The organism is Pseudomonas sp. Ma2-10 (assembly GCF_054330215.1).
In genome coordinates, this window is the sequence record NZ_JBTEYL010000006.1 from 170,740 (window position 1) to 228,410 (window position 57,671).

A 57,671-nucleotide genomic window follows, 5' to 3' on the forward strand; every position below is an offset into this window, starting at 1 on the left:
CGACACCGCGACCGGCATTGAAGCGAATACCCGGTCGGGCATTCAGGCGCACGTGGGAATAGAGCAACGCGCCATGGGTCACGTCGGGGTCGTCGCCCGCGTCCTTGATCGTCCCGGCCTCGGCGCCGTCATCCATCAACCGACAGAACTCCAGACGCATCTGCACGTGTTTGTTTTTGGGCAGGACGATGTCCACGGCGTCGGAGCTTATTCCGCTCAGCAACAGTCGAGCCGCCGCCAGGCTGGTTGCGGTGGCGCAGCTGCCGGTGGTCAGGCCGCTGCGCAACGGTGCGGGTTGTTCGGCGGTTTCGTCACGCATCGAAAGGCTTCGTCACGTCCAGCAAGGTAATCGGCAACGCCTGACGCCAGGTATCGAAGTCACCCAGCGGTTGGGCTTGCGCGATATGGACCCGCGTCAGCTCACCGCCGTGCTGCGCGCGCCAAGCCATCAACGTCATTTCACTTTGTAGCGTGACGGCGTTGGCGATCAGTCGGCCGCCGGGTTTGAGTTGTGCCCAGCACGTGTCGAACACGCCTTCGCGGGTAACGCCGCCGCCGATGAAAATCGCGTCCGGGCGTTCGAGTCCATCCAGGGCCTGCGGCGCACTGCCGCGAATCAATTGCAGGCCGGGGACGCCGAGGGCCTCGCGGTTGTGCTCGATCAACCCCTGTCGCCCTTCGTCAGCCTCGATGGCCAGCGCCCGGCAACTTGGGTGCGCGCGCATCCATTCGATGCCGATTGAGCCGCTGCCGGCGCCGACGTCCCACAGCAGTTCGCCGGGGATCGGGGCAAGACGCGCGAGCGTGATGGCGCGCACGTCGCGTTTGGTCAGTTGGCCATCGTGTTTGAAGACTGAGTCCGGCAAGCCGGCCAGTCGGGAGAGGCGTTTGGTGTTGGGGTCAGCGATGCACTCGATGGCGATCAGGTTCAGATCAGCGATCACGGGATCGGTCCAGTCGTTGGCGACGCCGTCGATACGCCGTTCGGTTGCACCGCCCAGATGCTCGAGCACGGTCAGGCGACTCGCCGCGAAGCCGCGTTCACGCAGCAGCGCAGCAATAGCAGCCGGGCTCTTGCCGTCGTTGCTCAACACCAGCAAGCGAACACCACTGAACAACTGCGCATTGAGTGCGGCGATGGGGCGCGCAACCACTGAAAGCGTGACCACTTCCTGCAACGGCCAGCCCATTCGCGCCGCCGCCAGCGAGCAAGATGAGGGCGCCGGGAGTACCTGCATTTCGTCAATGGGCACTTGTCGGGCAAGGCTGGCGCCGACACCAAAGAACATCGGGTCGCCGCTGGCCAGCACGCAGACCGGTTCGCCGCGCAGCGCTAAAACCGGCTCAAGGGAGAAAGGGCTGGGCCACAACTGTCGCTCGCCACGGATGCACACCGACAGCAAATCCAGTTGCCGCTGACCACCAATGATCCGCGAAGCGCGCAGTAACGCGTGCCGGGCGTTTTTACCCAGGCCCTTGAAGCCGTCTTCACCGATTCCCACTACTGTCAGCCAGGGTGACATCTGCCGTCCTCAAAAAAAGTCCTCAAACGGACTGTTCCGACGGGCAGGCTTTTCATGCCGTCGAACAAAGCAGGCATAATACCGCGCCTTCGCCCGCGAAGCGCCTTTCCCACACTGCCGGTCGCCCCCTTGAACAAACGTCCGATGTCCTTAGCCTTACGCCCCTCGGCCTGCCCGGGGTTGCTGCGTATCGTCCAGGCGCTGGATGGCGGTATCTGCCGGATCAAGTTGAATGGCGGTTCGATCCGTGCGGACCAGGCCGAAGCGGTAGCCAGTGCAGCGGAGCGGTTCGCCGGCGGCGTGATCGAGGCGACCAACCGCGCCAATCTGCAGATTCGCGGGATCGGCAGTGAACATGACGCCTTGATCGATGGCCTGATGGCTGCCGGGTTAGGTCCAAGCACTGCCGCCGGCGACGATGTGCGCAATCTGATGCTCAGCCCGAGCGCAGGAATTGATCGGCAGGGGCTGTTCGACACGCGGCCGCTGGCCGAAAACATCCTCGCCACGCTGCAAAGCCATGAACGCTTCCATGACCTCAGCGCCAAGTTTGCCGTGCAACTGGATGGCGGCGAAGGTCTGGCGATGCTCGAGCATCCTCATGATCTGTGGTTGTCCGCCACTGAGCGAGAGGGCGAGTTGGTTTTTGCATTCGGTCTGGCGGGGTGTCCTGTGGACTCGCCTGTGGGTGCGGTGTCACTGGGCCAGGGCCACGCGCTGGTGGTCGCGGTGTTGGAATTGTTTCTTGACCTGGCGCGTCCCGACCAGACACGCATGCGGCATCTGCTCGCTGAATGCTCGCTCGACGAATTTCTCTCCCATCTGGCCAAACGTGTGCCGTTGATGCCTATCAAGGGTCGGCAGCGCAAGGTAAGTCCGAGTGTCTTGCACATAGGCGTTCATCCACAGCGTGAGGCGCAGCGTGTGTATATCGGCGCGGTGCCGCCGCTGGGCCGTCTCAATCCCGCGATGCTTAGAGGCGTCGCACAACTGGCGCGTGACCAGGGCGACGCCAGCCTGCGTTTCACACCTTGGCAAAGCCTGTTGTTACCCGGTGTTCATGTCGACGATGCGCCGCAAGTTATCCACAACCTTGAACAACTCGGCCTGCGTTGCTTGGCCGACGATGCCTTGGCGCACGTGGTCGCCTGCACCGGTTCGACGGGTTGCGGCAAAGGCCTGGCCGACACCAAGAGCGATGCTCGACAACTGGCGGCGCTGCTGCAGCGTCACGGCCAGACACTCAACGTGCACCTGTCTGGCTGCCCGCGCTCCTGCGCGGCCGCGCACACTGCGCCGGTCACGTTGCTGGCGGTTTCTCCCGGTCACTACGACCTCTTTTTTCGCGAGGCAGCGCAGCCGCATTTCGGCGCACTGCACGCACGCAACCTTACTATTGAAGCGGTCGCCGCCTTGCTCGACGCCCGCTCACGGAGCCCCCTTGATGCTTGATTACATCCGCGACGGCCAGGAGATCTATCGCAACTCCTTCGCGATCATTCGTGCCGAGGCCAACCTCGAGCGTATTCCGGCCGATCTGGAGAAACTCGCGGTCCGTGTGATCCACGCCTGCGGCATGGTCGACGCCATCGACGGGCTGCAATTTTCCGAAGGCGCGGGTAAGGCCGGGCGGGATGCGCTGGCCGCCGGCGCCCCGATCCTGTGTGACGCGCGGATGGTCAGTGAAGGCGTGACCCGCACGCGTTTGCCTGCGAACAACGAAGTCATCTGCACCCTGCGTGATGACAGCGTTCCGCAGCGTGCCCGCGAGCTGGGCAACACCCGCTCCGCCGCCGCGCTGGAGCTATGGCGCCCACACCTGGAAGGCAGCGTGGTGGTGATCGGCAACGCGCCGACCGCACTGTTTTATCTGTTGGAAATGCTCGACGCCGGCGCGCCGAAACCGGCACTGATCCTCGGCTTCCCGGTGGGCTTTGTCGGTGCCGCCGAATCCAAGGCTATGCTGGCGGCAGACAGCCGTGGCGTGCCTTTCGTCATCATGCAAGGTCGGCTGGGCGGCAGCGCCATGGCCGCCGCCGCCGTCAATGCCCTCGCCACGGAGATCGAATGATGCAGCAACCTGGACGTTTGATCGGCCTGGGCGTCGGCCCCGGTGATCCGGAACTGATTACCGTCAAAGCCCTGCGCCTGCTGCGCGAATCGCCGGTGGTGGCGTACTTCGTCGCCAAGGGCAAAAAGGGCAATGCCTTCGGCATCATCGAGGCGCATTTGCAAGACGCGCAAACGCTGCTGCCGCTGGTGTATCCGGTGACCACCGAAGCATTGCCGGCGCCGCTGTCGTATGAGCAAGTGATCAGCGATTTCTACGATGCGGCGGGTGAAGAACTGGCCGCGCACCTGGACGCTGGCCGTGACGTGGCGGTGATCTGCGAAGGCGATCCGTTCTTCTACGGCTCCTATATGTACCTGCACGATCGACTGGCCGAGCGCTATCAAGCCGAAGTCGTGCCGGGCGTTTGCTCGATGCTCGGCGGTGCCTCGGTACTGGGCGCGCCGCTGGTGTATCGCAATCAGAGTTTGTCGGTCCTGTCGGGCGTATTGCCCGCCGACGATCTCAAGCGTCGTCTGGGCGATGCCGATGCCGCGGTGATCATGAAGCTGGGGCGCAACTTCCCCAAGGTCCGTCAGGTGCTCGAAGAACTCGGGCTGGCGGAACGTGCGCTGTACGTCGAACGCGCGACCATGGCCAATCAGAAAATCGTCCCCCTGGATCAGGTCGAGCCGATGTCCTCGCCGTACTTCTCGCTGATCATTGTGCCCGGCGAACGGTGGCAAGGCTGATGGCCCGTCCAGTTCCGGCGATTGTCATTCTGGGCAATGGCAGCCTCGCGACCGCGCGCAAGATTGCGCAGCTATACCCCGGCGCATTGATCCATGGCCTGGCCGAGCGGGTGGAAGGCGCGGACCGCGTTTATCACGAATTCGGCGCCACCTTGCGTGAGTTCTATCAGCAGGACACGCCGATTATTGCCTTGTGTGCGGCGGGCATTGTGATCCGCACCCTGGCGCCGTTACTGCTGGAAAAAGGCGTCGAGCCGCCAGTGCTGGCCGTGGCTGAAGACGGCAGCGCCGTGGTGCCGCTGCTCGGAGGCTTAGGGGGCGTGAACGTCATGGCGCGCGAGATTGCTGCCGGTCTCGAGGTTGCTGCGGCGATCACCACCAGCGGTGAACTGCGCTTTGGCACCTGCCTGCTCAATCCACCCAGCGGTTACGCCCTCGGCGATCTGGAACGGGGCAAACGCTTTGTCTCGGATTTGCTCGCCGGCCAAAGCGTACGCGTCGAAGGGGCTGCGCCGTGGCTGGCGCAGGCGCAGTTGCCGCAAGATCCTCACGCGCAGCTGTCGATCCATGTCGGCCATGCCGAGCGGACACCGGCAGCCAATGAATTGATGATTTACCCGCGCAATGTGTTGGTGGCGGTGAGCGGTGAGGTGGCGGGGCTGTCAGGCGCCATTCGCGCGACCCTGCGGCAAGCGAAAATCGCCGTGCAATCGGTGGTGTGCCTGTTGGCCAGCGATCTGAACATGGCCAGCACGGCATTGCGCGAAGCGGCACTTGAACTGGGTGTGCCCCTGCGGTTTGCATCGGTCAGCGGCGGCGTTAGCGAGTTGTCCCGCCACACGGTGCCGAACGCTACCATCGTGTCAGCGGATCCCGGCATTGCCATCGCGGTGGCCTCTGAGCCGTTGGACGCTGCGCAGATCGGCCGGGCGCGCGGTCGTTTGGCGGTCATCGGTCTGGGCCCTGGCGCCGCCGAACTGATGGTGCCAGCGGTCAAGGCCGAACTCGCCAGGGCCACCGACATTCTCGGCTACGAAACTTACGTGCGCATGGCCGGGCCGTTCCGCGAAGATCAAGTGCTGCATTGCACCGACAACCGAGAAGAGATGCAGCGTGCCCGCCACGCCTTCGAGCTGGCGGCGCAAGGCCGTTCGGTGATTGTGGTTTCATCCGGTGACCCCGGTGTGTTCGCCATGGCGGCGGCGGTGCTTGAAGCGTTGCATGAGTCGAGTGAGCCGAGCTGGCACAGCGTCGACCTGGAGATTCTTCCGGGTGTTTCAGCATCGCTGGCGACGGCTGCTCAGGCCGGTGCGCCGTTGGGCCACGACTTCTGCGTGATGTCGCTGTCGGACAACCTCAAGCCCTGGGCGATCATCGAGAAGCGCCTGGACCTGGCCGCCGAAGCAGACCTGGCGCTGGCGTTCTACAACCCGATCTCCCGCGCGCGGCCGTGGCAATTGGGCCAGGCACTGGAAATCGTCGGCCGGCATCGCACGCCGGAAACGGTGGTGGTGCTGGGCCGCGACATCGGTCGCCCTGGTCAGACGCTACGGGTGACCACGCTCGGCGAATTGACCCCCGACCAGGTGGATATGCGCACCATGGTGCTGATCGGTTCCTCCACCACCTGCGTGTTCCCTCGTGCCGAGGGTGGCGAGTGGGTGTATACGCCTCGTTGGTACGGCATCAAGCCTGCCTCCTGAACCTTAGCGGCCCCGCGCGGGCCGTTTTTCACTGAATAGATTCCCGCCTGTTCGTTGGCTCTTTTGCCCTGGCGTTGGTGCGTCATCTATTTCACCAGTCGTTGTGGGATTTATGACTCTCTCCACGAAGAATTAATACTGTTTTCTGTCGCTGCTTTCCTTCTTTATCCAGTGCTTTTTTTGCAGTCAAAAACGTCGGTGTTGCGCATGAGTCACAACGCCGCCTGTTTGCTGGCGGCCCTGGCGATAATGTTTGTCTAAGTACGCTTGTTTAAGTCGGTAATAAAAAGTTTTATTTTCGTAAAATTTGATTGTGTTGAAATTAATTGAATTTCTTCCAGTTTGAAGTGCCCGCTTTTACGATTTAGTTTTGTCTCGTGTGAAGTAGTTGCTTCACGTATTGATCTGGTCTCGTTCAAAAATACGAAAGGGTTGACGTTGTCGTCGAGCGGTATTTGCGCGGCTGGCTTGCAGAATTAAATTGCATTTGTTGAAGCTGGAGAGTGTCTTGCCTAATAGTCATTTGGATGTTCCGTATATCGGTGAATATGTAAAGTTCGCAAAACTCCTTAATCTTAAAGATCTTGAGCATGCGTTGATTGCTCACAAAGGTAACCCTGAGTATGACGCCGTCTTCCGGTATTACTCAGGCTGCATCGACTTGCTTGATTCGCCCAGGATGCTGGAGCCGCTGGGCCTGTTGAAGCAGGCGTTGGCATCTTTTGTCGGGCCGTTGGGTCGACCACGACGAGCGACTGAGTCGCTGCCTCCCGAGCGCGCGGCCCCCGACGTGACAGACCTCTACGAACGACTCGAAGGTTTCGAGGCGCGTTTGTCGAACGGTACGCAGCAGTTGCAAATTCCCAGAACAAACGTGCCTGACAATCTGCATTTTGTCTGGCTCGGCGGTGGTATAGGCGATATCCAGCGCGACTACATCAATATCTGGAAGCAAACATTATCCGGGCAGGGTTACACCCTCAAACTCTGGTACGACAGCGATGCATTGCTGGCTTACGAAACCAATCGGATTATTGTCGAGGCCGCCAAGGCTGACGCCATGCTTAATGGCGGGCAGGACAGTGGTGACGCTTTTGAACTTGGCGATAAGTATGAAGAGCGGGTTATCGCTCTCAAGCAGCAGATGTTTGCACACATTAATAAAGCGGTAGAAAGCGGTGAGAGCGCCGACAACGCCAGGATCGATCTGTTGGTTCGAGCCTATCGCCAAGATGAAGGACGGTTGAAAGTACTAAGGGAGAAAAACCGCCAGAGTCTGTTGTCGATGAAAGAGGGCGCTGTTGTTCTTCGCGATCTCGCCAGCGAGGCGGCACCGTTGTACTTGCAGGGCATCTACGAGCGAGAAATCAGCTTGCGTGGCAACTTTGCGGCCGCCTCCGATATTGTCCGCGCCGAGGCACTATTCGCCGACGGTGGCAGTTATGCCGACGTGGACAGTCTGCCAGCGTTGTTAGAAAACCTGGGCGGAGTGGATATCAGCCGGTTTGGCTCGGATGCACGCCTGGGCGTTTTGCAGTTGATACTTGACCACCGTCCTGAGTGGATGCCGGGGCGGCAGGTTATACGCAGCAAGTACACAAACTATTTCGAGCTAATTCCTCTGGCGCACCGTGAGGCGCTGGAGAATTTCGCCAAGAGCAGCCCTGATATCAGCAGTGTTTTCCGGCGCCCGGTAGAGCGTCAGGTGCAACCGGATGGACTGCGTGCCGTCGCCGAGCAAAGCACGATGAGTAACGCGTTCATGATGGCTCATCCAGGGTCAGCGATGCTCAAGGCCGTTCTTGACCGTTTCAGGCTTAACTATGAAGTGGTTGATGCCACCGCCCGGTTAGCGGTTGAAAGAAAGATCGCGCTTATCGATGCCCAGGCCGTCAGTAACGTTGCCGAGGAGGTGGTCGAGAAGCGGTTCGGGCCCTTGCATGAACTGTCGATGGAGGAAGAAATAGCGGTCAGGTTTTTGGTTGAAGCTTGCGCTGCTTACTACAGCGACGGAATCCGTCCACAGAGTGAAGTGACCATTTATCTGAGCGGGCCTGCTGCGATGCGCGATGGGCTGGCGGATTACGAGAAGATGCATTTCACCCCACTGGGCGCTGAAGCTTGGAGAGCTGAAGTCGCCATACCCGCTATCGCAACCGTCAACCGGGCGACCGAGGAGGAGTTGGATCACTCATGGAAGGAGAACGAGAGCGACACGGCTCAGTGGCTCAACAGAGAGAAGCAGCGTTGGCAGGCCGGGACGTTCAAAGCCCGCTATGCCGGCGATGTCGCACAACTGCTCAAGTACCAGAGTATTGATTTCGAAGAAGGCTGGCCGGTGATCGAAGGTCGTCATGTGTTGATCTGCGATCTGTTGCAGCGACTGGCCGATGATCTCGGTGCTCCATTTCGCCAGGCCATGAGTCAGCGCCACAACGGCAACGTGACGTTTGAAAAGCCATTGTCCCTGAGCTTCGATGACCGGCAAGCGATCATCGCCCAGGACGCCAGCATCCGCCCTCCGGCATCCCTTCCGGGCGAGGCGACACAAAACCTGTCGGTGGATGAACTGCTGAGCCGGGTCGCCAAAGACCCATTGCTCACCGTGAAGCTAAACCCGCTGCAACGTCTGTTGCTGGGTGGGCTATTGGGGGTCAATACCCTGGATAACCAGCATTTTGATACCGCCAGTGCAGCGCTTGAAAACCTTGCCAATACGATGTCGGAGTTAGGCGTCATCCACCGTTACGGGGCCATTGAACGGGAGTTGTTCAAGCAAAGTCATCCGGCTTTCCTTGCCGGGTTGACGCGTGCTTCCAACCCGCCTGTGGCCTTGTCCGAAACGAGTATTGAACTCAAGAAACAGGCACTCGAACGTCCGCTGACCCTGGTGGAGTGGGGGCGTTCGGTCGCCAGGATTCAGCAAGTGGCGAAGCTCGAATACCGCGACCGTATTGGCGAGCGAATCGGTGAAGTGCTGGAGAGCTTTGATCACGGCAGTTTCAAATTGGTGCCCCAGGACTTGTTACTCGAAGGGTCGGGCGATCGGGTTGCCGGACGCTGTTACCCACTGGCTCTGGTCATGGCAGCTGCGCTCCATGAAGGCAGTCACGCGGCCAATACCTTGTGTGAACGCTTTTACCTGGCGGTTACCGAGCCTGAAGCCGGCGACTCAAGGGGATTTGTGAACATGATCGAGGAACTGCGTGACGTCCCGGTCAATGAAATAGGCGAGCCCTTGATGCGCTCCGACCTGACTCAGATCGTCGCGATGCTGGAAGAAAAAACGGCCACGACCACCCTGATGCTCAACTCGGACAACCACTCGATGCTGGTTGCGAAAACGCTTGAGGGGCCGCACAGCGCTTACCTGCTCTACGATCCGAATTTCGGGATCTTCGAGTTTGCGACGGCCTCGACGTTCAGTGAGGCGCTGACGCACTTTTTCATCCGCAAGGAAATGGCCAGGCATTACGCCGCCTTTGGGGATGTGGCACGTCCGACTTTTGACTTGATCGAACTCAATGGCGCTGGGCTGAACGCCAGGGTGCTTGCATCCGGCGCTCAGGTCTCCAGTCTGCTGGCGTCGGGAGCGTTGCCTGAGCAGGCGCCTCGGATAAGACAACGGTTGGCCAGCGCCCGAGGGCAGTCGTTGGTCAACAATGCGGTGCTGGGCAGTTCTTTGTTGGAACTGGACGCGCACTGGTGGGGGGGGCAGATCGCGCAGGCGACACGGCAGTTGCAGGAGCAACACGGGCTGGCGTCGGATTCTGTTGCGTTGTTCGAGACACTGGAGATAACGCCGACAGGGGAATACACCATCAGTCTGGTCAATACCGATGCCGGGCAGACCCTTGAGCGTGTCACCACCGGCGACCACCGGTTCCTGAGAATTAAAAACTTCCTCCGCGAAACCTTCCATTCATTGGCCGCTCGCCCACGGGAGCCGGTCAGTCCGCTTGATCCGACGGACGCCGGCAGCGTTCATACGCTCAATGCCGGGTTCACCGTACAAGCCTTGATGAACGTACTGCGTCATCACGAGATGGCAGCGAGCAGTGGTGACAAGGCCCTGACCACCGCTATTCGCCTGCATGCCTACGTCAACTATGCCCAACTGGCCCACGGCAACGTAGTGGATGTGCTCGGCGTCGTGAAGCTGGTGCGTCAGGCACTGGACGATGAAAATCTGATCGCCCGCACCAGCGCACCGTTGGTGCAAAAGGCCTTGGGGCATCTCACCAATGAAGGCGTCGGTACTGTGCTGGGGCTGGTGAATGTCGGGTTTGATATTTATCAGCTAAGCCACGCCACCAATGACGTTGAAAGGGCGCAGTTCGGGACGCAGCTGGCCTTTGACTCCGCGAGTGCGGTGGTAGGTGTAGCCGGTCTGGGTGCGGCACTGGCTGGCGCGGGTACGGTGGCCGCGGTGCTTGGGGGGGGCGGGGTGATTGTGGGCGGGCTGGCGGTGGGCGTTGCGGCCCTGGCCGAAGGCTTTGCGACCATTGCGGAGGAAGCCAAGGAGGTCGGGCTGTTTTTTGATGGGCTGGAAAAGGCGTATCTACAAGGCGGCTATCACCTGGACGCGGCGGCGAATGCCTGGTTTGTGCATCCCTTGCTGGTATTCACCGCAGTGGATCTTCGTGCATCCACCGTCCATTTCGACAGTCCGAAACTGTTCCCGCTTCGGGACCATTTCGGGGTTCCGGATTTCGATGTGGATTACGACCGCGCCATCGATATTCGTCAGGGACTTGCGTTGCCGGACTCGGCGAGTTTTTCACCACCGCCAGGACAGACGATCGTTCTGCCCTGCAGACCCAAGACCTGGTACGGCTACGAATACAAGTTGCTGCCGTTTGTCACGTTTCGTCATGCCGGCGGGTTCGACACGGCACGTCGACTGGAGCAGAAGAATAAACAGGGGCAATGGCAGTTTCTGTTTTCGTTCTACTCGTTTCCCGGTGAGTACGTGGTCAACCGGCTGAACCCGGTCTACAAACCAACGGTATTCAACGTTCGTCTCGATAATATCGAGCGTTCACTGGCGGTACCTGCGCTGCCGAAGGTGTGGCACGGGCTGGTGTCCTACCGGGTAGAAGGCGCAGGTGCTCAATGTTCCCTGTTGCTCAATCCTGGCGTGAGCCTCGAACTCGTCGCGCCTGGTCACACGGCCATGCTCTGGGTACTGCGGACTCCATGGCTGGCGGAGACAGACATCCGGATAGACGCGGGGGGACACCTTGTTTCGGGGACGCTGGATGTGACGTTCAGTGGCGGTGGCGCTCACCATGTATTGCTTAAACTGGCGGGTAACAAAGTCGTGCTTGTAGAGCTTGCTACCCAGCGGCTGGAGGTCGTCGAAGAAGAGGCCGATCCGGCCCTCGGAGAACAAGCATTGCTGGATCACTTCAAGACACTGACCCATGAGCATCGCCTGGCCACGACTTACACCCCGGTTCGCAACTTCGTGGTGCCGTTCGAAAAGCCGGACGAACCCAGGACGGTAGTCGCGTATTACGACTCGGCACAGGATCGTTTCCTGTACATCCGCGACCCGAATGTCCTGTTGTCCGATGAGGTGGTATTGGGCGCGGTGTTGGAGGATTCGGCTTACTTCTATCACCCCGAGAGTTTCGATGTCTGGCAGGTCAATGCGGTCACCGGGACGCTGGTTCAGCACTATCGTTTGCTGATTAGAGATGGCCTGGCGATTGTCCGCTGTGAGGCCGTGACCAATGGCGGCATTCAGATCGTGCAGCAGCTCACTGGAAAGGACGGTCAGCGCGATGAACTGACCTATGTGATCCATGACCGGACCGTGTTGCTCAGCTCGATCACCCGCGGTCAGGATCCTGCACTGCAGGCTGTTCTGGAGGCTGACACGCTGAAGGACTGGACGCAGGTGCTGGGTGACTATGTATTGCCGGCAGAGTCCGCCAATACAGTTAACTGGCGTCCCGGTGCACTGGTTTCGGTTTGTTGGCAGATGGATGCCGAGTCGCGGGATCTGGTCTGGGTGCGCAACCGTGACGGGGTGATTATCCGTGTACCTACGAGGCGTCACCGTTTACGGGGATGGGCCGATTCGATCAAGGCCTTGAATGAGCTTCTGCTCATCGCGCCCGCCGGTGTCGAGGGCGACGTGTTCGTTACCTACGACAAACCTCGCCAAAGCCTCATGCGTCAGCAAAGATCGATGGAGGAGGGTCGCGCACAATGGTCGTCCAGAAAAATCTCCCCCCCAGGGCTGAAAAATGTTGTCGCCGTTGAGCGGGACTATCTCGTCCTGACCGACGCGGGTCTGTTCTTTGACATTATGCCGGACGGGAATCTGAGATTTGGCGGGCTGACCGAGCACTGGTTCAAGGATCAAACTCAATGGTGGTTGGCGCTGGCAAGGGTTGCGTTGCAATACCCGGTGCCGAGTTTTGCCCTCCTGGGGTTGGCCGGTTTCAAGGGCGGTTTGTGCGCCTGGTACCTGGGTGGTCGGCTGCTGCTCGCTGAGATGGGGCACGGCAAAGAAGTCCGGTTGCTGAGTATTACTCCAGACAATCAGGCCACCTGGCTGTTTGATCTTTCAACCGGCAAGATTGTCCGTCAGGGTTTTATCGATCCAGACCACTTGAGCACGGCATTTGCCCAGGGAACGAAACTGTTACTGGCGGAGGCATTGCCAGCCCCGACGCTGGAATGGGCGAGCTGGACCTTCAGCGACGTAACGGTGGAAGGCTCTGGCCTGAGGGCAACGACGCTTGAAGGCGTGGAGGTGGATTTACAGTACAACGAACCGGTACGGATTACGGGCGTTAACAGCCATTGGGTCGCGGCACTGGAAGGTGAGTTGAGTGAGGGCCTGGCGGCGCTGGCGAACGAACATCGATGCGCCGATTTTCTGTCTGTCAAAGACCCTGACTACCCACAATGGTACGTGGTCCGGACCGGACGGTTGATCCGCATTCCGAAGACCGCTAGCGCTGCGCAATTCACGCTCGTCGGCACCCAGCATCAAACCAATGTGATGCTGCATGACCGCAAGGATGGTTTTGTGCACACCTATCCGCAAAACAGTAGGTTCGGGCCGCTCGACTATGTCCAGCGAAACGCCGAAGTACTGGTGGTCGAGGGGGCGGAAACGCGTACGGATCTGCTCCCGTTGATTGCCGATGATGTCAGCATCCTGGTGCTCAAAATGGGTCAAGGTTCTACGACCTGTCGGCTTACCAGAGCCGCATGGTTGAAACTTGAATCGGTCATTGTCGATTGCCGCCATTCGCTCGACCAGTCGCCTTCGGTTCCGGGAAAACTGATCTGGGATATCGTGGTTGCGGATCAGTTGTGGGCGAGCCGGGTCGCTGAGCACTTGGTGATTGTGGATGCGGACAGCGGACACAGTTTGATCTTTCGCGACGTATTCTCGACCGATGTTGTTTTTCACCGGAACGTATTTCTGGCGATGAGCGGCTATCAGTCTTTCGCGGTGTCAACACTGGTAAGTACCCTGGTTGCCAGGAAGGGCAGCACGAGCAATGTGTTACTCAAAGATATTTTGCCCACCGCAATAGTTGAAGAAATAGAAAATTGAATTCTGACCGCCCCTGACACATTGCGCCTGTTCAATGCGTGAGTGGCGGTCGGATTTTTTTCATAAGGATATGAAAATGAAAAGTACAACTACCGGAACACTGAATCAGACTGACACTTTTTCCATGCCGTTTGATCGCAGCGAGTTGGTGTTTGCGTTGAGCGGCTTCAAAGACATGCCGGAGCACGCAGCGGCTTTGCGTTACTTCGACGGTGCTACCGAAGCGTCGAGTCTGGACGCCCAACTGACGCCGATAAGTCTATTGAAGGAAACGCTCGAATCAAAAAACCCGAAAGGTTCGGCTGCCACACTGCAAAAAGTCCGGGATAAACTGACGGACTATTACCTGCGTTTGAGTACGACTGTCGAACTACTGAATACGGTCAAACCCGTCCCCAAAAAGTTGCACTTTGTCTGGGTGGGCGGTGGCATTGGCGCTATTCAGGGAGACTACATCAATGTCTGGAGGCAAATGCTTGCCTCAAAGGGTTACAGCCTCAACCTGTGGTATGACAGCGATGCGTTGCTGGCCCATGAGACCAATCGCATTATCGTCGAGTCAGCCAAGGCGCTGGGGACGATTGCTGCGCCACAAGGCGCAGTCGATACGCCGGCGGCGTTGGCTCGGCGTTACATCGAGCGAACTCGAGTGTTGCGACAGCAGATGTTCGAGCACATCCAGTCCGTCACCCAGGCGGGCGGCAGCGCTGATCAGGCGCGAATTGATCTTTTAGTCAGTGCCTATGGTCAGAATGAAGGAGCGCTCAAGGCACTCAAGGCGCGCAATCTTCAATCGCTGCAACGCGTGGAAGTTGTCCATCGAGACATTCGCGTAGCGCTGATCGATCAACCGTTGTTCGATATTTATGAACGCGAAATTGCGTTTCGCGCCAACTTGGCAGCCGCATCCGATATCACACGGTTACAGGTTCTGAATCTCGAGAGTGGAACCTATCTTGACGCTGACTTGCTGCCGTCTCTGCATAAAGTACTCGGTGGTGTGGACCTTGCCGCCTTCAGTGCCGAAGAACGTATAGGTGTGATGCAAGTATTGTTTGATCACAACCCGACAATACTTCCGAATCGGGGGCAGGCCTATGCAGATTTTCGCCCCAAGGTGCCGGAGCAACACAGAGAGGCGATAACAGTCTTTGCCAAAAGCATGCCGTCCCTCAGCGATATTTTTGCGCCGTTCAATGACGTCATGGTTGCAGAGAACGGGCTGCGCGTCGGGAACAAAAACACGCCTGATTCGATGCCGAATCAAATCAAGACGCCGTTTAACGGATTATCCAATGCCCTGTTGAGTGGTCATGCGGGCTCTGCGCAACTTGCCGCCGTTATGGAAAAAATTCGCAGCAACTATCAGTTCCTGGATCGGGTCGTTACGCAGGCCTTGAGCAGCAATGTATCGCTTCAGGATCGCCAGGCATTTCCCGATCTGATTATCCGGGAGCTGGAGAAACAACACGGTTCGATTTCAAGCTGGAAGGCGAATCTGCAAAGCCTCAACAGTTTTTTGCAGGCGATCATTGACTATGATGCCGACGGCATCAGGTTCGGTGCCCAATCGGCCATTGCGATGAGCGGGCCGACGGCCGTATCCAGCGGTTTGAGTGAGTTTGTCGAAGACCATGCGATGCTTGAAAGCCGCCAACTGATCAGCGACAAGGTTGACCTGTTCGACGGCTTTAACCTCGCCACCGAAGAAGAAACCCATCACAGCTGGAAAGACAATGCCAAGACTGAGGTGGCCTGGTTCGAGCTTGAAACACTAAAAGCGAGCCAGGGCGGCTATAAGGCCCATTTCAAAGGCAACATCACTGAGCTGCTTAAAGGTCAGCTTATGACGTTTGAAAAGGGTTGGCCTGTGATTGAAGGCCGCCCGGTTTTACAGGCCGACATCTTGCAGCAACTGGTGGACGGCCTGGGCGCCCCCTTCATCCGGGCCATGAACGAAAAACTTAGCGGCGACCTGAGCTTCGATAAGCCTTGGTCCCTGAGCTTCGATGAGCGTCAGCGGATCCTGGCGCAAGCCGGTGTCGAACTTCCGGTTTCACACGGTTTTGAGCCGATCGGCAACTTGAACGAAATGATTGCCCGTATTGGCCACGGCGCTCTGCCGCTTGATCAACTGAGCCCGGTACATCGGGTATTACTCGGTGGGCTGTTCGGCGCGCAGACGCTGGATAATGGCGGATTCGAGGAGGCCTGGCAGCGCACCCGAACCCTCGCTCAGAGCACCGCCGACCTGGGTTTTGCCCAGCGTTATCTGGCCATCGAACAGGCCTTGCTCGCACGCAGGCATCCTGCATTCGAAGCCGGGTTTGCAGCGGCTCAGGCAATGGCTGAACCATCGAAGCACAGTGCTCAGGTGCTCAAGGCCCTTGCGTTCGAGAAGCCGTTGACCTTGCGTCAATGGGGCGAGCACATGGCCCGCATCAGGTTTCAGGCCCAATACGAGCTGCGTCACCACATCTTCCAGCGCAGCGCCACGGTGCTCGAAACCTTCATCGCGCAAGGTGCTTCGGCGGGGCGGTTGATGCCGCAGGGATTGTTGGTCAGGGGTGAAGGCGATCCCGGAAGGCGCTGTTATCCACTGGTATTGGCCATGGCGGCAGCCATCGAAAAAGGCCCCTCGGCCGTGGACGCTTTGAGCGCCAGGCTGGCCAATGCCAACCTGGCGCCCGATGCCAATGAAACCCATGCCTTTCTATTGGCCCTTGATGAGTTGCGGACGGTGCCAATGGCACAGTCGGGCACTTTATCAGGCGCGTCCGGGCTGGATCAGGTCCTGCAGACACTGGATACCAGGACTTCCACCAGTACCTTGATGCTCAACACCGAAAGCCATTCCCTGTTGGTGGCAAAAATCGTCAATGGCGAGTCCAGTGCCTACCGCTTCTACGATCCGAATTTCGGTGTCTTCGGATTTGACCGGGCGCAGGACCTGCACCGTGCTCTTGAGCAGTTTCTGAGCATCCCTGAGCTGGCCAAACTCTATGAGATCAGTCACCTGACGGAAGCGACGTTCAACGTCGTCGACCTCAATGGCCCTCGTATCGCCGATCTGGCGCTGCCGTCGCAGATCAATGTGTCGGGTTTGCTGAGTCATGATCCGATCAGCACCGGTGTGACGGTGGCTCCATGGGAACACCACGCTGAGTTACGCGCCCGTTCATTGTCGGAAAATGCCCGGCTGGGGCGTGGACTGAACGAACTGGACGCCCGTCACTGGGCGCAGAAAATTCAGCACAGCGCTGATCGTCTCTACACAGAAAGTAACCTTGGGCGAGACTTTGTTCCGGTGTTCGACAGTGTGCGAGAGGTGTCGGGTGGGCACTATGAAATCAGCCTGGTCAATCTCAAGGACCCCACGCGCACCGTGACGGTGCCCAGTACAGACGGCGTTCTGTCGCGAATCCGCGCCTACTTGACGGAGACCTTCCAGACGCTGTCGGTCAAGCCGTCCGTACCGGGTAAAGTCGACCCGACCGATGTCAGTGCCGTGCATACCTTGAATGCAGCTTTTACGGTTCAGGCGCTGCTGTTAGCGCTCCAATCCCATGAGCAAATCAGCGACATCAACGAAGACCGGAGCCTGACGACTGCCGTGCGAATGCATGGTTACCTCAGTTATGCGCAACTGGCCCATGGCAATCTGCTCGACGTCGTGGATTTGCTCCAACTGTTCCGGGTGGCGTTAAACGACGCACCGCTGGTGGCCAGGACCACCTCCTCGGTGGTGGTCAACGCGCTGGGACATATTGCCAGGGATGGTTTGGCCACGGTTATGCAACTGGCCACGCTGGGGTTCGATATCTATCTGCTGGCCAATGCCAAGGACGATCTGCAACAGGCGCAATACGGCACGCAGTTAGCCTTCGATTCGGCGGGGCTAGCACTGTCTGTGGCGGGCATAGGCGCCGGCCTGGCAGGTGCCAGTACGGCAGCTGCGTTTCTTGGCGGAGCCGGTGTGATTTTGGGCGGGTTGGCCATTGGCGTAGGCGCGCTGGTCGAAGGGTTCAACGGCATATTGATGCGAGGACGGCGGATCGGTTTGTACCTGAACCGCGTCGATAAGGCGTATCGCTCGGGCGGTCACTCGATCAGGGAGGGTGTGTTTTATCCGAATCCTTATGCGGTCATCCGCGAGATTGATTTGCGCAACCAGCGACTGACGTTCGGCAGTCAGGAAATTTTATCGGCCAACACCACCACGCTGCACCCGCCGACTGACAATCCTGATCGTTCGAAAGCCATTAACATTCGACAACACCTCGAGTTGCCGGAGCATGCGGCTATTGGCGATTTGACGACCTTTCAGGCCATTGTCCTGCCGTGTGTGGCCAACACCTGGTTCGGTTTCGATTACAAGGCCCTGCCGTTTTCGACCACACGTTCCGAGCATTTTGAAACTGCGCTGAAGCTGGAGTACGACGCAGCAGACAATCGCCAGTTCTGGTTTACCTTTTACAAGTTCCCCACCGAATACATCATGCACAACTTGTATCCGATAGAAGTCGAGACGACGATCAGTGTCTTGCTGGATGAGGCGCCGCGTTCGTTGCTGGTGCCCGAGCTGCCCAAGATGTTGCACGGCAAGCTGTCCTACAGTATTGAAGGGGTGGGTGGTCATTGTGCGCTGACACTTGTTCCGGGCGTGCGATCGGTCCATCTGTCGCTGGCACAGAAGGCTCGGCCCATGGCCTGGACGCTGCGTGCGCTTTGGTTGAGCGAAGAGGATGTCGTTGTCGGCAAAGGCCTTTTGAAGGTGGGGGCTGTCGATGTTCACGTCATGGGTACGCCTGAATTGGTTATCCAGACTTCGCATCACTCGTTTCGAGTTGACTGGGCGAAACAGCAGTTGCTGCTCGAAGAACTGGAGAGCGACCCGACTGTCGACATTGCGATGATCCAGGCCCGAATCAGGAAACTGGGCCGCACCAATCGTTTGGCCAGCCCGTTTACAGCGGTTCAGAATTTCCCGGTTCCGTTCGCCGACCCGCAAGCACCACAACTCACCACGGCGTTTTATGAGCAGGCTCGTGATCGTTTTATCTACGCTCGCGACCTCCCATCAGCACTGGCGAACCAAGTCAGGCTGGGCGCGGTTATGGGTGGGCAGGCGTATTTCTATTGCGCCCAGGAAGCACTCATCTGGCGCTCTGACGTGGTCACCGGGCAGGTCAATCGATTCTATAGGCTGATGGACCCGGTGCCCGGTTCGAGCATTTCGGTGTTCCAGGTCCTGGGGCAGGGGGTTATTCGGATTGTCCAGCAAGTGACCCAGCGCACCGGGCGTGAAGCCGAGGCGGTCTACCTGTTGGGTGAGGATGAAGTCTTACTGCTGGCGATTGCAGGTCATCTGACCGACCGTCAGCAAGACCTGCTGTCCAAGGGCACCCTGCCAGGGTGGTCGAACTTCTTGTGGGATTACGAACTGTTGGTCAAGGACTCGAAACTTTTGCCTTTGACCCACGTGAAAGTCGTGGATTATCAGCCCGCGGCGTTTGTCTCGATAACACCTTTGACACAGGGCAGAAAGGATCCGGTCAGCACGTGGATCCGTGCTGCCGATGGCCTGGTGATCCGTCCCAATGTGCCGCAGATTGAGGGGCCGGGCGGCACGGTCAGCCCGATGTTGCTGACACCCGCGACCAGCACGGGCGATACCGTCCTGTTCTTTGACAAGCGCAATCGGACCCTCTATCGCCAGAAGATCGGGATGACCGTCACCGGTGCCCAGGCTGAGCCTATCGGGCCCGGGAGTGTGATTGAGGTCATCGCCAATGAAAAACGCTATGTTGCGCTGACCAAGGAAGGGTTGTATTTCGAGCTCAACGAGCAAGGGCAGTCGAAGCTGGCCGGCGTCTCTGAAGACTGGCTGGAGGATGCCCGAGGGGCGTTGGGCATCGGCTTTGAGTTTTGGACCGACGTTGAGGTGCTTGCGAAGGCGTATCAAGCGTCGAGCTTTTCAGTTCTTGGTCTGGGTAGCGGCGTACGGAATGAAAAACTGTGTGCCTGGTACGTCGACCATCGATGGCTGATTGCTGATGTGGGCCCCGGCAAGGTAGTGCAGTTGGTGGCAACGACGCCAGATGAGGAGGCAGGGTGGTTGCTGGATGTTTCCGTTGGGCAACTTTACCGCCAAGCGTTCCTTGAGCCTGAAAAACTGCCGTCACTCTTTGATAATGGTTTGCAGCTTCTGCGGCAGGACTTGTTGCCTGTGCCACAAAAAGTCTGGTCCGAATGGTCTTTTGCGCAGGTATGGACACAGGGTGCCGGTCTGCGAGGGCGGACGCTTGAAGGGATTGAACTCGAGATGATGTTCGGTGAGCCGGCACGTATTGTCGGCGTCACGGGAGACTGGGTTCTGGCGCAACCGGGTACGAAGTACCCATACGATGCAGGGGTGAGACAAGCGTTGAAGGCGCTGGTGAGCAAGCATCCCCACGAAGCATTTGTATCGGTTGGCGGTTACCCGGGTTACCAATGGTACGTCGAGGGCATAGATCGTGTGGTGGGTGAGGTCAATACGAGCCTGGAAACCCGACTGCTGGGTGTTCGAAACAAAACGGTTGCCTTGTTACATGAAACACCCAGCCAACTGACCTACAGCACTTCGAGGGATGTGTGGCTGGAGAACAGCGTTGCACGTCGTGAAGCCGAGGTGTTGATGCTGGAATTTCAGGGTGAACTCAATGACGTTATGCCGCTGATACCTGACGGCGTTACCCAGTTGATCTTGAGTTATGGGCCCAGAGCGATCAGTTGCAGCATTTCGAGCGCTGTCTGGCAGCGGCTTGAATGCATTGTGGTTGATTGTCGTCGTTCATTGAGCGCTGAGTCACTGACGCCTGGCACATTGATTCTGGAGACCGGCGCGCAGGATGTTTGGCGGGTCAGCCTGGTTGAAAGGCAGTTGCTGTTCACCGACCCGAATACTGGGCACAGCCTGATCTTGCGCGATCACCCCGACGATTTGACCTCGAGCAACGAGGTAAGCCTGAATCTTCAGATTCATGGCGCCACAATGACCGTAACCCTTGCTCAGCTAGTGCAGGCACTGGCCATCGATGGCGAGGACAGGCCGCTCAGCGCGCTAATGACGAAGGTGGGCGTCACGGAACCAGATAGCCCTTCACCCCGGTAAAGATGATCTGCGCCGCCAAAGCGCAGACGAACAACCCCATCAACCGGCTGACGATCTGCAAACCCTGGTCACCGAGAATGCGCTCGATGCGGTTGGACAGATAAAGCACCACGCCGACGGTGAAACTGGCCAGGGCAATACTGATAATGGCCGTGAGTTTGTCGTCCCAATGCGGCTGACTCACGCCCATCACCAGCAAGGCGCCGATGGTGCCGGGGCCGACCGTCAGGGGGATGGTCAGCGGGACGATGGTCACGTCCTGCTGCACGTTGTCGGTTTGCACCACCGACTTGCCCTGAGCCATGCCCAGCGCCGAGATAAACAACACACTGCCGGCGCCGATGCGGAACGCGTCCACGGTGATGCCGAAGACGCTGAAAATCACCCTGCCGAACAGGTACAGCAAGACGCTGGAGACCAGGGTGGCAGTCGCCACTTTCCAGGCCAGTCGACGCTGTTCCTTGCGCGAATAACCGCGGGTCAGACTGATGAAGCAGGACAACACGAAGAACGGGCTGTAGAGCACCAGCATCTTCAGGTAAACGCTGAACAACACGTGGAGCATGGTCGAAGCTCGCGGCGATTGAAATTGACGTGGAGTCTATCAGGCGCCGGGCAGTCTGTCGGCTTGCAGTCATGGGGCGGCTGCAAGTGTCAAAGTCCTCGTTGTGTTAATAGTGGCTTAGTTGTTATTTTGTTGTTTGTAGTTGGTGATTGTCTTGTCTGGGTAATAATAAATTACATTATCTTGAGTTACAGTTGTGCGCTTGTTCGTTTTTTATAAGTTGCGTAAGTTTATCGCTCGGGTCCGCGGAGGGCCTTAATTAAATAAAGGGAAGTTTAAATGAATGTTGAGTCTAATTCAGTTGTAACTCTGTCTGATCGTCTTGAGCGTTTGAATGCTTATGATGTAGCGCCTGATAATGTCGTTATCGCTCCACGGGGTATGGCGATCAAATCTGTGCAGATTAATACCGATATCGAACAGCCGGATCGTGCATCGATTGTAGGTGACGGTGTACTGTCCTTTGTGTCGGGGATGTCCGAACAAAACAAGACCGACATTCAACACACTTATCTGTTTGCCTCGTTAGTGGCGAACAAAAAGTATCCGCGCGATGATCAAGGCAAGGAGTGGTATCAGTACTTCCTGCAAGTCATGCAGGATTCGGGCTGGACCATCCTGCAGAGGTATTACGACACCGTTGCGGCCTCCGGCAAGAGCTTCAAAATGGATCAACTGGTCCTGAAGATTCTGGGCTCCGCCGTTGCCGCCGCCGTACCCGGTCCGACCTCGGCGCTGATGTTGAAAGTTGCCGGCGATGCGCTGGCTGCACTGCAAGCCAGTGATAAACCGCTTCAGGTCTTCGACCAGAACATCAAGGATTCCGGTACGGGTGGTTTTGGTGTGGCGTCCTGCATCGAGAGTCAACACGGTGAAGTCATCCTGGCTCTGGGCGCGGTGCGCTTCATCAAACATGTTAACCAGACCAAAGTCCTGTTTGTTGACTGGGATGCCAGTTCGGTTGATCTGTACAAAGGCGAGTGCCATATGACCATGGTGCCATCCATTGTTGCGCGTACTCGTGCCACTATCATTGCGAAGTTAGGTGGTCGTGCGCTGACTAAAATCGACGAATACGAACTCTGATCACGGGTGATCGCTTTGGCGACTGCGCAGCAGTCGCCATTCTTGAATGGATCAGGAGAACGTGATGATTGATCAGGATTCAGTTTTTATTAATGCCGGTGCCGTTGTATTGCTGTCCTCTACGCTGTTGGAACAGGAGAGGCAGGATGTATTGAATTCGGTATTGTTTGCGCAGTTAGTGGCTAATAAGAAATACCCGGGATTCGACCGCGCTGATGGGTGGTATGAGACATATCAGGGGGTATTAAAAGACAGTTGGTTGCAGAGGTCTGTTGCGTGGGACAGTTTCGCCGTTGACGACGCGTCAAAACGCGCCATGGTCAATTGGGTTGAGAATCGGCTGGAAGCGACATCAGCTCGCACGATTGCCCATGTCATGCGTGCCTTCAACGATATTGCCCACGTTCCTGGTAACCACCCGGCGATTGAGCGGCTGCGGGAACAAACACTCAGGCCAGAAAATGACGGGGATGGGCACTCGCCAGCGAGTTGTAACGTCAGGTTGCAGATCATCGTGGCCCGACAAGGGGTGTTGATGGACAGTCTTTTTGTCGAGTTCAGGACCACCAAGCAAGGGGCTAATTATCCCTTGGACTACCTTTTTTCTACCGATGAGGTGCAGGGGGATATCGATCTAAGGTGGTTTCATGCCAACTTGTCGCCTGTACTTTATGGCTCAATTCGTGAAGCCGTGGTAAGGAAACTGGGGGGCAGGGCCGCGAATAACATCTTTGCCGTTGACGTCCAAGCGGGCGAAGTGCCGTTAAAGCCAGGAGCCTCTTTATGAATACCCTGAGCGCTCGGCTTGCAGTCAGTCAGGTCATCAACGATGGCACCTCTCCAGGCGCAGCAGTGGTTGGCAGTAGCATTGTTTCATTCAATGAGGGCCTGTCTCCCCAGGACAGGGAAGATATCTACCTGAGCAATCTGTATGCGCAACTCGCCACCCGTTCGGCATACGAGGACGGGTTGGTTGGCAACTGGTTCGATTACTACAAAAACAAACTCAAGTTTCTGGGTTGGGATACCACGCGTCCTGTCACTCCTGCACAGGCAAGGGGAGGACAGATGGCGGATAGCGTGTCGCGGCAACTATCAGACTCGGCGGGCGACCGCTTTTCGCGCCCGGCAAGTCAGGCGTTAGCGGCTCTGAAGCGTAACAGCACAGCGCTTGAGGAATTTGAAAGGACCAGTCTGCTACGTGAGAAGGGGATCTTCCAGATGATTCCCTGTGCGCTGAAATCACCCGGAAAAGTCGAAATAGCCCTGTATCACAAGCAGTTCAACACTCGCCGACGGGTCTCGAAGTTTTTGTTCTGGCCCATCGAGGAAGTCGTGGAAAGCAGTCAGGAGCAAATGGCGATCACTACCTTCAGCACGCTGCATTACGCAACCTTCCGGGATAAAGTCGCGGCTGCTGTTGTCGCCGAAACCACCCGTCATTTACATGAGCTGGAGATCTGAGGCTCAGGAGGTCTGAGCCGTCGCCCGATTCTGCTGATCACGTTGAGCCACCCAGTGCTCAATCAATTCACGCAACTGCGACAGCTCGACCGGTTTGGCCATATGCCCGTCCATGCCGGCTTGACGCGCGCGCTCTTTGTGCTCGGCGAGGATGTGCGCGGTCAGCGCCACCACCGGCGTGCGAATCCGCTGATTACTGACTTCCCAGGCACGCAATTGCTGAGTCGCGGAAAAGCCGTCGAGGATCGGCATTTCGCAGTCCATCAGGACCAGGTCATAACGCTGGGCTTTCATCGCCTGCAGGGCTTCTTCGCCATTGCTGGCGGTATCCGGTTGCAGGTTGAGCTTGCCTAGCATGCCGCGAATCACCTTGGTCGAGATGCTGTTGTCTTCGGCCACCAGGATGCGGAAATCGCTGGGCACCTTCACCGGTAAGGTCGGGCCGGTGGGCAGGTGCTGCGAGGCGGAAAGGCCTTTGTTTCGCTGGTTCAGTTCGTCGGCCAATGTCGTCTTGAGGGTGTAACCGGCCACCGGTTTGGCGAGGATGCGTTTGATCCCGGAGTTGCGCGCGATGATCTTGCTGGGCGCATTGCTGATGCCGGTGAGCATGATCAGCAGGATGTCGTGGTCCAGGCTCGGGTCTTCCTTGATCTTGGCGGCCAGTTGCATGCCGGTCATGCCGGGCATGTTCTGGTCCAGCAGGACCACGTCGAAGTAATCGCGCAAGTGAGCCTTGGTCCGCAGCAGCGCCAGCGCTTCCTTGCCGGACGCTACGGCACTGACATTCAGGCCCCAGGCAGTGCACTGTTGCACCAGCACTTTGCGACACGTGTCGTTATCGTCCACCACCAATACCCGTGCACCCTGCAAGGGACCATCAAGGTCTGAGGTGGGGTGTTCTAGGCGGTCAGGGTCCAGCGGCAGGGTCAGCCACAAAGTGCTGCCCTGATTGGCGCCGCTCTTGATCCCGAACTCCCCTTGCATCAAGCGAATCAGTTGACGGGCGATCACCAGCCCCAGGTTGCCTCCCAGACGGGTGGCCGAGAGGAAGTGCTTGCTGTGCAGTTCGGCGTGCATCAATGCGTCGCGCTCTTCGGCGTCCATCGGCTCACCGCTGTCCTGCACGGCAATGCGCAAGCGCGGTTTGGCACTGCGCTCATCGAGCGCGACGACGATCAGGATTTCACCTTCGTCGGTTTTCTTCAGGGCGTTTTCCAGCAGGCTCAGCAGGGTCTGACGCAGGCGCGTCGGGTCACCGCTGATGACGCGCGGCACTTGCGGCTGGATAAAGCTGATCAGCTCGACGTTCTGCTGTTCGGCCTTGGCGCGGAAGATGTTCAGACAGTCTTCGATCAGCGCGTTGAGGTCGAACTGCACATCGTCCAGTTCTATCTGCCCGGACTCGAGCTTGGAGATGTCGAGAATCTCGTTGATCAGTGTCAGCAGTTCGTTGCCGGCACTGTGGATGGTCTGTACATAGTCGCGCTGCTTGACCGAGAGCGGCGTGCCCAGCAGCAGCTCGGTCATGCCCAGCACGCCATTCATCGGGGTGCGGATTTCGTGGCTGATTTTTGCCAGGAACTCGGCCTTGGCGTTGATCTCGGCGTTGCTGGCGGCCAGGTCGCGGCTGACGCTGAAACGGTCTTCGGTGATGCTGCGCTGACGCTCGCTCAAGGCAATGCTCATCAACAGGCCACTGATACAGATGAACACCAGCAACGTGGTGATCAGGCCTTGAGGTTCCACCAGGGTCAGCCCCAGCAACGCGGGCAGGATAATCAGCGCGCCGGCGTTGAACACCACCATTGCCGCCACGAAAAGACGCGCCGGGCGATAGCCTTTTTGCCAGTGATAGGCGCTGACGAACAACATGGTCAGACCCGCGAGGGCGACCAGCGCGTAGGTAATGATGTTCAGCGGCAGCGTATTGACGAACAACAGCAGCAAGCCGCAGACACTGATGAGCAGGATGTCGCCCAACAGCAGCTTGTTCAGCGGGTGCGGGCCGAGCGGGGCGAAGAAACGATAGGCCAACATCAGGCCGCAGGGTGCCGTCAGCAGCAGGGTGAGGTAAGCGCCCGGCGTCTGGACCGCATGCCAGTTCGGTAACCAGGGGCCTGCTACGTTCAGCAGCAAGACCAGGCTGAGCATCAACAGTCCTTCGCAGCCCGCTAGCCAGAGGCTGCTGCGTGAACGGGTGTAGGCATAACGAATGAGGTTGTGCAGGATCAGCATCGCGATACAGCCGAACAACAGTCCGTAGATCAGCGTCTGATTCTGATTGGCGGCGGTCATGACCGCCGACTGCAGGGTGATGTAAGGCCTCAACTGATGGTCGGAGACCAGTCGCAGGTAAACATCGAGAGGTTTTACGTTTTGCGGCAGCGGCAACATGAAGTCGCTGCTGGGCAGTGGCCGTTCAGCCTGGGGCTGGCCGGTGCCGGTGTTCAGTTGCTCGATCAGCGTGTCGCCGTCCAGCACATACAGATTGAGGTGCGACAAGTCGGGAGCGAACACCCGCAGCAACTGTTCATGCTTGCCGGGAGCGAGTCTGAAACGCAGCCATAACGCGCCATCGGGCTCGGCGGCGGTGAGGCGGTCGAGTTCAATGGGGCTGAATTGATTGGTGTAGCGAGCGGAACGGATGTCGCTGAGCTGCAGGTCGCCCTGTTCGTCGAGCAATACCGTCCAGCCACTGCCTTGCTCGGCCTGGGCCGGGAGTATGCAGAGCAAGGTCAGCAGAGTGACGGTGAAACCTATGGCAATCCTGAGCCAGCGCACGGCGAAATCCCTTCGTAGGTTGATGCCAGAATATAACGATGCGCGGCGCCGCAATAGTCCGGCAAGGGCTTGAAGCCCTCGCCTGGCCGAGTGGCGTTCTTATTCCTGATTGTCGCCACGCTCGCGGGCAATGGCACGGTAGCCAATGTCCTTGCGATAGAAACAGCCTTGCCAGTCAATTTTGGCCGCCAGCTTGTAAGCCTGCTGCTGAGCGACATCGACGCTGGCACCCATTGCCGTGGCGCAGAGTACCCGACCACCGGCCGTCACCACTTGACCGTCCTTGAGTGCCGTACCGGCGTGGAAGACTTTGCCTTCCAATGCTGCAGCTGCATCGAGACCGTTGATGGCAACGCCTTTAGCGTAGTCACCAGGATATCCGCCAGCCGCCAGCACGATGCCGACGCTCGGGCGCGGATCCCATTGTGCTTCGACCTTGTCCAGTGCTTGCGCCAGCGCCGCTTCGACCAGCAGCACCAGGCTCGACTGCAAACGCAGCATCACCGGTTGGGTCTCAGGGTCGCCGAAACGGCAGTTGAATTCGATGACTTTTGGGTTACCAGCTTTGTCGATCATCAGGCCGGCATACAGGAATCCAGTGTAAACGTTGCCTTCCTCGGCCATGCCGCGCACGGTCGGCCAGATCACCAGGTCCATGACGCGCTTGTGCACGTCAGCGGTCACGACCGGTGCAGGGGAGTAGGCGCCCATGCCGCCAGTGTTCGGACCGGTATCGCCGTCGCCGACGCGTTTGTGGTCCTGGCTGGTGGCCATCGGCAATACGTTCTTGCCGTCGACCATGACAATGAAGCTGGCTTCTTCGCCGTCCAGAAACTCTTCGATCACCACACGCGAACCGGCATCGCCGAATGCGTTGCCAGCCAGCATGTCGCGTACGGCGTCTTCGGCTTCGGTCAGCGTCATGGCAACGATCACGCCTTTACCGGCGGCCAGGCCATCGGCCTTGATCACGATCGGTGCGCCTTTTTCACGCAGATAAGCCAGCGCTGGCTCGATTTCGGTGAAGTTCTGGTAGTCGGCGGTCGGGATCTTGTGGCGTGCCAGAAAATCCTTGGTGAAGGCTTTCGAGCCTTCCAACTGAGCAGCGCCAGCGGTGGGGCCAAAGCAGTCCAGGCCACGGGAACGGAACAAATCGACGACGCCGGCGACCAGTGGCACTTCCGGGCCGACGATGGTCAGGGAAACATTCTTCTCGGCGAAGTCTGCAAGCTGTTCGAGTGCCAGCACGTCGATAGCGACGTTCTCGCACTTGGCTTCAATGGCGGTGCCGGCGTTGCCCGGGGCAACGAAAACCTTCTGCACGCGCGGATCCTGAGCCACTTTCCAGGCCAGGGCGTGTTCACGGCCACCGCTGCCAATGATCAAAACATTCATTTCAAAAACCTCGGATGACGCTGATTCTGTGGAGCACCGCAGAGATGCTTTTCTGTGGGAACGAGCCTGCTCGCTCCCACAGTTAATCGTCGGATTAGTGACGGAAGTGGCGCATGCCAGTAAAGACCATGGCGATGCCGGCTTCGTCTGCAGCAGCAATCACTTCGTTATCACGCATCGAACCACCTGGCTGGATCACCGCAGTGATACCAACCTTGGCCGCGTTGTCGATACCGTCGCGGAACGGGAAGAACGCATCCGATGCCATGACCGCCCCCTGAACCTGCAGACCCGCGTGTTCAGCCTTGATCGCAGCAATACGAGCGGAGTTCACACGGCTCATCTGGCCAGCGCCGACACCGATGGTCTGACGGTTCTTGGCGTAGACGATGGCGTTGGACTTAACGTATTTGGCGACTTTCCAGGCGAAGATCAGGTCGTGGATCTCTTGTTCGGTCGGGGCGCGTTTGGTGACGACTTTCAAGTCGTCGGCACCGATCATGCCGATGTCGCGGCTCTGCACCAGCAGACCACCGTTGACGCGTTTGTAGTCCCACGCAGCGGCGCGATCGGCCGACCACTCGCCGCAGGCCAGCAGGCGCACGTTGGCTTTTGCCGCCACGATGGCGCGAGCTTCTTCGCTGACGGACGGGGCGATGATCACTTCGACGAACTGACGCTCGACGATAGCCTTGGCCGTTTCAGCATCCAGCTCGCGGTTGAAGGCGATGATGCCGCCGAACGCCGACTCGGTGTCGGTGGCGTAAGCCAGTTCGTAAGCCTGACGGATGCCGCCTTCGGCGTCCGGGCTGACGGCCACGCCGCACGGGTTGGCGTGCTTGACGATCACGCAGGCTGGCTTGACGAAGCTTTTCACGCATTCCAGCGCGGCGTCGGTGTCGGCCACGTTGTTGTACGACAGCTCTTTGCCTTGCAGCTGAGTGGCGGTGGCGATGCCGACTTCGGCAGGCTTGGCCTCAACGTAGAACGCCGCGCTCTGGTGCGGATTCTCGCCGTAGCGCATTTCCTGAGCCTTGACGAACTGGCTGTTGAAGGTGCGCGGGAATTCGCTGCGACCTTCGGTGCTGAGGGTTTCAGCGGCCTGGTTAACGGTGCCCATGTAGTTGGCGATCATGCCGTCGTAGGCGGCGGTGTGTTCGAAGGCCTTGAGCATCAGGTCGAAGCGCTGAGCGTAGGTCAGGCCGCCGGCCTTGAGGCTTTCGAGGACGCTGGCGTAGTCGCCGGCATTCACCACGATGGCCACGTCTTTGTGGTTTTTTGCCGCCGAACGGACCATGGTCGGGCCGCCGATATCGATGTTCTCGATCGCGGTCGGCAGGTCGCAGCCTGGCTTGTTGATGGTGGCTTCGAACGGGTACAGGTTGACCGCGACCAGGTCGATCGGCTTGATGCCGTGCTCGTTCATGATGGCGTCATCGATACCGCGACGACCGAGGATCCCACCGTGGATTTTCGGGTGCAGGGTTTTTACCCGACCGTCCATCATCTCTGCGAAACCGGTGTAATCCGCGACTTCCACTGCGGCAACACCGTTGTCGCGCAGCAGCTTGAACGTTCCGCCGGTGGAGAGGATCTCGACGCCCAGGGCTTCAAGCTCTTTGGCGAATTCGAGGATCCCGGTCTTGTCGGAAACGCTGATCAAGGCGCGGCGGATCGGCAGGCGGGTAGTCTGGTCGGTCATTTCAATTTCCATCAAAAGCAAAGGAGTCAGCAAAAAAGGCGACCGGTTTTACGCGGGCGCCTTTCTGGTTTGATTGAATGCTTACAGCAAATCGTACTGCTTGAGTTTCTTGCGCAGCGTGCCTCGGTTCAGCCCGAGCAGCTCGCTGGCCTTGGTCTGGTTGCCCTTGACGTAGTTCATCACGCACTCGAGCAGGGGAGCCTCGACTTCGGAGAGCACCAGGTTGTACACATCAGTGACGGCGGCGCCCTCAAGGTGGGCGAAATAATTGTGCAGCGCCTTCTCGACACTCCCGCGAAGGGTCTGACCTTCTTCGCTCGGCGTATTGAGGTGCTGTTTCAAATTTACGTTGTCGCTCACGGGTGTTGTTCCACTCACTAAAGTCTCGGTCATCATCGTCATGCGGCCACCCCTTCTCCGTCCCCTGCCAGGCTCTTGTAACGTTCGGCGAAGAAGCCCTGAACGTTGGCGCATTGTGCTTCCGTATCTTCCAAACGATTGAAGTGGGCGCGAAACTCCCTGGCGCCCGGCAAGGTTGCGAGATACCAGCCCACATGCTTTCGAGCAATGCGTACGCCCATGACGTCTCCATAGAAGACATGCAGCGCGGCCAGATGCTCTAGCAGAATGCGTTCCACCTCGATCAGTTCCAGTGCCGGGAGTTTTTCGCCGGTACGTAGAAAGTGATCGATCTCACGAAAAATCCATGGTCGCCCCTGGGCGGCCCGGCCTACCAGCAGGCCATCGGCACCAGTCGCATCGAGCACGTACCGGGCCTTCTCTGGCGAATCGATGTCGCCGTTGGCAAAGACCGGAATCGATACGGCCTGCTTGATCGCGGCAATGGTGTCGTATTCGGCTTCGCCGGTGTATAGGTCGGCACGGGTGCGGCCATGAACCGCCAGCGCCGTAATGCCCGCCTGCTCGGCGATCTTCGCCACGGTCAGGCCGTTCTTGTTGTCCCGGTCCCAGCCGGTGCGGATCTTCAGGGTCACCGGCACATCAACCGCAGCCACTACGGCCTGCAGGATCTCGGTCACCAGTGCTTCATCCTTCAACAGTGCGGACCCGGCGGCCTTGTTGCAGACCTTTTTCGCCGGACAGCCCATGTTGATATCGATAATCTGTGCGCCCAGTTCTACGTTGGCCCGGGCCGCATCCGCCAGCATCTGTGCATCACCACCGGCGATCTGTACCGAGCGTGGCTCGGGATCACCTTCGTGGATCATGCGCATGCGCGACTTGCGGGTGTTCCACAAGCTCATGTCGCTGGTGACCATTTCCGAGACTACAAGTCCTGCGCCCAGTCGCTTGCACAGCTGACGAAAGGGTTGGTCTGTGACTCCCGCCATCGGGGCAAGAATCAAGCCGTTGTGCAATATGTAAGGACCGATGCGTACCGCCGACATAGGACTTCCCTGTTGTGGGGCCGGATCATGAGAGTTCGAAAAAGGGTTGGCATGATACCCGCTCTCGATGACTGGATAAAGGCTGAATTGAACAAAATCTGAACAGTTATTCTGTTATCGCCAGCAGTTTGGTGTGAGCGGTCAAAGTCAGAAATATGCCGTCAAAGCCGTAACACTGAAGCGTTTCACTCGGGCGAATGGAAGCTCAAGCTGTAATTCACCGCTTTGGAGCCTGGATCGAGAATATCCAGTGCGACGTGGATTGGCGTTTGCGGAGGCATTTCCGCCATTCCTTCAAGATCGCCGTTGAGGTACTCGCCGGGTTTGAAGCGGCGGCTGGCGATCAGATGGCCGTTGAGGTCGGCAAAACGCAACTCCAGCAGCGGGAAAGGCTGGGAGAAGGGCGCGCGGTTGTAGATGATCGCGTCGACCACCAGTGCACCGCTGAAGTCCGGGTGACTGCGGACCACCAGGTTGCTGCTTTTGATTTTGGCGATGTCGACTTTGGATGGCACGGTGCAGCCGATTTGCGGACACAGTTGCTGGAACCACGGACGGTACTGGTCCTGGCGCGCCAGCTCGTCGTAATGGTAGGCAATGTACTGACCGGCGAGCGTAGCGGCGCCGAGCAGGACCAGCAGCAGCCAGAAAAATCGGCGACCCCAGGGTGAACGGCGCTTTTGCCAGTCCAGTTGCAGTGGGTCATCGGTCAGGTCTTGCAGCGCTTCAGCGCGGACAACCGGCTCACGCTTTTTGCGCTGAGGCTCGATCGGGGGCAGATCGTCGTCGATGTCATCGGTCGCCGACAGGCGTGCGTGATGCATCGGGACGTCGAGCGGATCGTGCAGGCTCAGCGGTGGTGGCTGATGCTCGTCGTCCAGCTCCACTGGTTCCAGGGACAGCGAAGGCTCGGTGCGCGAGGGTTTACTCGGCTCGAGCTCCAGCTCCGGCAAGTCGGCTTCAGCGGCCTGCACTCGGTCGGCGGCCGACTCGCTGAACAGGCTGTCGGGCCACGGGGACTCTTCGTGCTCGACGGTATCCCGACTGGCACTCAGGTTGTCTTCGCGGTGCCGGCCAAACTCCGTCGTCGGCTGGATCTCCCGTTGTTCAAGGCGGGCGAGCTCTTCGTCCAGGTCTAGACTGTCCAGGTCCAGCTCGGCAGCAGTCCATTGCTTTTGGCTGATGGTTCGCGGACCCGGTGGTTCGGCGTGGGCCGGGGCCGGCGGTGTGATCGCGTCTTTGCCGGCCCGTTGCTCAAGCAGTTGCTTGGCGGCGTTGAACACCTGCAAGCATGAGCCGCAACGAACCACTCCGCGAGCCACGCTCAACTGAGTATGGCTGACGCGGAAGCTGGTTTGGCAATGCGGGCACTGGGTGACGAAGCTGTCGGTCATGCGGCGATCCGGTTTATGCAGGCGTTCATTCTAGCGCCGACGACCAGTGATGCGCACCCAGCCATCGCGATTGGCGATCGGGTCCAGGTCGAAGTCCTGAGTGTAGGCTTTGGCAACGTCTTCACCTTGCTCGGCGAGGATGCCCGACAGCGCCAGACGCCCACCGGATTTGACCAGGCTGGACAATTGTGGCGCCAGGGAAACCAGCGGACCGGCAAGAATGTTGGCCACCAGCACATCGGCCTGAACGTGCGGCAGATCTTGCGGCAGATACAGCGGGAAGAGTGCTTCGGCAATGTTGTTACGCCCGGCGTTATCGCGAGAGGCTTCCAGGGCTTGCACGTCGATATCGGTACCGACGGCTTCCTTGGCGCCCAGCAGCAGGGCGGCAATCGCCAGAATCCCTGAGCCACAGCCGAAGTCCAGCACGTTGCAGTCTTTCAGGTCCTGACCGTCGAGCCATTCAAGGCACAGTGCGGTAGTGGGGTGTGTGCCGGTGCCGAACGCCAGGCCCGGATCCAGCAGCAAATTCACGGCATCAGGCTCTGGCGCGGCATGCCAGCTTGGAACGATCCACAGGCGCTGGCCGAAACGCATCGGCTGGAAGCCGTCCATCCAGCTACGTTCCCAGTCCTGATCTTCGATGACTTCGCTGTGATGCTCGGGCAGCGGGCTGCCGGTCAGCAACTCCAGGTGAGCCAGTACGATGGCGGCTTCGGTGCCACCTTCGAACAGGGCCAGCAGGTGCGTGTGCGACCACAGCGGCGTGGTGTTGAGTTCCGGCTCGAAGATCGGCTGATCTTCGGCGTCCATGAAGGTCACCGATACGGCGCCCACTTCAAGGAAAGCGTCTTCGTAGGTTTCGGCCTGTTCTGGGCTGATGGCGAGACGGACTTGCAGCCAAGGCATGGCGGGCACCTTTGAAAAATATTGATTGCAGCCTAGCGGGCTGCGAGAAGCGCGCAAGTTTACGCGAGCGTGGTGCAGAAGACGACCGGATTGCTTGGGTAAAGGCTGCGGGTTACCTGCTGACTGCTGTGACGGAAAAAACTGAGCGGCTTCGACGACTCAGCCCGCAATGCATTCGGAAATGTCCTCTGTCGGGCCGACTGGCGCCGCGGGACTATCGGGGCTCTCTCAATCGCCTGATGCTCGGGCAACCACGCAGTGGAGCAGCATTTCATGGAAGATCATCTTTTTACCACCGGTCTGGTGGCCGGCCAGGACATCGACACGGACCAGCGCAAAAAACTTCAGGCCTGGCAAGAGGCAGGGGATCGAGTGCTGGTCGATACCTTGATCGCCAGTTTTTCGACCGCCATCAGTCGGGGCTCCTCCAGGCTTGAGCTCCCAATGGAGCTGGTGCTACCGCAGCAGTGCATGTTGCGGCAATGGCTGGGTGTTTATCTGAAATCCCTGGAGCTATCGGTTTTTGAGGCCTGGGCCGCGCAGTACTCTCTGGATCTGCACAGTTTCAGATTGCAGGGCGGCACTTTGTTTGCCAACGCGGTCATTGACGGTGTCACGACCGCTAAAGTATTTACGTTGCAAGATGCTTCTGGCTGGAAAGCGGTGGCCGACCCGATCATCGAGATTGTCCGGATCATCGATCCTGCCAACGCCGATCCGAACGTGGTCGCCGCTCCTTTAAGCACTTCTGCGCCGACCTTTTTCCTGCGTACGACCCTGGCGTTCTATGGTTGCCCCTTGCCTGCCAACCGTGCGCAGGCTCAAGTACTGGTAGACGAGTGGCGGCAACTGCGCGGTTTTTCGCCTATCGACGGCTGCGGACATAGTCGTACCGCGCTTTTGCTGGAAATCGATGAGCAGGCCAAGGATTGCATCAGTCTGGCGAGCGAGTTGGACCGTGCGCTGCAGGCGGTGTGGTCGGTCAATGGGCGGCTGAGTCTGCAGCGGATCCTTCAGAAGCGAATCAAGCTGGCGTCCGGTTCGATGCTCTCCAATTCGATGAGGCTGGCGCTCGGAGGGTTGCGCAGCATCACCGAGAAAATGAATGAGGGGCAGTCGTCACCCGGGGCGACCTATTATTTTTCCAACAATGAGCGGACGTTAATGGAGGTCGTCCCTTCGACGTTAGGGCGGCGTGTGAGTGCCAGGCAGTTGGCGGCCGCAGGTGTCGATGGTGATCTTCGGGTGCTGGCGGTACAGGCGGAGAAACTTGGCGTCGACATCGATCCGGATGGTCGTTTCAGCTTGGCCTACGTGCTCGGGGTCTATGAATGGGCGCTGCCCGCCGATGAAGCGGGCGTTCAAGCACTGATTCTGCAGTTGCGCCAAGTGCCCGAGCCGCGCATGCCCTATGTCCATGAGTCGGCGCACTCTGTTCGGGCGCTGGTAAGGCATCGCCGTTATCTCGGGTTGCTCAACAACCGCTATCGAATGCGCGCAGAGCTCGAAAACCTGAGCCGTGATAAAGCGGATGACTCTGCCGTGAGCACCGTGAACCTGCTCATCGAGGCCGACGGGAATTCACCCCTGGACGAGATCACTCAGGTCGGTATTCCGCCACTGTTGGCGGTCATGGCGCTCGATGAGTTCAAGGCCATCCGCACGGCCAGGAGAATTGCGCCGGACACTCATGTTCTGATTGGCGACTCGTCTTATGTCGGCGCCTGGACCCTGGACAATACCTGGGCAGACCTGACGGAAGACGTGCTAAGGGTGCCCGCGCTGGCGCCGAAGATCCACGCGTTGGCCATGATCGCCTTTCGAACGGGCGGGGCACTGCGGTCTAACGGGGAGTTAACGCTGGAGCAGATGCTGAGGTTCTACAGCATCCAGCCACCCGTCACTGCGAAGCGCGCCCGCACCCAGCAGGAACGGCTGAGCGCGATACCGCTGCGGCCACGAGTGGCGGAGCAATATTGGAATGCGTTGGGCGGGGTGTTCGCTTTAGCACCATCGCAGGCATCACCCAGCCGTCAGCAGGTGCTCGATGCTGCGGACCGGTTTATGCCCGGGGTCGCGGGCGCGCTGCAGTACTGGGGCGCATTGGCGGATGACGCTGTGGTATTTGCGCTCTCGGCGTCCCAGCGTCAGCAACTGGTCAATGCGGTCGAGGGGTACATGGCAGGTCGGGATGAAGCCTTGTTCGACTATCTGGCAGCACCCGTACTGATAGGAAAAACCAAGGACGTTGTGCGCGACGAAGCCGATCTTTTGTTCTCGCAGATACTCGCAACGCCCCGTGCACGCAAACTGGCACGGGTGCTGCTGGAGGCTGTGACCTGGCAGGGCCAGCAGGGCCTTGATGCTGCCCATGAACTCTGTCGTCACTCGTTGGTGTTGGCAGCGTTGATTCTCACGCTTGATCCACAGGCGGGCCTGAGCAGAAACCGGTTAGCGGGGCTGGATCTCGCCGACGACCGTTACTGGGGTGAGACCTATCGCAACTTATCCAGCGCGGTCGAGGCGCACCTTGAGTACTACCTGGACCTGGACAGCCTTTACACGCCGTTGGCGGCCCATTTACTACTCTGTGGCGTTGCTCCGGAGTTTCAGGTGCGCGACATTCCCGATGCGATGTCTTACATGAGTTCGCAGACTTGGGTGCATTACAAGCACTGCATTGCTTACCTGGAAGGGAAGTATCCCGGATCCTCCCGGCGGCTGAAGTTCAATAGCATTATGACCGGAGTGAAGTTGACATCCTTCAAGCCTGAGTTCTGGGCCCTGAACGAATTTCGCGCACCGGTTATCGATTGGGCGGTGGCTAACGGCGTGTTAGGCCGACACAAAGAGGTGTTCACCCAGGCGGAGCTCGACACGGCGAAAGCCGCGTTGCTGGCGCAAAACACCCGGCTTCAAACGGCCATCAGTTCGTTGTGGCGCGGGCCTGTTTCCCGTCGGGCAATGGCTTTGAGCGATTTGCGGCAGGTTTACAGCGACCATCGGGATCTGGAGAAAAAAGTGCTGCGCCGCCAGTCCGATGCTGCAACGGACACGCAAACCGGTGATCAGCTGGGTGAAAGGGTTTCCCTGGTCGACTTGCACCTGAGCGGTCAATTGACCGCGGGCTCGACTGGCTGGCAATCAACCCTTGATAGCATCGATTTTCCGCTCATGGCCCAGCGTTTTCATTTGCTGGGAGCGATGGGTACGCTGTACGGCGGTGCGTTCGGCACCCGGCTGGGTGAGCTGCGTTTGGCGTTTCTGGAATCGATCCAGTTCGAAATCTCGAAATTGTTGCTGCGTGATCGCATGCGCCTGGAGTATGGAGAGCTGACACTGTTCAGTCTGCGCAACGCCGGGGCGGCGGCGGGTGCGCACGGTCGTTTTGGCCTGGTGGTGCTGTGCACGCATCCGGCCTTTGCCGATTGCAGTTACGAATTTTTCCCTGTGCGGCTGATGATCATCCGTCGGGCAGACTTGACCTCCAGGCGATTGAGCGGCGCGACAGCTACCAGGTCGTCGTCGACGGCGAATCCTGTTCAGGGTGCAAGCGCCGCCGATCTTCTGCCTCTCGATTGGGCGGCCTATGACAAGGGCGGCAAACCCATTGCGGGAGCGAAGTCGGCGGTCAGCCTGGAGAGAGTGGGCAGACTGCCCTTGGTGGCCGATCAGGCTTCCCCTGCCGCCAGCAATCTGAGCGTGCCGAAAACGCCAGTGTCCCCGCGAATCCTTGACCTGGTTACCCGTATCGTCGACAAGAGCCTGCTGCTGGACAGCGCTGCGATGCGTCTGTCGGCAAGCGATGCCTTGAGCCTGGATGATGTGAAGGGCGGGCACGACCAGTGGGCCGACTATCTTGAAAGCGTGGCTTTCAGGCCGCAATAGTCGTTGGTAGGGCAAGGTTAAAGGTGAGAAACAACAAAGCCGCTCGAAAGCGGCTTTGTTGGTGTGGATCACATCTTAATGCTGGCCAGCCAGCTTGTGTTCCAGGTAGTGGATGTTGATTCCACCTTTGCAGAAGCCTTCATCGCGGACCAGATCGCGGTGCAGCGGGATGTTGGTCTTGATCCCGTCGACAACGATTTCGTCCAGCGCATTGCGCATACGCGCCAGGGCTTCGTCACGGGTTGCGCCGTAGGTGATCAGCTTACCGATCAACGAATCGTAGTTCGGCGGAACGGCATAGCCACTGTACAGGTGCGAATCGACGCGAACGCCGTTGCCGCCTGGTGCGTGGAAATGCTTGACCGTGCCTGGGCTCGGCATGAAGGTTTTCGGGTCTTCGGCGTTGATCCGGCATTCCAGCGAGTGACCGCGGATAACCACATCTTCCTGGGTGTACGACAACTCGTTGCCAGCGGCGATGCTGAGCATCTCCTTGACGATGTCGATGCCAGTGACCATTTCCGAAACCGGGTGCTCAACCTGAACGCGGGTGTTCATTTCGATGAAATAGAACGCGCCGTTCTCGTACAGGAACTCGAAAGTACCCGCGCCACGGTAGTTGATGTCGATGCAAGCCTTGACGCAGCGTGCGAGGACTTCAGCCCGTGCCTTCTCGTCGATGCCCGGTGCCGGCGCCTCTTCGAGAACCTTCTGGTGGCGACGTTGCAGCGAGCAATCCCGGTCGCCCAGGTGGATGGCGTGGCCCTGGCCGTCGGAAAGTATCTGGACTTCCACGTGACGTGGGTTGGTCAGGAATTTTTCCAGATAGACCATCGGGTTGCCGAACGCTGCGCCCGCTTCGGTGCGGGTCAGTTTCGCGAAGGAGATCAGGTCTTCTTCTTTATGCACAACGCGCATGCCGCGACCACCGCCGCCGCCAGCGGCTTTGATGATCACCGGGTAACCGACTTCGCGACCGATGCGCAGCGCAGTTTCTTCGTCTTCAGGCAATGGTCCGTCGGACCCCGGAACGGTTGGAACGCCAGCCGCGATCATGGCGTGCTTGGCCGATACCTTGTCGCCCATCAGGCGAATGGTGTCGGCTTTCGGGCCAATGAACGCGAAGCCAGAGTTTTCGACCTGTTCGGCGAAGTCGGCGTTTTCCGCAAGGAAACCGTAACCTGGGTGAATGGCGGTAGCGCCAGTCACTTCGGCCGCGGCGATGATTGCCGGGATGTGCAGATAAGAGTGCGCGGCCGAGGCCGGGCCGATGCAAACGGATTCGTCTGCCAGACCCAGGTGCATCAGCTCTTTGTCGGCCTTGGAGTAAACGGCGACAGTCTTGATGCCCATCTCTTTGCAGGCACGCAGAATCCGCAGGGCGATCTCACCGCGGTTGGCGATCAGAACTTTTTCCAACTTCGCAGTCATCAAAGTCTCTCCGCAGTTCAAACGATGGTGAACAGCGGTTGGTCGTACTCAACCGGCTGGCCGTCTTCGACGAGGATAGATTCGATCACACCGCTGGTTTCAGCTTCGATGTGGTTCATCATCTTCATGGCTTCGACGATGCACAGGGTGTCGCCTTTCTTCACGGTCTGGCCGACTTCAACGAAGGACGGCGAGGCTGGCGAAGATTTGCGATAGAAGGTGCCGACCATAGGCGAACGGGCAACGTTACCGTTCAGAACCGGGGCGGCCGGAGCAGCCGGTGCGGCGGCAGCCGGGGCAGCAGCAACAGGCGCAGGCGCAGGCGCTGGCGCATGCATTGGAGCCGGCGCGTAGTACTGCTGAGCCGGGGTCTTGCTGTGACGGCTGATCCGTACGGACTCTTCGCCTTCCTTGATCTCGAGTTCGTCGATGCCGGACTCTTCCAGCAGTTCGATCAGTTTCTTAACTTTACGGATATCCATGAATCATCAACTCCCAAGGGTCGGTCAGGGGCGTTACGCTTGTTGTTCAAGCCGTTGCCTGTCTTTCAAGCAGCTCTAGTGCGGCCTCCAGGGCCAGTCGATAACCGCTGGCGCCAAGGCCGCAGATCACTCCCACCGCTACGTCAGAGAAGTAAGAGTGATGGCGGAAAGGTTCGCGTTTGTGCACGTTAGACAAATGCACTTCGATGAATGGGATGCTCACCGCCAGCAGCGCGTCACGTAATGCGACACTTGTGTGCGTAAAAGCTGCTGGGTTGATCAGGATGAAGTCCACACCTTCGCTGCGGGCAGCGTGGATGCGGTCGATCAATTCGTACTCGGCGTTGCTTTGCAGGTGCAGCAAATGGTGGCCGGCTTCACGGGCACGGCGTTCCAGGTCCTGGTTGATCTGCGCCAGTGTCGTAGCGCCATAGGTGCCCGGTTCACGGGTGCCGAGCATGTTCAGGTTAGGTCCGTGCAGAACCAGTAGCGTCGCCATCTGCTGTTCCTTGTTATCTGTGCGCAATTGCCAGAACCCGGCGACTATGCCGCAAAGCCTTTGTGACTGTCCAGTTCTATGCAATAGCCAGCACGATGGCCGATGTTTGCGCGAAGTATGTGACCGGGTTATTAAATCCGGTCATTTGCTTTCGCGACACGTTCGGCGAAGTCGGTGGCATTGATCTCGCCGATCACTCGCACATCGGTGTGTTCGACGCCGTCCTTGCCGAAAAACATCAGCGCTGGCGGGCCAAACAGTTGGTAGCGGTCAAGCAAGGCGCGTTGCTCGGCGCTGCTGGCGGTGATGTCGAAGCGGATCAGTCGATAGCCTTTGAGGCGTTCGACGACCCTGGCATCGTTGAGCACCTTTTGTTCGATGACTTTGCAACTGATGCACCAGTCGGCGTACCAGTCGAGCAGCAGCGGGGTGCCCGATGATTTGGCTTCGGCGAGGACGCGGTCCAGGTCTGCCGGGGTGCTGACGGTTTGCCAGGCGCTGGTGTTTTGCGGTTGCTCGTTGCCGGCAACCATGTGCGCCTGGCCAATCGGATTGAGCGGATCGGTCTGGCCGCTGAACGCTCCATACCAACACGCCAGCGCATAAAACAGCAGGAACATCCCAAGCAATTGGCCCAGGCGTTTTCTCGGCGGTTTGTAGACGAACTCCAATGCACCCATGAACAACCCGACACCACCGGCCAGCAAACCGATCAACAGTAACGTGATCTGGCCCGGCAGTACTCGCCTGAGCAAACCGATCGCCAGCCCCAGCAGCAAAACGCCAATCGCGTTTTTCACATAGATCAGCCAGGGTCCGCTTTTCGGCAGCCAGGCGGCGCCACCGGTGGCGACCAGCAACAGCGGGGCGCCCATGCCAAGGCCGAGCATGAACAATTTCAGACCGCCGCCCAATGCATCGCCGCTGGCGCTGATGTACAGCAGCGCGCCGGCCAGCGGTGCCGAAACGCAGGGCGACACCAGCAGGCTGGAAACCACGCCCAGCACGGCGGCGCCCCACAACGAACCACCTTCGGTGCGACCGGCGATGCGGTCCAGGCGACGGCTGATGGCGTGAGGCAGTTTGAGTTCGAAGACACCAAACATCGCCAAGGCAAACAGCGCAAAAAACATCGCGAACGGCACCAGTACCCACACCGATTGCAGCCGTGCCTGAAGATTGAGCTGTGCGCCGAACATCCCCATCAACGCCCCAAGCAGAGCGAAGCAGGCGGCCATTGGCAGCACATAAGCGAGGGATAAATTGAAGCCGCGTAAACCACCCACCTGACCACGCAACACCACGCCGGACAGGATCGGCAGCATCGGCAGCACACACGGCGTGAACGTCAGGCCCAGGCCCGCAAGGAAGAACAGCGCCAGTTCGCGCCAGCTCCAGGTCGGGCGCGCGCCTGTGCTGCCATCAATACCCAGGCGCTCGGTTTCGGGCGGATAGCACAAGCCTTTGTCGGCGCAACCCTGATACGAAACTACCAGGGTGAAGGCGCGTTGATCGGTGCGCGGCAGTTCGACTTCGAGAATGCCGTGGTAGACCTCGACATCGCCGAAATACTCATCGTGCTTCTGTTCGCCCTTGGGCAGTTGTGCGGCGCCCAGGCCTGCATCGGGTGGGTCGGCGCGAAACTGAAAGCGGTGCCGGTAGAGGTAGTAGCCCTCGGCGGCGACGAAACGCAGTTTGATCGATTGCGGTGTGCTGTCTACCAGGCTCAGTTGAAAGGCTTCACGTACCGGCAGAAAGTCGGCGCTGTTGTTGATCGAGCCCAACGTCGAGCTGGGCCGACTGTCCAGCAAACCGGCGGCGGTGGCCGGCAGAGCGAGCACTAAAAACAACAGGCAGAGCAAACGGCGCATGACAGTCTCGCGTATCGAAAGTGAAGGCATGATAGCGGACAGTCGCGGGGTGTGCAGGGCCGGAGTTGGATCGTTCCCACGCAGAGTGAAGGGAACGATCCCCCGGCCGCCATCAGACTCGGAATGCCTGGACGGCGGTGTGCAACCGCCCACCCAGCACCAACAAATTCTCCCCTTGCACGCGTCCTTCGCCGATGCGCAGCAAGTTATCCCCACCCAATTGGTGAATCCGCTCACTGTGATCGCGGATTTCGCTGACGGCGCCACTCTGCTGGGCGGTGACATCGGCAATGCGAACGGCGGTGTCGGAAATGGTCTGGATCGCGCCGACGATTTTATCCAGCGCACCGTCGGCGGCTTGGGCCTGATTGGCAGTGGCTTCGGCGTGCTCGACCTGGGCGCGCATGCCTTCCACCGATTGTCGCGCCGCGGTTTGCAATCCGGCGATCAGCGTCTGGATCTCTGCTGTGGCGCCAGCGGTGCGTTGTGCCAGTGAACGAACTTCTTCGGCCACCACCGCAAACCCTCGACCCATTTCCCCGGCACGAGCCGCTTCGATGGCAGCGTTCAGGGCCAGCAGGTTGGTCTGGTCGGCAATTGAACGGATGACCGTCAGCACGCCACCAATGGTTGCCGACTCTTCGGCCAGGTGTTCGATCATCTGCGCGTTGCCTTGTACTTCGCCGACCAGCGCGTGCAGACCGGTGAGGCTCAAACCGATGACTTTCTGGCCATGCTCCACCGCCAGCCCGGCATGGCGGCTGGCGTCGGCCGCCTGGCTGGCATCGCCCGCAACCTGTTGAATGGTCGCTTCCAGTTCGCCGAGAGAATCACGGATCAGCGCTGTGTCGCCGGCCTGATGCTCGGCGCCGCTGTGCAGGTCATTGCTCAACTCGGCCAGGGTTCGGCTGCTACCGGCGACCTGCTCTGCGTTGAGGCGAATGGTCCCGACCAGGTCGACCAGATAGGCGCGCAACCGATTGAGCGACGCTTGAATGTCGTGCAGTTCGCGATTGGTCGCGCCCAGTTCAATGTCCCGGCTGAAGTCGCCCTCGGCCCAGGTCGAAAGGGCCGGGGCGAGGTTGGTCAGGGTTCGGGCCAAGCGTCGTTGCAGGGTATCGATGAGCAAGGCGATCAACAGGATCAGACCAATCATCACGCCTTGCATCAGCCGCACTTCACCCTGGATCTGTCCATGCTGGGCGCGAACCACTGGTTCCAGTCCGGCAATGGCCTGCTGCACGGCGGCGATTTTCAGGTGAGTCGCGGCGCTGAGGTCGGTGCGTTTCTGGATCTGCTCGCGTGTGCGCGCCAGTTCGGCCGGGTAGCGAGTGAGAAGGCTGTTCAGTTCACGCTTGAGGCCCACCCCAGCATCCTCGGCAACGGATTGTTCAGTGCTCTCCAGGCCCATCATCGCCGCGAAATCATCCGTGTTCGATTCACTTTTACTGGTCACGCCCAGCAGCGGCAAGGTGTCCAGCAACTCAGCCTGGATGCGGATGTTGCTGACTTCACGCTCGACATCGGCGGCCAATTCGCTGCGGCCGCTGCTGACCAGTTTGTCCCGGGCCAGAGACAACTTGCCCAAGTGTTGTGAGGCGGCGAGCAACGGCGTCAGATACGCCGCATCAGCGCTGGCATATTGGCTGAGCTGATCGAGGCTGGCGCCGAGTTCGCGTTCGGCCTGTAGCAGCAGTGCTTGCGGATCACCGGCCAGTTTGCCGGCGGCCAGCAGGTCGGTTTTGCTGAACTCTTCGAGGTTCGACAGGCTCGGGCGCAAGGTGTCGGTCAAGGCCGGCGGCAACTCGCCGAGCTCCTTTTGCACACTGTCGATGGCCTGACTGGCGCTGCTCAGGCGCAGGGCATCGCCGCTGGCGAGGTAGTCGTCGATGTTGCGCGCGACTTCATTTTGAAATTGCTGGGACAAGCCCACGTAACGCTCCATCAAAAGATAGGGGCGCTCCAGGGCCTTTTGCGACCACCACAGCGTGACGCCAAGGGCCACGCACACGGCGACTAAAAGTAGGGTGTTGAGATTGGTCAGCAGCTTCAGGCGCATCGAGGGTCTACCAGCGGCAGAATGGTAAGCGCCTGAATTTATTGCGTTTGTATTACAGGGTTATGACTGAATGGGTCGATTCCGATGAAAAGGTGGCACTTTGCTTTGACGTCCGCGCAGCCTGCACGCGGTTGCGTCCGGCGTCCTTCGCGCGGTACAGCGCTTCGTCTGCCTGGCTGGCCATCATTAGGCTGTCGGAGTGCTCACACCGTTCCACCACCCCGGCGCTGAACGTGCACCAGAGGTCCTGCGGTTGGGCCGGGTAGTGAATTTCGGCAAAACGTCGACGGATTTCGTCGAGCACTTTGTGGGCCGATTCGAGATCGGTGTCTGGCATCACGATGGCGAACTCTTCACCGCCGTAACGGCCGATGAAATCGGTCTTGCGCAAGCGTTGCTTGAGAAACAACGCCAGGCTCTTGATCACCCGATCGCCCATGGGGTGGCCGTGACTGTCGTTGACCCGTTTGAAGTGGTCGATGTCGAGCATTGCAAAGCTCAGCGGTTTGTTCTCGCGACGGGCGCGGAAGCAGCAGTCTTCGAGCAATTGCAGAATGTGCGTGTGGTTGTACAGCCCGGTGAGGCTGTCGCGGACCATCCGCGCTTTCAGATTGCGTGCCCGCGCCGCGCGGTTGCGCACGGTGGTGATCAGGTGCCGGGGCTTGATCGGTTTGGTCAGGAAGTCGTCGCCGCCCTCGCTCATGGCGTCGAGCTGTTTGTCCAGATCGTCTTCGGCCGATAGGTAAATGATCGGCACGCTGACGTAACGGTCGTTGTGGCGGATCACTTTGGCCAGTTCAGTACCGGTGCAGGCCGGCATGTACATGTCGAGGATGATCAGGTCTGGCTGGAAGTCCGCGAGCTCGGCCATGGCCTGGATCGGTTCGATCAAGGTCCGCGTGACGATCCCGGCGCTGTTGAGCAGGCGCTCGGTGTGCAAGGCCTGGGCGCGGGAATCGTCGATGATCAGCACTTTATAAGGTTCGTACTGGGCGACGCAGGTCAGGACTTCAATCTTCTCCAGCAGGCTCGAGGCTTCGAGGGTGCCGGTCAGAAATTCCTGGCCACCGGCACGCACGGCGGCGAGACGGGTCGGGGTGTCGGTTTCGTGCAGGCTGAAGAACAACAGCGGCAATTGATGATCGAGGCCTTCCTGGGCTTCGGCCGCCAGTTTCAGGCCGATGCCGGCTCCACTGAAGTCCACGTCCATGACGATCGCCGCAGGTAAGCGCTCAATCATCGAAGAGCGGAACGCCGCAACGCTGTCGAGGGCTTGAGCGCTGAGCCCAAAAAACTCCAGCTGCTTGGCCAGACGCTCGGCGCGGTCGTAATCCTGCAACATCACGTAAATCGGCTTGCGCAGCGGCGGCAGAAAGGTCTGGTCCAACTGATCGCCATGGCGCAAGCCGGTGCGTGACAGGCGCTGCATCAAACGATTGAGGTCGGTGATCAGTCCGCTGCTCAGGCGTCCGCGATTGGCGTCGACAGCCTCCAGCGACTGACCGATGTGGCGTGCCAGCTGCGTGTGTTCAGGTTGTTCGAAGCGTTCGGCGAAACGCAGCAGGCGCAGGTTGGCCTCGCTCAGTTCCGATAAGTCGGTGGTGGACCACTCGCTGCGTTGCAGGCGCTGCCATATCTCAAGAATTTGACGTGCCTGATGAATTACCCGCTGGGCAAAGTGGTGCTTGAGGCGCTCACGGCTGGGGTCTTCTGGCTCGGTCATATCCTGACTACTAGTAAGGGTGCATGCTGAGATCGACTGGTGGCTCTATGCTAGCACCTCTTTTTCGATCGCATGAGTGTCGCACGTCAATAAACTGCAAAGCGACGTAATTCAGTTCCTGACCGACTGGTCGCATAGGTTCCAGGCGGTGATTCATTTATAGTGGCCGTCGATCGTGATCATTGTGCGGGTAGCGTTTACGCAGGATTTAATGCGCGGCAAACGAGGCACGATGAGATAGGGTTGTGGTCGAACCAATGAACTCAAGTGATTGAAAGGATATCGCCATGCTGGACTGGAAGAACCGCGCGGGCAGCGCGCCTGAACGTGCCGCTGAACCGAAATCGGCCACCCGCAGTTACTTGGGTGGCCTGTTGTTCAGTCGGGCGCTGGCCACGCTGATCGGCCTTTACTTGCTGGTGGCTATTGCGCTGGGCTGGTATTGGAGCCAGGAACCTGCGCTGTTCCCGGTTCAGCAGAATGCCCAGATCGCTGCCGAGAAAGAAGGCAAGCAAATGGTCATCGGCTATACCACGGTCGAAACCCTCAAGACCGTCGCCGGTACTTTGCTGACCAAGCCAGGTGGCTATATCTCCAACGACCGTTTCCCGCCGGGCCTGTGGATGGATAACACGCCGAGCTGGGAATATGGCGTGTTGGTCCAGGTCCGCGACTTGACGCGTGCCTTGCGTAAAGACTTTGCTCGCTCGCAATCGCAATCCGCCGAAGACTCCGATCTGGCCAAGGCCGAGCCGCGTTTCAACTTCGACAACAAAAGCTGGGTGCTGCCATCCACTGAGTCCGAATACCAGCAAGGCATGAATTCCCTGAGCCGTTATCAGGCGCGCCTGTCCGATCCGTCGCAGAAAAGCGCGCTGTTCTACGCCCGCGCCGACAACCTGAGCAACTGGCTGGGCGATGTGGGTACTCGTCTGGGTTCACTGTCGCAACGGCTGTCGGCCAGCGTTGGCCGGGTCAAGCTCAACACCTCTCTGAAAACTGAAGTCGTCGCCCCGGGTCAGGTGCCGCAGGTTGACGAAGAAGTCATCGAGACCCCGTGGATGCAGATCGACAACGTGTTCTACGAAGCTCGCGGCCAGGCCTGGGCCTTGTCCCATCTGCTGCGCGCCATCGAAGTCGACTTCGCCGATGTACTGGCCAAGAAGAACGCCACGGTCAGCGTGCGTCAGATCATTCGTGAACTGGAAGCCTCGCAGGAGCCGGTCTGGAGTCCTATGATTCTTAATGGCAGTGGTTTTGGGGTGCTGGCCAACCACTCGTTGGTCATGGCCAACTACATCTCCCGGGCCAACGCCGCAGTGATCGATTTGCGTCAACTGCTCAATCAGGGCTGAGTCATGGTCAATAGCGCCAGAGAGGTCGCGCACCGCGCGGCCTCGGATGCCGAGCATATCGCCTGGGTTGACGAGCAGGACAATCTGCTCGGTGCCCTGGTTCGCTCCGACCTGCGTGAACGCGGGCTGATCGGACGCGGCACTTACATCATGCTGTTCAACTCTGCCGGTGAACTCTGCGTGCATCGACGCACGCTGAGTAAAGCCATTTATCCAGGTTTCTGGGACGTGGCGGCGGGGGGCATGGTGCTCGCGACCGAAACCTACGCCGAATCGGCTGCCCGCGAGCTGGAAGAAGAGTTGGGTGTGAGCGGGGTAGAACTGACGGCCCATGATCACTTTTTCTTCGAAGACACCGGCAATCGTCTGTGGTGTTCGGCGTTTTCGGCGGTGTGGGACGGAGCGTTGATCCTGCAGCCGGAAGAGGTGCTGGAAGCGCGCTTCATCCCCGTCGATCAGGTCCTGCTGGAAATCCAGCAAAAGCCTTATTGCCCGGACTCTCTGGCTGCGTTGAAGCGGTATCTTCGGGCCCGAGGGGCGGACGTCGCAAAAGAGGCATAAATTGGCGCCGATTGGCTCTTAGCAATCGGCGTTTTTGCCGTTACACTGCGCGACCTTTTCAAGCTGAACCGACACTCCTATTTGTAGGGGCGTCCGGTCAGTAGCGCTGCCCCTGCCTGAGTGGGGCTTCGCGGTCGATGGCACTTGCCCAAGTTGCCGCGACCAGTCTTTGTCCTCCCAAGAGGATTGCCGGTGGCCAAAAAAGCCGCATCCTTCGCCGCCCTTGGTGGCCTGGTATTTTCCACCGACGCAGGTCGTCATTGCCCGGATTGCAGTCAACCGGTGGGTGCCTGTCTCTGCAAACAGACCGTTATCCCGGCCGGCGACGGCATCGCTCGCGTGCGTCGCGAAAGCAAGGGCCGTGGCGGCAAGACGGTGACCACCGTTACCGGCGTGCCGTTGGCCGAAGACGCGCTCAAGGACCTGGCGACCACGTTGAAGAAACGTTGCGGGACCGGAGGGGCGTTGAAAGACGCAATCATTGAAATCCAGGGCGATCATGTCGAGCTACTCTTGGCCGAGCTGATCAAACACGGTTTCAAAGCGAAGAAGTCCGGCGGCTAGCAGCCTCTGTGAAAACCACCCTCGGCTTGATCCGGTCCTGACAACAGGCCTGGCGTCGTCTACATGGTTTTCACAGAGCCTGTTCTGACCGGTTTCTAAACTCACTGCGGTCAGCGAGGTCTATCCCCTCGTTGACGAACCGTCATTTTCATTCTTTAGACTGCGCCGGCCTGAACCCAGGCGACGCTCTATGACTTCTTTATAGGGGACTTCAATGTCCGTACGACGCACACGCAAAGACGATGGCAGCCAATGGACAGTTGCGGACAGCCGCAGTGTTTACGGGATTCGCCATTGGGGGGCCGGGTACTTCGCGATCAATGATGCCGGTCGCGTCGAAGTTCGTCCGAACGGTCCGACCAGTTCGCCTATCGACCTGTTCGAGCAAGTCGACCAGCTGCGCAAAAGCGGCCTGTCCTTGCCGTTGCTGGTGCGTTTCCCTGACATTCTGCAAGACCGCGTGCGTCAGCTGACCGGCGCGTTCGACGCCAACATCGAGCGCCTGGAATACCAGAGCAAGTACACCGCGCTGTACCCGATCAAGGTTAACCAGCAAGAAGCGGTAATCGAGAACATCATTGCGACCCAAGACGTGTCCATTGGTCTTGAAGCCGGCTCCAAGCCTGAACTGCTGGCCGTGCTGGCCCTGGCGCCGAAGGGCGGCACCATCGTCTGCAACGGCTACAAGGATCGCGAATTCATTCGTCTGGCGCTGATGGGCCAGAAGCTCGGCCACAACGTGTTTATCGTGATCGAGAAAGAATCCGAAGTCGCACTGGTGATCGAAGAAGCCGCCTCGCTCAAGGTCAAACCTCAGGTTGGCCTGCGCGTGCGTCTGTCGTCCCTGGCGTCGAGCAAGTGGGCCGACACCGGTGGCGAGAAATCCAAGTTCGGTCTGTCGGCGGCGCAACTGCTGTCGGTGGTCGAGCGTTTCCGCGCGGCGGGCCTGGATCAGGGCATTCGCCTGTTGCACTTCCACATGGGCTCGCAGATCGCCAACCTGGCGGACTACCAGCACGGCTTCAAGGAAGCGATTCGTTACTATGGCGAACTGCGCAACCTCGGCCTGCCGGTGGATCACATCGACGTCGGTGGCGGTTTGGGCGTGGACTACGACGGTACGCACTCGCGTAACGCCAGCTCGATCAACTACGACATGGACGATTACGCCGGTGTTGTGGTCGGGATGCTCAAGGAGTTCTGCGACGCGCAGAACCTGCCGCACCCGAATATCTTCTCCGAAAGCGGCCGTTCCCTGACCGCTCACCACGCGATGCTGGTGGTGCAAGTGACCGACGTCGAGAAGCACAACGACGACGTGCCGAAGATCGACAACAAGGAAGAACTGCCGGAAACCGTGCAGTGGCTGGTTGACCTGCTGGGCCCGACCGACATCGAGATGGTCACCGAAACCTACTGGCGCGCCACTCACTACATGAGCGACATCGCGGCCCAGTACGCTGATGGCAAGTTGACCCTGGCCGAGAAAGCTCTCGCCGAGCAATGCTACTTCGCGGTGTGCCGTCGCCTGCACAACTCGTTGAAGGCTCGTCAGCGTTCGCACCGTCAGGTGCTCGACGAGCTCAACGACAAGCTGGCCGACAAGTACATTTGCAACTTCTCGGTATTCCAGAGCCTGCCGGACACCTGGGCCATCGGCCAGGTACTGCCGATCCTGCCGCTGCACCGTCTCGACGAAGAGCCCCTGCGCCGTGCGGTGCTGCAAGACCTGACTTGCGACTCCGACGGCAAGATCAAGCAATACGTCGACGAGCAGAGCATCGAAACCAGCCTGCCGGTTCACGGTTTGAACGACGGTGAAGACTACCTGCTGGGTATCTTCCTGGTCGGCGCCTACCAGGAAATTCTCGGCGACATGCACAACCTGTTCGGTGACACCGACTCGGTGAACATCTATCAGAACGCTGACGGCAGCGTGTACCACGCGGGTATTGAAACCCACGACACTATCGAAGACATGCTGCGTTACGTGCATTTGTCGCCGGAAGAGTTGATGACCCACTACCGCGACAAATGCGCCAGTGCCCGCATCACCGCCGCCGAGCGTACCCAGTTCCTCGACGCTCTGCGTCTGGGCCTGACCCGTTCTTCTTACCTGTCTTCTTGAGGTAAGACGCCGCTCTCATCAGGTTGTCTGAAAATGTTCCGCACGTATCGGAAATTTCAGATGACTTGGTGGGATGCCTCTCTGATTTCAAGCGAAATAACTTACATTCTTGGCCATCCAAGCGATGTGGTCTTCTTTTCGCGTAGGTCATTTCCTAAGTTGTACTTCGGAACTCTACTCGGCCAACTCTCTCGGAGAGAATCCCCGGCCGCCCCTCCTGTAGAGAATCGCCGATGTTCGATCCAGTCAACGAGCCGTCATTTCGTCTGGATGTAGAGGGTCTGCCCGACCCCTTTGAGGTCTTGGCCTTTACCGGTAGAGAAGCCATCAGCGAGCCTTTTGTGTTCGACGTGGATCTGCTGATCGATGACCCGACACTCGACCTTGCAAGCCTGCTGTACCGTCCGGCTTTTTTGCATGTCGGGCCTGCGGGAAACGGTTTCCACGGACAATTGCATGAACTCGTCCAGCGTGACCATGACTTGGCTGTCAGGCTCTGTCGCGTACGACTGGGGCCGAAGCTGGCGTGCCTTTCCCTGCGCTTTAGTCAGCGGATTTTCAGTGCGCGTTCGGTGCCGCAGATCCTCAGTCAGGTGCTCAAGGAGCACGGTATTGCCGGCAAGCGTCGGCGCTTTGAGCTGAGTGGCGACTACCCGCCCCGTGAATTCTGTACGCAATACCGGGAGTCAGACCTGCAATTTATCCAGCGTTTGTGTGCCCAGGAACGGCTTCACTTCCATTTCGAACACGGTGAGCGCGGGCATTGCGTGGTTTTCGGTGATGGTCAGGGGCACTTTCGCTTCGGCGAGCGCGCGGTCTTCCAGGTCGAGAGCGAGCAATCGGCCGTACGTCAATTCAAGCTCCAGGGGCGCGCCGGGCAACGAACCGCGTCGATGGCCGAAGGTCGGACGGACCTGACGGCGCTGCGCAGCGGTCAGTTGATGTCGCTGTCCGGTCATCCGATCACCGATTGGAATCATCTCTGGCTGCTGACCCATGTGGAGCATCAGGGTCGCCAGGATTTAACGGCGTCCTACAGTAACCAGATCCGCGCGATTCACTGGCAGGTGCCGTTTGTAGCGCCACATTGCGCAGTGAAACCCAGGATGCACAGCCTGCAACGGGCCTGGGTGGTCAACGTTGATGAGTCATGCCCCGATCCGTCCAGACCGGTTGCCGTGCAATTTGACTGGCTCTATCAGGGCGAGGGCGCGGTCCCCAGCCACAGTTGGCTGCCGGTGGCCGCTGAACTGGGCGACGCGGCCGTCACGCAGTTGAGTGAGGGAGTCGAGGTGGTGGTGAGCTTTATCGAGGGGGATCCGGATCAGCCGCTGATTACCGGGTTTCTTCACGCCCCTTCGTCCGTTGAAGAGGCGGGGGAGGAGGGCCCGCCACGCACATCCGCGACAGATGATATCGAGCGCTTGCTGGCGCTTCTGCAATCGAGCGAACCCTTGATGTTGCTATGCCTGCTGCCCGGTGGCGGCAGTTTCAACCATTGCACACAGGCCCTCTGCACCTGCCGGGCGGCGATGCGGCTTGGCCAGAGCGGTGCGGCATGATCGTCGCGACCCCGCAATGGCTATTGCTGGATGTGCCGGGTGCGCCACAGGCGGGGGCGATGCTGCAACAGAAGTTTGCGCATGCCCGGTGGTTCTGGTTGTTCGAAGGCACTGAGTGGCATGCGTTGCGTGAACACGGCCCGGCCCTAATCGATCTTCGGACATGCCCTGTGCTGGCCGGGTTGTGTGACAGCGAAGTGCCCGTCTGGCGCGGCTTGCTGATGGCCAGCGAGGTGTCGTCGCCTCTGTTGCTGGAGCATTTGCGCCGCATGCTCACGGTCACGTTCGGCCTGCATCACCGAGCCTTGTTGAGTTACTACAACCCGCAAACGGCCAGTTATTTGTTCGATGCCTGCGATGCGCAGGAGCTGAGTCGCTGGCTGGGTCCTGTCAGCCATTTGCGCTGGTTCGGCGGGACGTGGGCCGACCGCGCGATCGGCAGTCAGGGTTGGCAGCAGTTGGTCAATCCGGGGCTTACCGTCAGCCCTTTGGCGGTTGAAGAAAACCTCAGTCCTCGTCAGCAGGCAAAACTGCAAACCTGCCTGCTGGAACAACATGCCTGGCACTGGAGTCGATCCACCGGGACTGACTACAACATTCTGTGGTCCCACGTGCAGGAAGGGCTGGCGCTGGATTTTACCGAGCGCCCGGTACTCGATGACTGGTTATGGCTACGCTTGCAGAATCCCGGGGCTTTGCCTGGGCATGCATTGCCGGGACTCACCCAGCAGGAGCGTCTCGATAGCCTGCGCAACCGGTGGCAGAACGGTCAGCCCTGAACACCGGTAGTCTGGCGCGCCGGGGCAGGACCTGTATTTCTCGCGCACCAGCCACTTTGACTCAGTGAGCGTTGCCTGCGAACCAGCCGTCGTTTTTGTGCAGATACCAGGCAAACGCGCCGAGGGTCAGGCTGCGCAGCAACATGAACAATAGAAAGGTTATCCACAGTCCATGGTTGCCAAAACCTTGCAGCGCCCAAGCGAACGGCAGCAACAAAACCACCGTCAGCAGCATGCCGTTGCGCATTTCCCGGGCGCGGGTGGCGCCGATAAACAGCCCGTCGAGCAGATAACTCCCAACCGCGATCAGCGGCAGCGCGGCGAGGTAGGGCAGGTAAATGAACGCCGTATCGCGCACGCTCTGAATGTTGGTCTGCATCTCGATAAACAGGTGCCCGGCGAACAGGAACAGCACGGCAAAGCCCAGGCTCGCCAGCAACGACCAACCGCAGGCCACCACCAATGAGCGCCGTAGGGCCTCTCGATTACGAGCACCAATGGCATGCCCACAAAGGGCTTCCACCGCGTGGGCCAGGCCGTCCAGCGCATGGGCGGTCAGCAGCAAACCATTGAGCAGCAGCGCGTTGGCGGCGACGGTGGCATCACCCAGTCGTGCGCCTTGTACCGTGATCAGAAAAAACACCGATTGCAGAGCCAGGCTGCGGATGAAAATGTCGCGGTTGACCGCCAATAGCGGCCGCCAGCTGTGCCACAGCGCCAGCGCGGCCCAGGCGATGTGGCCGGGATAGGCGCGCAGGGCATTGCGGGTCATCAGCAGACCGATCAGCGCACCGGTCCATTCGGCAATCACCGACGCTCGGGCCGCGCCGACCACCCCCCAATCCAGCCCGAGAACGAACCATAGGTTCAGCGCGATATTCACCAGGTTGGTGCTCAGCAGAATGGCCAGCGGCGCCCGGGCGTTCTGAGTGCCGAGGAACCAGCCGACCAGCGCATAACTGGCCAGTGCTGCCGGCAGACCGAACAGGCGCGTGTGGAAAAATTCGCGGGTCAGCTGATCCAGTTCCGCCGAGGGCTGCATGAAATGCAGCGCGACCCCACTCAACGGCACACCCAGTATGCCCAGGACAATGGCCAGGCCCATGGCCAGCAACAGGCCCTGCAGCAAGATCTGCCGCAAGGCCGCGCCGTCCCCACGCCCGGCGGCCTGCGCGGCGAACCCGGTGGTGCCCATGCGCAGAAAACCCATGGCCCAGGCGAGAAAGGTATACAGGCTGGCCCCTACCGCGACGGCGCCCAACTGATGGGCATGGGGCAAGTGGCCGATGACGGTACTGTCGACCAGCGCCACCAGCGGTACTGAAATGTTCGAGAGAATCATCGGCGCGGCGAGCGCCCAGACTCGACGATGAGTAGGGCGGTCGCGCCAATCGGCAATCAGGTTGGACATGCAGGCTCCTTGGGGGAGCGGCATTGTAGCGACACATCAGAATCCGCAGCGATTCATTGTGGGCGTTAGTGGATTATCCAGCTCAACAACCACAACCCCAGCAGCAACCAGATAATCCCCATGATGATCGAGGCGTTCATGAACGCCCGAATCGCCGACCATAACAGCATCAACCCCAAAACCAGCGCAATGATGCTGATGATCGACGCGTCCATGCCCAGCGCACGGGACAGCCCCTCGACAAAGTTGCTGCCGGCGTGGCTTAACAGATTGAACAAGCCGCTGAGGCCGTCAACGATGAAGCGGATAACCGAACCGAGTGCCTGGCCGAGCCATTCGAAAAAACTTTCTACCTGCATGTCGTGAGCGTCCTTGATGAAAGTGGTGGCATGGTTGCCGGACTTGAGCCTTGGGCTATCGAGCAGGGTGCCGAGTTCCCTCCAAGCATAGTGGTTTTGCAGTGCTTGCTGCTTGCCTTCATTCCTTATCCCCCCGAAGCTATACGCCTTCAGGAGAGCCCGATGAACCTTGTTGAACTGACCGAACGCTTGCACGCCATCCGTGACCGCAATGACTGGCGGCAATTTCACAGCCCGAAAAACCTGACCATGGCCGCGAGCGTGGAAATGTCCGAGCTGGTGGAGATTTTCCAGTGGCTGACCGAAGACCAGTCGCGCCGGTTACCGGCGGACACACTGGCCCATGCCGGGCAGGAAATCGGTGACATCGTGCTCTATTTACTGCTGCTATGCAGCGAGTTGGGGTTGGACATGAATGAAGTCGTGCGCAGTAAACTCGCGGACAGTGAACGGAGATTCAGCTGATGAGCGACCGTCACTTCGATCAACTGGCGACCCGCTTCGCCGAAAAAATCTACGGCGGTGCCAAAGGCGCGATCCGTCTGGCGGTGCTTCAGGCCGACCTGACCGAAACCCTGCCGGACCGGCCGTTGCGCGTACTGGATATCGGTGCGGGTCTGGGCCACATGTCGTTGTGGCTGGCCCAGCGAGGTCATGAGGTCACGCTGGCCGAGCCCGCCGAGCCGATGCTCGAAGGCGCCCGACAGCGCTTTGCCGACGCTGGGCAAACAGCGACGTTCATTCAGGCGCCGTGGCAGGATCTGCTCGGCCAACTCACCGAACCTTATGACCTGGTGCTGTGCCACGCGGTGCTTGAATGGCTGGCCGAACCCCACGCGATCCTGCCGGTGCTGCATCAATTGACCAAACCAGATGGCTGGTTATCCCTGGCCTTCTACAACCGCGATGCGTTGATCTATCGCAACCTGCTCAAAGGCCATTTCCGCAAGATGCGCAAGAATGACATGGCCGGGGAAAAGCAAAGCCTGACGCCGCAGCAGCCTCTTGATCCAAGAGAACTGGCGGCGCAACTTGAAGGCCTGTGGCAGGTCGAAACCCAGAGCGGAGTGCGGGTTTTTCACGATTACATGCCGGTGGAATTCCAGGCGCGCGCCGAACGGGTGGACTTGCTGGAAATGGAGCTGGCCCACCGTCGTCACCCAAGCTTTGCCGGGCTTGGGCGCTACTTGCACTGGATCTGTCGGCCGGTCTGATCGGAGCGCGAAATGAACAGTCGATCGGGGTTATTAGTGGTCTGTCTCGGGTTGGCGGCCTGTCAGGGCAGCAACCCTTATGTGGCGTCATCCACCCCCTTGCCACCCGCGCCACCTCAGGCGGCCAACACCTTTGACCGCAGCGCCTACCCGGCCTCGCCCCGCGACTACGGGCGTTACCGCAGTTGGGCCTGGCTCAATGGGCAGCTGCCGCCGGGCACTGCTTGGGCGGATTCGGCGCAGGTCGCTGAAGCCGTCAGCAATGCGCTCGATCAACGTGGCTTGCGCCCGCTGCACGATAACCGCCCGGCCGACCTGTTTGTCAGTGCCGACCTGCACCTGGAAACCCGTCTGCGTCAGGTTCGGGACGACTATGGTTACTACGGCGGCGGTTATGGCGGCTACAACCGCTACGGCAGCGGTTACGGCATGTACAACACCGTGCCGATCGTTCGGACTTATCAGGAACAGGTCGTGGTGGTGCGGGTTGATTTGTTTGACGCTCAGAGCGGTCAACCGGTGTGGAGTGCCAGCGCCGAAACCAGCAGCCGGGGCAGTCAGAGCGAGCGTGCCGATGCAATACGGGAGGCTGTAGAAAAGGCGATGTCGGCGTATCCTCCTAGTTAGCTTCTGGTCTTCAATCGGAGAAATATCATGTTCCGCCGTCTCGCTTTACTGGCTGTGGCCGTGTTGCTCAGTGCCTGCGCCGGCAGCCAGGTCAATCATGACTTTGATGCCAGCCGCGACTTCGCCGCCTATCGCAGCTGGAGCTGGAAAGAACCTGCCCTGCAATATCGCCCCGATGATCCACGGATCAAGAGTGACCTGACTGAACAACGCATCCGTCAATCGGTAACCGATCAGCTGGATCAACGTGGCCTGCGTCTGGCTGCGGGTGGCAAAAAGGGCGATTTGAGCGTGCAGACCTATCTGATCGTCGAACAGCGCCAGCAACAAGTCACCACCAACTATGGCGGTGGTTGGGGTAATCCATGGAACGGCTACTGGGGCGGGCCGATGTACAACGAAACCCGTAACGTCAGCTACAAAGTGGCGATCATCCAGATCGACCTGCTCGACGGCACGGACGGCAAACTGGTGTGGCGCGGCAGTGACGAGCAGCTACTTGGCAGCACACCGAACCCGTCGGATCGCAGCACGGCGATACGCGAAACGGTCGGGCGAATTCTCGCCAACTACCCACCCAAATAAACACCCCTCAAACCCAAGGAGCTGAGCTTGCTCCTGCAGGTTTTTTTGTTGTCTGCAATGGCATGTTGCCAGCAGTCCTGCCAAGTCTTGTCTACACTGCTGTTCACCCAAGGAGGTAGCCCTCGGCTGTGCACCGGCAAAGGAGTGCGTGATGTCTCCCCGTTTACAGTTTGGCAGCCCGTCCCGGCAGCGGGGGGCGATCGGTTTGATGGCGGCGCTGACATTGGGCATGGCCCTGGTGTTCTTGCTGGTTGTGGTCGACAGCGGTCGTTTGTACCTGGAAAAACGTGACCTGCAGCGCGTAGCGGACATGGCCGCACTTGAAGCCTCCACCCGAAGCGGTGATTGCGCCGCCGGCAATACCGCCACCGTCTATGCCACCGCCAGCGCAAACCGTAACGGTTTTACCCTTCCGGACCCCCATCGCGATCTGTTGGTCGCTTGCGGTGCCTTGACCCTGGATGCCAATAACCTTCGAGTATTTGGCGTCGACCCGAGCAAAAGCGAAGCCATTCGAGTGATCGCCAGCCATTCGGTCTTGCAGAGTTTCGCTGGCGGTGTCGGCGCCCTGTTCGGTGGCGCTCCACGCGCAGCGACCATCAATCTGACGGCCAGCGCTGTCGCTGCATTACCGCCACCGCAGGCCTCGCTGACCCTGCGCGGCACGACGCTGAGCGTCGACACCAGCAAATCGGCCACGCTTAACGCGCTGTTCGGTGGTTTGCTCGGGGGCAATCTGAACATCAGCGCGACGGGCTGGAACGGACTGGTGAACACCCACATCAGCCTGCTCGGTTACCTTGACCGATTGAAGGTTGACCTTAACCTCAGCGCTGCCGGGTATGACCAGGTATTGGGCAATACGATTGCCGTCAGCCAACTGATCCAGACCGCCGCCAATGTACTGGACCCCGGCGGCACACTCGGCGCGACCGCAACCATTGCCAGTCTTCAAGCGCTGAAGGTCGCGGCAGGTGCAACCACCGTCGTGCTCGGCAACGTGCTGCGAGTCGAGGCTGGCAGCAACGTGACGGCGCTGGCGACCAACCTGAAAGTGTTCGACCTGATCGAAGCAGTCGTGCAACTGGCCAACAAGAAA

The 57,671-nt window shown here is 59.3% G+C and carries 38 protein-coding genes and 1 pseudogene (2 of these 39 only partly in view); 21 read left to right on the forward strand and 18 right to left on the reverse strand.

What is annotated here, in order from left to right:
* Both ACXPVS_RS10685 and cbiE read right to left on the reverse strand, forming a co-directional pair.
* Positions 1-319, reverse strand: the 5' portion of a protein-coding gene (locus ACXPVS_RS10685) for a cobalt-precorrin-5B (C(1))-methyltransferase (RefSeq protein ID WP_458509900.1). 779 nt of this gene lie to the left of the window's left edge; the window shows 319 of its 1,098 coding nt (coding positions 1-319); the start codon lies at positions 317-319; its stop codon lies off the left edge, out of view.
* Positions 312-1,523, reverse strand: coding sequence for a precorrin-6y C5,15-methyltransferase (decarboxylating) subunit CbiE (gene cbiE, locus ACXPVS_RS10690; protein ID WP_458509901.1), 1,212 nt, complete (start codon positions 1,521-1,523; stop codon positions 312-314). Before cbiE ends, ACXPVS_RS10685 begins: the two co-directional genes overlap by 8 nt.
* A 144-nt stretch (positions 1,524-1,667) precedes the next feature.
* On the opposite strand from cbiE, the gene cobG reads away from it, so the two are divergent.
* From cobG to ACXPVS_RS10720, 6 genes are all read left to right on the forward strand, one after another.
* Positions 1,668-2,975, forward strand: coding sequence for a precorrin-3B synthase (gene cobG, locus ACXPVS_RS10695; protein WP_458509902.1), 1,308 nt, complete (start codon positions 1,668-1,670; stop codon positions 2,973-2,975).
* Entirely contained in the window at positions 2,968-3,594 is a 627-nt protein-coding gene (locus tag ACXPVS_RS10700) for a precorrin-8X methylmutase (protein ID WP_458509903.1), read from the forward strand. Before cobG ends, ACXPVS_RS10700 begins: the two co-directional genes overlap by 8 nt.
* The gene (locus ACXPVS_RS10705) at positions 3,594-4,325 is read left to right on the forward strand and encodes a precorrin-2 C(20)-methyltransferase (RefSeq protein WP_458509951.1); all 732 of its coding nucleotides are present in this window, start codon (positions 3,594-3,596) and stop codon (positions 4,323-4,325) included. Before ACXPVS_RS10700 ends, ACXPVS_RS10705 begins: the two co-directional genes overlap by 1 nt.
* Positions 4,325-6,028, forward strand: coding sequence for a precorrin-3B C(17)-methyltransferase (gene cobJ, locus ACXPVS_RS10710; protein ID WP_458509904.1), 1,704 nt, complete (start codon positions 4,325-4,327; stop codon positions 6,026-6,028). Before ACXPVS_RS10705 ends, cobJ begins: the two co-directional genes overlap by 1 nt.
* Before the next feature lie 679 nt (positions 6,029-6,707).
* Positions 6,708-13,613 carry a TcdA/TcdB pore-forming domain-containing protein gene (locus ACXPVS_RS10715; RefSeq protein WP_458509952.1) on the forward strand — a complete coding sequence of 2,302 codons (6,906 nt, stop codon included), beginning with the start codon at positions 6,708-6,710 and terminating at the stop codon, positions 13,611-13,613.
* A gap of 76 nt (positions 13,614-13,689) precedes the next feature.
* Positions 13,690-20,769 carry a TcdA/TcdB pore-forming domain-containing protein gene (locus ACXPVS_RS10720; RefSeq protein WP_458509905.1) on the forward strand — a complete coding sequence of 2,360 codons (7,080 nt, stop codon included), beginning with the start codon at positions 13,690-13,692 and terminating at the stop codon, positions 20,767-20,769.
* Here the strand turns inward: ACXPVS_RS10720 and ACXPVS_RS10725 are convergent.
* Complete coding sequence (locus tag ACXPVS_RS10725) at positions 20,738-21,334, reverse strand: MarC family protein (protein WP_458509906.1); 597 nt, start codon at positions 21,332-21,334, stop codon at positions 20,738-20,740. The two genes, ACXPVS_RS10720 and ACXPVS_RS10725, sit on opposite strands and share 32 nt — an antisense overlap.
* A gap of 279 nt (positions 21,335-21,613) precedes the next feature.
* Here ACXPVS_RS10725 and ACXPVS_RS10730 point away from each other — a divergent pair, with 279 nt between their 5' ends.
* From ACXPVS_RS10730 to ACXPVS_RS10740, 3 genes are all read left to right on the forward strand, one after another.
* Positions 21,614-22,420, forward strand: a complete 807-nt coding sequence (locus ACXPVS_RS10730; protein ID WP_458509907.1) for a hypothetical protein — start codon at positions 21,614-21,616, stop codon at positions 22,418-22,420.
* Between the two features lie 64 nt (positions 22,421-22,484).
* A complete protein-coding gene (locus tag ACXPVS_RS10735; RefSeq protein ID WP_458509908.1) occupies positions 22,485-23,207 on the forward strand; it encodes a hypothetical protein in 723 nt (240 codons plus the stop codon).
* The gene (locus tag ACXPVS_RS10740) at positions 23,204-23,884 is read left to right on the forward strand and encodes a hypothetical protein (RefSeq protein WP_458509909.1); all 681 of its coding nucleotides are present in this window, start codon (positions 23,204-23,206) and stop codon (positions 23,882-23,884) included. Before ACXPVS_RS10735 ends, ACXPVS_RS10740 begins: the two co-directional genes overlap by 4 nt.
* Before the next feature lie 3 nt (positions 23,885-23,887).
* Here the strand turns inward: ACXPVS_RS10740 and ACXPVS_RS10745 are convergent, their stop codons facing one another.
* From ACXPVS_RS10745 to prmA, 7 genes are all read right to left on the reverse strand, one after another.
* Positions 23,888-26,665: a response regulator gene (locus ACXPVS_RS10745; RefSeq protein ID WP_458509910.1), complete on the reverse strand. Its 2,778-nt coding sequence runs from the start codon at positions 26,663-26,665 to the stop codon at positions 23,888-23,890.
* 99 nt (positions 26,666-26,764) lie between these two features.
* Positions 26,765-28,060, reverse strand: a complete 1,296-nt coding sequence (gene purD, locus ACXPVS_RS10750; protein WP_458509911.1) for a phosphoribosylamine--glycine ligase — start codon at positions 28,058-28,060, stop codon at positions 26,765-26,767.
* 94 nt (positions 28,061-28,154) lie between these two features.
* Entirely contained in the window at positions 28,155-29,762 is a 1,608-nt protein-coding gene (gene purH / locus ACXPVS_RS10755; protein ID WP_458509912.1) for a bifunctional phosphoribosylaminoimidazolecarboxamide formyltransferase/IMP cyclohydrolase, read from the reverse strand.
* A gap of 81 nt (positions 29,763-29,843) precedes the next feature.
* Positions 29,844-30,164: a DNA-binding transcriptional regulator Fis gene (gene fis / locus ACXPVS_RS10760; protein ID WP_007907419.1), complete on the reverse strand. Its 321-nt coding sequence runs from the start codon at positions 30,162-30,164 to the stop codon at positions 29,844-29,846.
* Positions 30,161-31,171: a tRNA dihydrouridine synthase DusB gene (gene dusB, locus ACXPVS_RS10765; RefSeq protein ID WP_458509913.1), complete on the reverse strand. Its 1,011-nt coding sequence runs from the start codon at positions 31,169-31,171 to the stop codon at positions 30,161-30,163. Before dusB ends, fis begins: the two co-directional genes overlap by 4 nt.
* Before the next feature lie 185 nt (positions 31,172-31,356).
* Entirely contained in the window at positions 31,357-32,565 is a 1,209-nt protein-coding gene (locus tag ACXPVS_RS10770; protein WP_458509914.1) for a DUF3426 domain-containing protein, read from the reverse strand.
* A gap of 30 nt (positions 32,566-32,595) precedes the next feature.
* Complete coding sequence (gene prmA / locus ACXPVS_RS10775; RefSeq protein WP_458509915.1) at positions 32,596-33,474, reverse strand: 50S ribosomal protein L11 methyltransferase; 879 nt, start codon at positions 33,472-33,474, stop codon at positions 32,596-32,598.
* Positions 33,475-33,747: 273 nt separating this feature from the next.
* Between prmA and ACXPVS_RS10780 the strand changes: the two genes are divergently transcribed.
* Positions 33,748-37,362: a hypothetical protein gene (locus ACXPVS_RS10780; RefSeq protein ID WP_458509916.1), complete on the forward strand. Its 3,615-nt coding sequence runs from the start codon at positions 33,748-33,750 to the stop codon at positions 37,360-37,362.
* 75 nt (positions 37,363-37,437) lie between these two features.
* Here the strand turns inward: ACXPVS_RS10780 and accC are convergent, their stop codons facing one another.
* From accC to gcbA, 6 genes and pseudogenes are all read right to left on the reverse strand, one after another.
* Positions 37,438-38,793: an acetyl-CoA carboxylase biotin carboxylase subunit gene (accC, locus tag ACXPVS_RS10785; protein ID WP_458509917.1), complete on the reverse strand. Its 1,356-nt coding sequence runs from the start codon at positions 38,791-38,793 to the stop codon at positions 37,438-37,440.
* Between the two features lie 17 nt (positions 38,794-38,810).
* Entirely contained in the window at positions 38,811-39,275 is a 465-nt protein-coding gene (accB, locus tag ACXPVS_RS10790; RefSeq protein WP_458509918.1) for an acetyl-CoA carboxylase biotin carboxyl carrier protein, read from the reverse strand.
* 46 nt (positions 39,276-39,321) lie between these two features.
* Complete coding sequence (gene aroQ / locus ACXPVS_RS10795; RefSeq protein ID WP_129438831.1) at positions 39,322-39,774, reverse strand: type II 3-dehydroquinate dehydratase; 453 nt, start codon at positions 39,772-39,774, stop codon at positions 39,322-39,324.
* Between the two features lie 131 nt (positions 39,775-39,905).
* Positions 39,906-41,645 (reverse strand): protein-disulfide reductase DsbD, encoded by a 1,740-nt coding sequence (locus ACXPVS_RS10800; RefSeq protein WP_458509919.1) that lies wholly within the window; start codon positions 41,643-41,645, stop codon positions 39,906-39,908.
* A 112-nt stretch (positions 41,646-41,757) separates the two neighbouring features.
* A pseudogene (locus tag ACXPVS_RS10805) lies at positions 41,758-42,264 on the reverse strand (methyl-accepting chemotaxis protein); the annotation flags it as partial.
* 1,492 nt (positions 42,265-43,756) lie between these two features.
* Positions 43,757-45,427 carry a diguanylate cyclase GcbA gene (gene gcbA / locus ACXPVS_RS10810; RefSeq protein WP_458509920.1) on the reverse strand — a complete coding sequence of 557 codons (1,671 nt, stop codon included), beginning with the start codon at positions 45,425-45,427 and terminating at the stop codon, positions 43,757-43,759.
* 287 nt (positions 45,428-45,714) lie between these two features.
* On the opposite strand from gcbA, the gene ACXPVS_RS10815 reads away from it, so the two are divergent.
* The 6 genes from ACXPVS_RS10815 to ACXPVS_RS10840 all read left to right on the forward strand — a co-directional run bounded on the left by ACXPVS_RS10815 (position 45,715) and on the right by ACXPVS_RS10840 (position 52,376).
* Positions 45,715-46,782, forward strand: a complete 1,068-nt coding sequence (locus ACXPVS_RS10815) for a DUF2333 family protein (RefSeq protein ID WP_458509921.1) — start codon at positions 45,715-45,717, stop codon at positions 46,780-46,782.
* 3 nt (positions 46,783-46,785) lie between these two features.
* The gene (locus tag ACXPVS_RS10820; RefSeq protein ID WP_458509922.1) at positions 46,786-47,343 is read left to right on the forward strand and encodes an NUDIX hydrolase; all 558 of its coding nucleotides are present in this window, start codon (positions 46,786-46,788) and stop codon (positions 47,341-47,343) included.
* A gap of 192 nt (positions 47,344-47,535) precedes the next feature.
* Positions 47,536-47,907 (forward strand): translation initiation factor Sui1, encoded by a 372-nt coding sequence (locus ACXPVS_RS10825; protein WP_458509923.1) that lies wholly within the window; start codon positions 47,536-47,538, stop codon positions 47,905-47,907.
* Positions 47,908-48,121: 214 nt separating this feature from the next.
* Complete coding sequence (gene speA / locus ACXPVS_RS10830; protein WP_458509924.1) at positions 48,122-50,035, forward strand: arginine decarboxylase; 1,914 nt, start codon at positions 48,122-48,124, stop codon at positions 50,033-50,035.
* A gap of 233 nt (positions 50,036-50,268) precedes the next feature.
* Positions 50,269-51,597 carry a contractile injection system protein, VgrG/Pvc8 family gene (locus ACXPVS_RS10835; RefSeq protein WP_458509925.1) on the forward strand — a complete coding sequence of 443 codons (1,329 nt, stop codon included), beginning with the start codon at positions 50,269-50,271 and terminating at the stop codon, positions 51,595-51,597.
* Positions 51,594-52,376 (forward strand): DUF4123 domain-containing protein, encoded by a 783-nt coding sequence (locus ACXPVS_RS10840; protein ID WP_458509926.1) that lies wholly within the window; start codon positions 51,594-51,596, stop codon positions 52,374-52,376. The genes ACXPVS_RS10835 and ACXPVS_RS10840 overlap by 4 nt, the downstream gene beginning before the upstream one ends.
* 61 nt (positions 52,377-52,437) lie before the next feature.
* On the opposite strand, the gene ACXPVS_RS10845 is transcribed toward ACXPVS_RS10840, so the two are convergent.
* A complete protein-coding gene (locus ACXPVS_RS10845) occupies positions 52,438-53,787 on the reverse strand; it encodes an MATE family efflux transporter (protein WP_458509927.1) in 1,350 nt (449 codons plus the stop codon).
* Positions 53,788-53,852: 65 nt separating this feature from the next.
* Entirely contained in the window at positions 53,853-54,146 is a 294-nt protein-coding gene (locus ACXPVS_RS10850) for a hypothetical protein (protein ID WP_140894741.1), read from the reverse strand.
* A 162-nt stretch (positions 54,147-54,308) separates the two neighbouring features.
* Between ACXPVS_RS10850 and ACXPVS_RS10855 the strand changes: the two genes are divergently transcribed.
* From ACXPVS_RS10855 to ACXPVS_RS10875, 5 genes are all read left to right on the forward strand, one after another.
* On the forward strand, positions 54,309-54,611 hold the full coding sequence (locus ACXPVS_RS10855) for a MazG-like family protein (protein WP_458509928.1): 303 nt from the start codon (positions 54,309-54,311) through the stop codon (positions 54,609-54,611).
* Positions 54,611-55,360, forward strand: coding sequence for a methyltransferase domain-containing protein (locus ACXPVS_RS10860; RefSeq protein WP_458509929.1), 750 nt, complete (start codon positions 54,611-54,613; stop codon positions 55,358-55,360). The genes ACXPVS_RS10855 and ACXPVS_RS10860 overlap by 1 nt, the downstream gene beginning before the upstream one ends.
* 12 nt (positions 55,361-55,372) lie before the next feature.
* The gene (locus tag ACXPVS_RS10865) at positions 55,373-55,987 is read left to right on the forward strand and encodes a DUF4136 domain-containing protein (protein ID WP_458509930.1); all 615 of its coding nucleotides are present in this window, start codon (positions 55,373-55,375) and stop codon (positions 55,985-55,987) included.
* Positions 55,988-56,014: 27 nt separating this feature from the next.
* Positions 56,015-56,572 (forward strand): DUF4136 domain-containing protein, encoded by a 558-nt coding sequence (locus ACXPVS_RS10870; protein WP_458509931.1) that lies wholly within the window; start codon positions 56,015-56,017, stop codon positions 56,570-56,572.
* Positions 56,573-56,723: 151 nt separating this feature from the next.
* A protein-coding gene (locus ACXPVS_RS10875) for a pilus assembly protein TadG-related protein (RefSeq protein WP_458509932.1) crosses the window boundary here: on the forward strand, positions 56,724-57,671 show its beginning. It continues 1,035 nt past the right edge of the window; only the first 948 of its 1,983 coding nucleotides appear in the window; it begins with the start codon at positions 56,724-56,726; its stop codon lies off the right edge, out of view.

Bases quoted from the DNA above. Each gene is read 5' to 3' on its own strand.
- cbiE (WP_458509901.1), bottom strand. From the start codon at position 1,523: ATGTCACCCTGGCTGACAGTAGTGGGAATCGGTGAAGACGGCTTCAAG.
- cobG (WP_458509902.1), top strand. From the start codon at position 1,668: ATGTCCTTAGCCTTACGCCCCTCGGCCTGCCCGGGGTTGCTGCGTATC.
- ACXPVS_RS10700 (WP_458509903.1), top strand. From the start codon at position 2,968: ATGCTTGATTACATCCGCGACGGCCAGGAGATCTATCGCAACTCCTTC.
- ACXPVS_RS10705 (WP_458509951.1), top strand. From the start codon at position 3,594: ATGCAGCAACCTGGACGTTTGATCGGCCTGGGCGTCGGCCCCGGTGAT.
- cobJ (WP_458509904.1), top strand. From the start codon at position 4,325: ATGGCCCGTCCAGTTCCGGCGATTGTCATTCTGGGCAATGGCAGCCTC.
- ACXPVS_RS10715 (WP_458509952.1), top strand. From the start codon at position 6,708: ATGCTGGAGCCGCTGGGCCTGTTGAAGCAGGCGTTGGCATCTTTTGTC.
- ACXPVS_RS10720 (WP_458509905.1), top strand. From the start codon at position 13,690: ATGAAAAGTACAACTACCGGAACACTGAATCAGACTGACACTTTTTCC.
- ACXPVS_RS10725 (WP_458509906.1), bottom strand. From the start codon at position 21,334: ATGCTCCACGTGTTGTTCAGCGTTTACCTGAAGATGCTGGTGCTCTAC.
- ACXPVS_RS10730 (WP_458509907.1), top strand. From the start codon at position 21,614: ATGAATGTTGAGTCTAATTCAGTTGTAACTCTGTCTGATCGTCTTGAG.
- ACXPVS_RS10735 (WP_458509908.1), top strand. From the start codon at position 22,485: ATGATTGATCAGGATTCAGTTTTTATTAATGCCGGTGCCGTTGTATTG.
- ACXPVS_RS10740 (WP_458509909.1), top strand. From the start codon at position 23,204: ATGAATACCCTGAGCGCTCGGCTTGCAGTCAGTCAGGTCATCAACGAT.
- purD (WP_458509911.1), bottom strand. From the start codon at position 28,060: ATGAATGTTTTGATCATTGGCAGCGGTGGCCGTGAACACGCCCTGGCC.
- purH (WP_458509912.1), bottom strand. From the start codon at position 29,762: ATGACCGACCAGACTACCCGCCTGCCGATCCGCCGCGCCTTGATCAGC.
- fis (WP_007907419.1), bottom strand. From the start codon at position 30,164: ATGACGATGATGACCGAGACTTTAGTGAGTGGAACAACACCCGTGAGC.
- dusB (WP_458509913.1), bottom strand. From the start codon at position 31,171: ATGTCGGCGGTACGCATCGGTCCTTACATATTGCACAACGGCTTGATT.
- ACXPVS_RS10770 (WP_458509914.1), bottom strand. From the start codon at position 32,565: ATGACCGACAGCTTCGTCACCCAGTGCCCGCATTGCCAAACCAGCTTC.
- prmA (WP_458509915.1), bottom strand. From the start codon at position 33,474: ATGCCTTGGCTGCAAGTCCGTCTCGCCATCAGCCCAGAACAGGCCGAA.
- ACXPVS_RS10780 (WP_458509916.1), top strand. From the start codon at position 33,748: ATGGAAGATCATCTTTTTACCACCGGTCTGGTGGCCGGCCAGGACATC.
- accC (WP_458509917.1), bottom strand. From the start codon at position 38,793: ATGACTGCGAAGTTGGAAAAAGTTCTGATCGCCAACCGCGGTGAGATC.
- accB (WP_458509918.1), bottom strand. From the start codon at position 39,275: ATGGATATCCGTAAAGTTAAGAAACTGATCGAACTGCTGGAAGAGTCC.
- aroQ (WP_129438831.1), bottom strand. From the start codon at position 39,774: ATGGCGACGCTACTGGTTCTGCACGGACCTAACCTGAACATGCTCGGC.
- ACXPVS_RS10800 (WP_458509919.1), bottom strand. From the start codon at position 41,645: ATGCGCCGTTTGCTCTGCCTGTTGTTTTTAGTGCTCGCTCTGCCGGCC.
- gcbA (WP_458509920.1), bottom strand. From the start codon at position 45,427: ATGACCGAGCCAGAAGACCCCAGCCGTGAGCGCCTCAAGCACCACTTT.
- ACXPVS_RS10815 (WP_458509921.1), top strand. From the start codon at position 45,715: ATGCTGGACTGGAAGAACCGCGCGGGCAGCGCGCCTGAACGTGCCGCT.
- ACXPVS_RS10820 (WP_458509922.1), top strand. From the start codon at position 46,786: ATGGTCAATAGCGCCAGAGAGGTCGCGCACCGCGCGGCCTCGGATGCC.
- speA (WP_458509924.1), top strand. From the start codon at position 48,122: ATGTCCGTACGACGCACACGCAAAGACGATGGCAGCCAATGGACAGTT.
- ACXPVS_RS10835 (WP_458509925.1), top strand. From the start codon at position 50,269: ATGTTCGATCCAGTCAACGAGCCGTCATTTCGTCTGGATGTAGAGGGT.
- ACXPVS_RS10840 (WP_458509926.1), top strand. From the start codon at position 51,594: ATGATCGTCGCGACCCCGCAATGGCTATTGCTGGATGTGCCGGGTGCG.
- ACXPVS_RS10845 (WP_458509927.1), bottom strand. From the start codon at position 53,787: ATGTCCAACCTGATTGCCGATTGGCGCGACCGCCCTACTCATCGTCGA.
- ACXPVS_RS10850 (WP_140894741.1), bottom strand. From the start codon at position 54,146: ATGCAGGTAGAAAGTTTTTTCGAATGGCTCGGCCAGGCACTCGGTTCG.
- ACXPVS_RS10855 (WP_458509928.1), top strand. From the start codon at position 54,309: ATGAACCTTGTTGAACTGACCGAACGCTTGCACGCCATCCGTGACCGC.
- ACXPVS_RS10860 (WP_458509929.1), top strand. From the start codon at position 54,611: ATGAGCGACCGTCACTTCGATCAACTGGCGACCCGCTTCGCCGAAAAA.
- ACXPVS_RS10865 (WP_458509930.1), top strand. From the start codon at position 55,373: ATGAACAGTCGATCGGGGTTATTAGTGGTCTGTCTCGGGTTGGCGGCC.
- ACXPVS_RS10870 (WP_458509931.1), top strand. From the start codon at position 56,015: ATGTTCCGCCGTCTCGCTTTACTGGCTGTGGCCGTGTTGCTCAGTGCC.